The following is a 55,670-nucleotide window of genomic DNA, read 5'->3' as shown; positions in this document are numbered from 1 at the left end:
GTAGAGGTCGACCAGCAGATTGATCCGGGGCAGTCCGGCCTCGGTGAGCGCGCGCCTGGCCAGCGCCTCGGCGGAGTTCCGGGTGCGTGAGGGCTTGGCGCCGAAGGACGCGTAGGTCTCGCGCCAGGCAGCGAGGTGCGGGTCCTCGTGCGGCGCCCGGCCGCCGAGCCGCTCGACGAGCCTGCGGGTCGCATCGTCCAGCAGCGCCGAACTGGCCTCGTCGCTGGGCCCGTTGACCAGACCGTGCGCCTCGACGGCGACGTGGGTGAAGCCCGGGGCCAGGCTGCGCACTTCGTCGGTAACTGTGATCGTCAGAGCCATCGTCCGCCTCACTCCGGCGCGTTGCGGGCACAGGTCCGGACGTTCCGGAACAGCCGCACGCGGTACGACACAGCGTACTGGACAGTCCACTCCAGTGAACTTACGTGTGCCCCGGGCACAGCGATGCGGCCGACCGGAGCTCCGGTCGGCCGCATCCCCTGCGACTACTTGGACATCTCGTCCTTGAGCGCGAGCACGAACGCGTCGACGTCCTCTTCCCGGGTGTCGAAGGCACACATCCAGCGGACGTCGCCGGCCTTCTCGTCCCAGAAGTAGAACCGGAAACGCTTCTGCAGCCGTTCGCTCACATCGTGCGGCAGCCGGGCGAAGACGGCGTTGGCCTGGACGGGATAGAGGATCTCCACGCCGTCCACCGAGCGGACCCCCTCGGCGAGGCGCTGCGCCATGGCGTTGGCGTGCCGGGCGTTGCGCAGCCAGAGGTCTCGGGCGAGCAGCGCCTCGAGCTGGACTGAGACGAAGCGCATCTTGGAGGCCAGCTGCATCGACAGCTTGCGCAGGTGCTTCATCGCACGGACGGAGTCCGGGTCCAGGACGATGACCGCCTCGCCGAAGAGCGCGCCGTTCTTCGTGCCCCCGAAGGAGAGGACGTCGACGCCGACCGTGTTGGTGAACGTACGCATCGGCACGTCCAGCGACGCGGCGGCGTTGGCTATCCGGGCCCCGTCGAGGTGGACCTTCATGCCCCGCTCGTGGGCGTGATCGCAGATGGCCCGGATCTCGGCCGGTGTGTAGACCGTACCGAGCTCGGTGTTCTGGGTGATCGACACGACCTGCGGCATCGCCCGGTGCTCGTCGTCCCAGCCGTAGGCCTGGCGGTCGATGAGCTCCGGTGTCAGTTTGCCGTCCGGGGTCGGGACGGTGAGCAGTTTCAGTCCGCCCATCCGCTCCGGTGCGCCGCCCTCGTCCACGTTGATGTGGGCGGACTCGGCGCAGATCACCGCACCCCAGCGGTCGGTCATGGCCTGGAGGGCGACCACGTTGGCGCCGGTGCCGTTGAACACCGGGAAGGCCTCGGCGGTCGGCCCGAAGTGGCTGTGGATGACCCGCTGGAGGTGCCCGGTGTAGTCGTCCTCGCCGTAGGCGACCTGATGGCCGCCGTTGGCGAGAGCGAGGGCGGCGAGGATCTCCGGGTGCGCGCCCGCGTAGTTGTCACTGGCGAAACCGCGTATCTGCGGATCGTGGTGACGGCGCGCATCGGTCCTTACGGTTGCGGGGTCAGCCACAGACGCTTTCCGTTCACTTCTCCGGCGGGCATGTCCCAGACGCCGGCGATGGCCTCGGCCAGCTCCTTGACGTCGGTGAAGCCCGCAAACTTCGCATTCGGGCGCTCGGCGCGCATCGCGTCGTGCACCAGTGCCTTGACGACCAGGATCGCAGCAGCCGAGGTCGGACCGTCGTCGCCCCCCGCCTTGCGGAAGGCGTCGCCCAGAGCGAGCGTCCAGGCCTCCGCCGCGGCCTTGGCGGCTGCGTAGGCAGCGTTGCCCTCCGTGGGCTTGCTGGCCCCTGCCGCGCTGACCAGGACATAACGGCCGCGGTCACTGCGCTGCAGGACGTCCTGGAACGCGAGAGAAGTCGACTGGACCGTACGGATCAGCAGCTTCTCGAGGAAGTCCCAGTCGGCGAGCGACGTCTCGGCGAAGGACGCGCTGCCGCGCCAGCCCCCGACGAGATGGACGAGGCCGTCGATCCGGCCGAACTCCTTCTCCGTCTTGTCCACCCACTCACGCGCGGCACCCACGTCGAGCAGATCGACGATGTCTCCCGTGACGGTGGCTCCACCGTGCGCGTACCGGGCGGCATCGACCGCCTCGGCGAGCCGCTCCGGATGGGCGTCGGACGCCACCACGGTCGCGCCCGCCTCGGCGAGCCTCAGCAGGGTGGCCCGGCCGGCGGGCCCCGCCGCTCCGGCCACCGCGATCACCGCGCCCTCGAGCACACCGCTGCCCTCGTTCTTGTCTGTTCCGTTCATGGCCACCGACTCCTCAGAACGCGCGTTCACGCAGCTGCCCGCTCGGCATCCGTCGCCGTGATCCCCTTGGTGGAGGCGATCACGTGCTTCAGCTTCTTGGAAAGCGCCTCATAGAACATGCTCAGGGGAAACTCGTCCGGAAGCACGTCGTCGACGAGCTTCCGCGGCGGCTGGGTCAGGTCCAGGGCGTCCGGACCCTTGGCCCAGCGGGAGCCGGGGTGCGGGGCGAGATAGGTGGCGACCAGGTCGTATGCGGCGAACCAGTGCACCAGCTTGGGGCGGTCGATGCCGTCGCGGTAGAGCTTCTCGATCTCACCGCAGAGCTGGTTGGTGACCTGCGGGGCACGGGCCCAGTCGATCTTCAGTGTGTTGTCGGTCCAGCGGACCACGTCGTGCTTGTGGAGGTACGCGAAGAGGAGCTGGCCGCCGAGGCCGTCGTAGTTGCGGACGCGCTCACCCGTGACGGGGAAGCGGAACATCCGGTCGAACAGCACCGCGAACTGCACGTCACGGCCCTGGCCGAAGCCGTCGGCCTCCAGCTTCACCGCCTCCCTGAAGGCGGTGAGGTCGCAGCGCAGCTCCTCGAGCCCGTACATCCAGAACGGCTGGCGCTGCTTGATCATGAAGGGGTCGAACGGCAGGTCACCGTGGCTGTGGGTGCGGTCGTGGACCATGTCCCAGAGGACGAATGCCTGCTCGCAGCGCTTCTGGTCGCCGATCATCTCGCGGATGTCGTCGGGCAGCTCGACACTCAGGAGCTCGACGGAGGCCTCGGTGACGCGGCGGAAGCGTGCCGCCTCGCGGTCGCAGAAGATGCCGCCCCAGCTGAACCGCTCGGGTGCCTCGCGCACGGCGATCGTCTCGGGGAAGAGCACGGCGGAGTTGGTGTCGTAACCCGAGGTGAAGTCCTCGAAGGTGATGCCGCAGAACAGCGGGTTGTCGTAGCGGGTGGCCTCGAGGGCGGCGAGCCACTCGGGCCAGACCATGCGCAGCACGACCGCTTCGAGGTTGCGGTCCGGGTTGCCGTTCTGCGTGTACATCGCGAAGACGACGAGGTGCTGGAGGCCGTCGGCGCGGTTCCTGGCGGGCTGGAAGGCGAGGAGCGAGTCGAGGAAGTCCGGAACACCGAACCCGTCGGCGGACCAGCGGCGCAGGTCCTTGACGAGGGCGCGGTGGTAAGCGGCGTCGTACGGGAGCAGCGGGGAGAGCTCCTCAATGGCGGTGATCACGCGCTCGAGGGCGGCGGTGGCCGTCTCCGTGGAGGGCGCTCCCGCGGCCGCGAAGTCGATGGAGCCGTCCTTCGACTGCCAGGGACGGATCTCTTCGACGGCACTCTTGAGCACGGGCCAGGCCGGGTGCTCGACGACCCGCGGGGCAGCAGCTATCGCGCCGGTGGCGGTGGCGTGCTCAAGAATTTCCGTCATAACACTTCCTTCACAGAAGAACCTCGCGTGGAGCAACGGTAACCACGCACGGCCACTTCGAACAAGTCGGATCCAGAAAATTATCCTGCGATCCTTCATCATCACCGTTATTTTTCCTGCCACACATCAGCTGGACAACTTCTTCCGCCGGACAGGCAGGACATTCGCCTTCCTGCGCGCGAGACCTGGTTCCCTGGGGTATGAGCAGCACGCGGGGGGCCGACGACGGACGGAAGCGGGATTGCCTTGACTTTTCTCACCATCGGTCACCGCGGAGTCATGGGTGTCGAGCCGGAGAACACGCTGCGCTCCTTCGTGCACGCGGAGCAGGCCGGCATGGACGCCATCGAACTGGATCTCCATCTGAGCAAGGACGGCGCGCTCGCCGTCATGCACGACGCCGCAGTGGACCGCACGACGGACGGCAGGGGGCTGATCGCCGAGAAGACGCTGGCGGAGCTCCGCGAGCTCGACGCCGGACAGGGTGAGCGGGTACCCGTCTTCGAGGAGGTGCTCGACGCGGTCTGCTCACCCGTGCAGGCGGAGATCAAGGACGTGGCCGCGGCACGGGCGCTCGCCGAGGTGATGCTGCGGCGCGATCTCGCCGGCCGGGTCGAGGTGTCGTCGTTCCACGACGAGGCGGTCGCCGAGATCGCGCAGCTGGTCCCAGGGGTGCGGACGGTGCTCATCGCGAGCCACTGGGGCGGGGACGTGATCGAACGCGCCCGGGCGGTGGGCGCTTCCACGCTTGCCCTGAACATCCGCCGCACCACGCTGGAGGTCGTCGAACAGGCGCACGCGGATGGTCTGAAGGTGATCGGCTGGGTGGTGAACACCCAGGACCATCTGCGTCTGGTGCGCGGGCTGGGTCTGGACGGGGCGACGACCGACTATCCGGAGATCCGTAGGGCGGGCCGCTTCACGGCCTGAGCCCCGGGCGGGCCTACAGCTCCTTGACCAGCAGCTCGAACGCGAGATCATCGCGCTGCGGGATGCCGAAACGCTCGTCGCCGTACGGGAAGGGGGTCAGCTCTCCCGTACGGCGGTAGCCCCGGCGCTCGTACCAGGCGATCAGCTCCTCGCGGACCGAGATCACCGTCATGTGCATCTCGGTCGCCCCCCAGCTCTCGCGGACGATACGCTCCGCCTCGGCGATGATGACCTTGCCGAGGCCGGCGCCCTGGAGCCCGGGCTTCACCGCGAACATGCCGAAGTAGGCGGCCTTGCCCCGGTGCTCGAGCTGGCAGCAGGCAACCGGCTCTCCGTCCCGCTCGGCCACCAGGAGCCGCCCCGAGGGAGCCGTGACCACCTCGCGCACCCCGTCCGCGTCCGTCCGCTGCCCTTGGAGGATGTCCGCCTCCGTGGTCCATCCGGCCCGGCTCGAGTCGCCGCGGTAGGCGGACTGGATGAGCTGCACGAGGACCGGCACATCGGCCTCGGTCGCGTCGCGGAAGGTCAGCTGTGCCCGGTCAGGGGACGGTGCGATGTCCATGGTGGCGTTCTCCGTTTGTCTGCTGCCGACGGTGCGGTCCGAGACTAACCCGGCCGCCGGCCGCCCCCTTCGGGCCCTGGCGCGCTCCCCCAGTACCCCAATGCGCCCCGGTAGGACGATCCGGCGCTGGGCAACGAGTAGGTGACATCGGCGTTCACCGTAGGGGGAGGTGCACCGTGCACGGACCGGCGCTGGCCGGCTGGCTGCTGATGGTGCTGTGCGGAGCCACGGGGGCGTACTGCCTGCTGCGTACGCGCAGCGGGACGGAGGAGGAGCGCAGGACGGCGCGCGCGGAAGGACTGATGGGTCTCGGCATGGCCGCGATGGCTGTGCCCGCTGCCGTGTTCACGCTGCCCGGCTGGACCTGGGCGGTGTACGCGGTGCTGTTCGGCGGGGCGGCTCTGCGGGTGCTCATGACCGCCCCGTACCGCGCCCACCATCTGCACCATCTGGTCGGTTCGCTCGCCATGGTCTACATGGCGGTGGCGATGGCACCCGGCGCGGGCCAGGGCGTCCGCGGCGGGCACATGGACCACGGATCCGCGGCCTCGGCCGGAGGCATACCCCTGCTGACCGGGGTGCTGCTGACGTACTACGCGCTGTACGTGCTGCGCTCGGCGGGGCGGCTGATCCCGGTGACCGCAGCGGCCGGCCCGGGCAGCGCAGGTGGCGCGGCGGGCCCCGGCCGGGAGGCGCGCCCCGAGCTGGCACTCGCCTGCAGGCTGACCATGGGGATAGGCATGTTCGCGATGCTGCTCACTCTGTGAGACAGCGGGCCCGTTGCGCCGTGTCGTGCGTCACTTGCCGTGCACGGCCATACCCGCGAGTGCCACGGCCCTCATAGGGTGACGCCCATGCTGGTCTCCCTCGTGCTGCTGGTCCTCGGTGCACTGACCGCCGTGGTGACTCCGCGCCTGATGGCCCGGGCCCAGTGGCCGGAGCGCGAGCCGGTCGTGGCGCTGTGGGTCTGGCAGTGCGTGGTGGCCGGGGTCCTGCTGTCCTTCGGGCTCTCCATGACGTTCAGCGCATCCGCCGCCTGGCAGGCGGTACGCGGGCAGGTCTTCGCGCCTGCCCCCCGCGCGGTGGTGGAGGCCTACGCACTGGCCGCGTACGGGCCCTGGTCGGCCGTCATCGCGGTGCTGCTGGCGCTCGGCGGCCTCTGGACCGTGGCCATGCTCGTACGGGAGATCCACCGGGCGCAGCAGCGGCGCAGACGGCGCCGGAGCGAACTGCTGGTCCGTTCCCCGCTGCTGCCCGGCGAGGAGCCCGGCAGCGGCCCTCTGGTGGTGCTGGAGGGCGAGCGCCCGGATGCCTGGTGGCTGCCCGGTGCGGCGCCTCAACTGGTCATCACCACGGCGGCTCTCGGACGGCTGAAAGGCCGTCAGCTCGATGCCGTGCTGGCCCATGAGCAGGGCCACGCGCAGGCCCGCCACGACTGGCTCCTGCACTGCTCGGCGGCGCTGGCGACCGGATTCCCGCAGGTGCCGGTGTTCGCCGCGTTCCGCGACGAGATGCACCGGCTGGTCGAACTGGCGGCGGACGATGTGGCGTCCCGGCACTTCGGGCGCCTCACGATCGCCCTCGCCCTGGTCGAACTCAACGAGGACCGCGGAGTGTTCGGCCCGTGCCCGACCCCGGACGCACAAGTGCCGCTCCGGGTGAACCGGTTGCTCGCCCCGGTGGAGCGGCTCACCGCGGCCCGTCGGCTGCGGCTGACCGCGGCGGCCGCCCTGGTGCCGGTCGTTCCGCTGGTGGTGGCCTTCCTTCCGGGACTCAGCGCTCTGGGATGAGTGGGTTTCGCCCCGTGTCCGCGAGGATCGTCCCCATGCACTCTCCTTCCCGGACCCCGCACACCGCAGCCGGCTTTCCGACGACCGGAGTCATCTGCGCGGCCCTGGCCGCTGCGCTGCTGACCCTGGTCGCGGTGCGCTGGGCACCCCTGATGTCACTGGACCGAACGGTCGCCGAGGCCCTGCACCGCAGCGCGGTGACCGAGCCCGGGCTTGTCCGGGTCAACCGGGTGCTGACGGACTGGGTATGGGACCCCTGGACGATGCGCGCGCTGATCGCTGTCGCCGTGATCGCCCTGTGGTGGCGCGGGGCGCGGTTGCTCGCCGTGTGGGTGGCCGCGACCAGTGCGCTCGCCACCGCGGTTCAGCAGGGGATGAAGGCCGCCCTGGGCCGCGAGCGCCCGCAGTGGCCCGACCCGGTGGATTCGGCGAACTACGCGGCCTTTCCGTCGGGTCACGCGATGACGGCGGTGGTGAGCTGCGGACTGCTGCTGTGGCTGCTGCGCCTGCACGGCGCGGGACCGGGGCTGTGGCGTACGGCACTGACGGTGGCGGTGGTCTCCGTCGTGGGGGTGGCTGTCACACGCCTCTACCTGGGGGTGCACTGGATGACCGATGTCCTGGGAGGTCTGCTGCTGGGCGCGGCCGTGGTCGCGTTCTCGACAGCCGGTTACACGGCGCTCCGGCTGCGCGTCGGCCCGGACGCGGCCTTGTCGCGCCGCCCGTGAGGCGGCGAGGATCAGGACCATGGCCGTCAAAGGTGTGCTCTTCGATTTCTCCGGGACCCTCTTCCGAATCGAGTCGGTCGACTCATGGCTGCGCGCCGCCCTCGACGCACGGGGCACGGTCATGGGACGGGCCGACTTCGAACGGTACGTACAGCGACTGACGGCGGCCGGCGCCCTGCCGGGCGGCCCTCATCCGCAGCGGGTCCCGCCGCACCTCACAGCGGCCTGGGCCGATCGCGACAGGAGCGCGGAGATGCACAGGCAGGCGTACACCGGCCTGGCCCGCAGGGCGGAGCTCCCGGATCCCGGGCTGTGCGACGCGCTGTACGACCGCCATATGACGCCCGAGGCATGGCGCCCGTACCCCGATGCGGTGGAGGTGCTCCGAGGGCTGCGGCACAACGGGGTCGCGGTCGGTGTGGTCAGCAACATCGGCTGGGATCTGCGGCCCGTTTTCCGGGCGCACGGCCTGGACGGCCTGGTCGACGCCTACATCCTGTCCTTCGAGCACGGCATCCGGAAACCGGATCCTCGTCTGTTCCGGACCGCCTGCACGCTGCTGGGGCGCGATCCGTCGGACGTGGTCATGGTCGGCGACGACCGGCACGCGGACGCAGGCGCGGCCGCACTGGGCTGTGAGGTGCGTTTCGTGGACCACCTGCCCGTGCCGGAGCGGCCGGACGGGCTCCGTGCGCTCGGCCTTGTGGCGCCTACGGACGGGCGGCCCGATCCGTACGCTTCGTGAAGGCTTCCTGGAGAAGGTGTGAGGGATGTCCTGTCCGCCGATGGGGCTGATTGTCGGACAGGGGCCTTAGCCTGGACGCATGTCCCCGTATCCGAACACGTCCGGTTCCGTGCGTTCCGCCTCCGTGGTCAACGAAGAGATTCGTGACCTGTGGCAGCGCTCGGGCGGACTGCTGTCCCCGGACGACGAGGCGGAGTACCAGAGCCTGCTGGTGGAGTGGGCCGCAGCGGCGGGTACGAGCGTGAGGTCGGCGGCCTGACGGCGTCCGGTGTGACACGGACCCCCGGCTGGTACCGCCTTTGCCGTCCGGTTCCTTCCGGCTCCCGCCGATGTCACTGGGTCCTCTGATTCCGGCGATCCCCCGCGTCGCCGGATCCAGGGGTACAGCATGTCCCCGCGTGGCTCGTCGGTCAATGAATTAAGCGTGCCCCGCCGGGTGTGAGCCACCCGGCGGGGCACGGTGTTCGGTGCGTGAGCTACGGCCGGGTCAGTGGTCGAAGTAGTCCGGCTGCGTCTGCACGTTGAGCTCGTGCAGCCGCACCCGCTTCGCCGGGTCCGTCCGCCAGTCGTCGAGCTTCAGCACGTCGAAGCCCTTGGCGATGTCGTTGGAGTAGATGTAGCCGTTGTAGTAGTAGGCCGACCAGGGACCGGCCGTGGTGACCGCGGCGGTCGAGATGGGACCGCGCTCGAAGAACGCGATCTCCTTCGGCTTCGAGGAGTTGGTGAAGTCCCATACGGAGACGCCGCCCTGGTACCACGCCTGGACCATCAGGTCGCGGCCCTTGACCGGGATGATCGACCCGTTGTGGGCGACACAGACCTCGGTCTCGGCCTGCGGGCGGTCGATCTTGAAGTAGCTGCGGAAGACCAGCTTGCGGTGGTCGCCCCTGCCGATGATGTCGTAGATGCCGTCGGCGCCACGGTTCGGACCGACCTCGGCGTTGCAGGTGGCCGCGCCGCCTCCGCCGAGCTCATCCGTGAAGACGACCTTGTTGGCCCCCTGGTTGAAGGTCGCGGAGTGCCAGAACGCGAAGTTCACGTTGTCCTGGACCCGGTCGATGATCTTCGGGTTCTCGGGGTCCTCGATGGAGAACAGCAGGCCGTCACCCATGCACGCGCCGGCCGCCAGGTCCTTCGACGGGAGCACGGTGATGTCGTGGCAGCCGGTGGTCTTGGAGACACCCGGGTTGTCCGGAGCGCCCGGGTTCCCGCCATCCGGGAAGAGGATCGGGAAGTTGACGATCCGGGACTTCTCGGGGGCGTTGCGCGGCACCTTGATGACGGAGATCCCGTCGTGGGGCGGCTGGCAGTCCGGGAACGTCGCGTTGGGCGAGTACGAGGAGACGTACACGTAGACGTTCTTGCGCTCGGGAACGATCGTGTGGGTGTGCGAACCACACGCGGTCTCGACTGCGGCGACGTACTGCGGGTTGCGCTTGTCGCTGATGTCGAAGACCTTCATGCCCTCCCAGGAGGACTTCTCCGTGGCGGGCTGGGTGGTGCTGGCGCACGAGTTGTCGCTGCGCGAGGAGTCGGTGGACAGGAAGAGCAGGTCCCCGGAGACCGAGATGTCGTTCTGCGAACCGGGGCACAGGACCTGTGCGACGGTCCTCGGGCTCTTCGGGTTGCTGATGTCGAAGATCCGGAAGCCGTCGTAGTTGCCGGAGAAGGCGTACTTCCCCTGGAAGACCAGGTCCGAGTTGGTGCCCTTCAGGGCGTCCTTCGGGACGTTGGCGACGTGAGTGATGTTGTCGCTGTGGACGATCTCGTCCACGCCGGGTATCTCGCCGCTCTCGATGGCAGCTCTGGCTTCGGCCTGCTGGCTCACGGAGACGCCGCTGCTGGTGGCAGCCTTGTCACCGGGGTCGGGTGTCGCGGCCGCGGGTCCGGCCGTGAACAGCGTGGCGATCAGTCCGGCCGCGGCTGCCGCCACACCCAGACGTCTGCGCCGCACTCTGGTGGTGTGCAACGAGGTCACTGCGTCCTCCCTTGTGTCCGTTCATAGTTGAACGGTTCGTGGACCCCGGCAGTATCGTCCCTCGCATGTACACACCAACAGATGGCAACAGAGACGTAATAAAAGTTTTTGATCTTTGCCCTGTGGAAGGTGTTAGGACGGTCTGCAACACACCCATGTGGCACAGGAGGTCGCCGTGTTGATCCGCTGTCAGACCCCGCGCGTACGCGCAACCGCTCTCGCGGCGACGCTCGCGGTGGCCGTATTCGCCCTGGGGGCCTGCGATTCCGGCAGCGGCGACAAGGACACGAAATCCGCGTCGGGCAAGGGGCCTTCGGTGGTGGCGCCCGGGAAACCGGGCGAGCCGGCAAGGACGCTGTCCGCCGAGGAAGCGGTGAAGGCCGCCGGGGACGACACCCCGAATTCTGCGGACTTCCGCTACGCCGAGCTGATGATCGAGCACCACAAGCAGGCTCTGGTCCTCACCGCACTGGTCTCCGGACGGGGCGCCTCCACATCTGTCCAACGGCTCTCCGAGCGCATATCAGCAGGTCAGAAGCCGGAGATCGGCGCGATGGAAGGCTGGCTCAAAAACAACGGCGGAGACAAGCGCACGGAGTCCCACGACCACTCCGCCATGCCCGGCATGGCGACCGACGAACAGCTGAAGAAGCTGCGTGCGGCACGGGGCAAGGCCTTCGACGCGCTGTTCCTCGACCTGATGATCACCCACCACCAGGGCGCGATCACCATGGCGACGGAGGCCCTCGCCGACGGCAACAACGTCACCGTCGAGGAGATGGCCACCGATGTCGTCGCCCAGCAGACCGTGGAGATCGACCGGATGCGCAAGCTGATGACCTGACGGCCCCGGGCAAACCGGACCCCGCGTGCCTCTCCCCCGTTCCGCGCCGCGGTGCGATGCTGGAGGCATCCTGCGGGAAGAGGTGCGCCGTGCTCCGTGTCGCCGTCGTCGGTTCGGGCCCCAGCGGGGTCTACACCGCCCAGGCCCTGCTGCAGCAGTCGCGGGTGCCGGATGTGCGGGTCCATGTCCTGGACCGGCTGCCCACCCCGTACGGCCTGGTCCGCTACGGGGTCGCCCCCGACCACGAGAAGATCAAGTCGCTCCAGAACAGTCTCCGGGCGGTCCTGGAGGACGACCGGATCACCTTCGTCGGGCATGTCGAGGTGGGCGGCCGGGGCGGGCTGTCACCCGCCCGGCTCAGGGAGCTGTACCACGCGGTGGTCTACTGCGTCGGAGCGGCGGCCGACCGCCCGCTCGCCGTTCCCGGCGAGGATCTGCCGGGGAGCTTCTCCGCGACCGAGTTCGTCTCCTGGTACAGCGCGCACCCGGACACCGCCGCCGACGGCTTCACGCTCGGGGCACGCTCGGCCGTGGTGATCGGCGTCGGCAACGTCGCGGTCGACGTGGCCCGGATCCTGGCCCGCGGCGCGGCGGAGCTGCGTTCCACCGATGTGCCCCCGGCAGCCCTGGACGCACTCGCGGCGAGCCGGGTCCGCGAGGTCCACATCGCGGGCAGGCGGGGCCCCTCACAGGCGAGGTTCACCACGAAGGAACTGCGCGAGCTCGGTGCGCTGCCGCGCGCACGGATGGTCGTGGACGGTGCGGAACTGGCCCTCGACCCTGCTTACGCGGCCCCGGCGGGCGCACCCGGGACGCCGCCGCTGCCCGCCGTGGTGCGGCGGAATCTGGAGGTGCTGCGCGGATGGTCGGCGGACCCGCCGCCCGCTGCGGGCGACCGTGAGCGCCGTATCCGGCTCCGCTTCTTCCTGCGCCCGGTCGAGCTGCTGGAGAGGGGCGGACGCGTGGCGGGTGTGCGGTTCGCCCGGACGGCTCCGGACGGTGCCGGCGGAGTGCGGGACACCGGCGGCTACGAGGACATCGAGGCCCAGCTCGTGCTGCGGGCCGTGGGCTACCGGGGAACTCCGCTGCCCGGGCTGCCGTTCGACCCGGCGCGGAGCACGGTGCCGCATCTGGCGGGCCGGGTGCTGCGGGACGGGGTCGCGTCCCCCGGGGAGTACGTCGCCGGATGGATCAAGCGAGGCCCGACGGGAGTGATCGGTTCGAACAGGTCGTGCGCCAAGGAGACGGTCGCCTCGCTGATCGACGACGCGCCGCTCCTCGCGGAAAGGCCGGTGGCGGCCGACCCGCTGGGCGCCCTGCGGAACTGGGGGCTGCGGCCGGTGGAGTGGAACGGCTGGCTGTCGATCGAGCGGGCGGAGGCCGCACTGGGCCGTTCGCTCGGACGTGGACAGGTGAAGATCCCCGACTGGCCCGGGCTGCTCGACGCGGCACGGGGCGACGGCCTCGGGTAGGGACGGCCCCTGGCCGGCCTGCTGCGGGGTCAGTCCTCGCCGAGACGCTTCGCCTGCCGGTCCGCCGCACCGAGAACGCTGTCGAGCAGGCCCGGGAAAAGGGCGTCCAGGTCCTCTGTCCGCAGGCCGCTCAGCTTGGCGGTCCCACGGTAGATCTGCCGGATCACACCGCTCTCGCGCAGCACCCGGAAGTGATGCGTGGTGGTGGACTTGGTGACGGGAAGCTCGAAGCGGGAGCAGGCCAGCTCGTCTGCGGCACCTGCCAGTTGGCGCACGATCCGCAGGCGTATCGGGTCGGAGAGCGCATGGAGCACGCCCTCCAGGCGGATCTCGTCGCGCGAGGGGTGGGCGAGCGCACGGGCGGCATTCGACGTCACTGTGGCTCCACTTCGTCCGGGGCGTCCATTGTACGAGATCTGTCGTAGTTTTACCGGCGGGTGGCGACCACCAGACGGGCGCGAGGACTGCCGTCCGGCCCCTGGCCGAGGTCCGTGAGAGGAAGCAACCGCACGGAGAATCCGGTGCGCACGAGATCCTCCGTCACATCGGGAAGCCGGAACGTGCGGTAGTACATGACGAACGGCGGACGCCACAGCGCGTTGCGCACCCGCATGGCCGCGTCGAAGCCGAGCAGCGACCAGTAGGCACGCGAACCCACCGGGGGCGGCGCACCGACCGGGAAGACGAACAGGCCACCCGGCCGCAGCGAGGCGTGCACCTGCCGGAACAGTTCGGGGCGCTCCTTCGGCAGGAAGTGACCGAACGCCCCGAGGCTGAGAGCCAGGTCGAAGACCGGCGCGAAGGGCAGCGCCAGCGCATCGGCCCGCACCCAGTCCACCGCCGGACCACTGCGGGCCCCTGCCTGTGCCGCCCGTGTCGCTTGTGCCGCCTGCGCCACGGCGAGCATCCCGGCGCTGAAGTCGACTCCGGTGACCCGCTCCCGGCACAGCCCGCTCAGTACACCCACCCCCGCTCCGGTGCCGCAGCAGACGTCGAGCCCTCTGTCGAAGACCCCGAGGGGGCGCACCGCCCGGGTGACGGCGTCGAGCACCCGGTCCGGGGTCCGGTAGGGCGTCCGGTCGAACTTCGGGGCGAGCAGGTCGTATCCGCGCATCGTCGATGACAGCGCCTGAACGGCCAGTTCGCGGAGGGTCGGGCCCTGTGGAGTGAACATCGCGGATCAGCGTACCGAGAAAGGCCCGGGTACCCGCGACCCGGGCACAGCCTCGTGTCAGACCGCCCGCAGGTACTGCTCGGGTGCCGGCACATCGACGCCGAGTGAGCGCGAGGCGTTGCGGACGAAGTAGGGGTCGCGCAGCAGTTCCCGACCGAGCAGGACGGCGTCCGCGCGCTCCTCCGAGAGGATCTTCTCGGCCTGCACGGGGTCGGTGATCAGGCCGACGGCGGCCACGGGCAGGCCCGCCTCGGTGCGGACCCGTTCGGCGAACGGCACCTGGTAACCCGGCCCCACGGGGATCCGCGCGCGCGGCGCGAGCCCGCCGGAGGAGACGTCCAGCAGGTCGACGCCGTGCGCCCGCAGTTCGCGTGCGAAGCGGACCGTGTCGTCCGCCGTCCAGCCCTCCCGCTCGTCGTCCGCGTTCTCGGTCAGCCAGTCGGTGGCGGAGATCCGGAAGAAGACCGGAAGGTCCTCGGGCCACACGGCCCGGACCGCGTCCACGACCTCCAGGGCGAAGCGGATGCGGTTCTCGAAGGAGCCGCCGTAGGCGTCGGTCCGGTGGTTGGTGTGCGGGGAGAGGAACTCGCCGATCAGATATCCGTGTGCGCCGTGGACCTCGGCGACGCGGAAGCCGGCCGCGAGCGCCCGGCGGGCGGCATCCGCGAACTGGGCGACGACCTGCTGGATGCCCTCGGTGGTCAGTTCGGCGGGCACCGGGTGGCCCTCGTCGTACGCGACCGGGCTCGGGGCGACCGGCTGCCAGCCCTCGCTGTCCGGGGTACCCGCCTCGACCGGGCCGCCACCGCGCCAGGGGCGGTCCGTCGATGCCTTGCGGCCGGCATGGGCGAGCTGAATGCCGGGAACGGTTCCGTGCCGCGTGAGGAAGTCGGTGATGCGGCGGAGGGCGTCCACCTGCCGGTCGTTCCAGATGCCGAGGTCGGCGGGGCTGATCCTGCCCTCAGGGCTGACGGCCGTCGCCTCCACCAGGATCAGGCCCGTACCGCCCGTGGCACGGGCGGCGTAGTGGGCGAAGTGCCAGTCGTTCGCCGCGCCCGTGTCCGGCCCGGACGTCTCCGCGCTGTACTGGCACATCGGGGACATCCAGATGCGGTTGGGAATGGACAGCGACCGCAGGGCGTAGGGCTCGAAGAGTGCGCTCACGGGGGGACTCCGCTTCCTCTGGATGCGACGATGCGCCGGGCAGGGCGACACGGGCCGGCGGACATGCCGGCCACGCCTTGTACGAGAATCACCGTACTACGGGAATCGTCGAATTACGAAGCCTCTCGTACAACCGGCCCGGCCCGCCCTTCACCTACCGGGCCGCAGCCGCCGCCTGAGCCTGATGTCGGTCTCGGCCGCGTACATCTGGCTCCAGCTGCGTCCGCCACCCGACGTCCACGTCACCTGGACGTTCGCCCCGTCCACCCTGACGCCCTCCACCGTCATGGCCCGGTCGCCGTCGCGTACGTCGCCGCGGAGCAGTTCGCGGGCCTTGACGGTGACCGGATCCGACAGACGCGCGTTCTCCACGGCCTCGGCCGCCGCGACGAGCGCCGCTGCCAGTTCCCTGGCCGCGGCCGGGGAGCAGGACCAGGAGGCGCCGGCCGACGGGCCCTCGATCAGGATCCCGACCCTGGGGGCGCCCTCGGCCGGGCCGGGGGTCACCTCCAGCGCCGCACCGCGTCCCTCGGTGTCCTCGATCTCGATGCTCATGCCTGTCGCGCCTCCTCTTCCCGCTCCGGTCAGCTCAGCCGGAGACTCTCCGGCGGGCCCAGATAGCTGGGCTTGAGGCCGCCGGTATCCACCACGAGGTTCTGCAGCACCACCGTCGGGTCGACCATCCAGAATTTCAGCACATGTACACCGGCCCGGCCGATGTGGTGTGCGGTGCTGGTGCGGTTGACGTTGTCCGAGGTGTTACGGGCCCACTGCGGGTTCATGGTGCCGTCGTCGGCCCCGGTGACCGCGGTGACATTGACGGACTGCGGGGCGTCGTCGTCGAAGGAGACGGCGTAGGTGAGCCCGTCGGCCGCTCGTGCGTTGTTCCGGGGCGAGAGGTACGCCCAGACCGTGACCGGCCCGGTGGTGAACAGGCTGACCCGGTACTCCAGCCTCGGCCCCTTCCCGCCCGGTGTCTGACGTGCGGCCGTGACGGGGAAGGGCTCCATGCCCGAACCCGTGCGGCCGATGCCGGGGATGCGCTGCCAGGAGATGCCGTCGCGGCCCAGCGCCCGGTGGAAGTGGTCCGCCTCGATGGAGACGTAACCGTTGGCCTCGACGAAGCCGGCGAGCTGTGCGCGCTCCGCCCGGGGGCGGTCGATCACGGCCTGGACGACGACCTCGCTGCCACCGGGGCCGGAAACAGTGACCGGAACCCGGGTGACGCCCTCGGGTGCCCGTGACCAGTCGACCCGGAAGGTGACCCGGGTCTGGGCGTCCACCCGCCCCCGCGTCCGGTCGGCGACCAGCCAGGGCGCGCCCGTGCGGATGCGGTAGTCGAAGGGTTCGGAGCCGCGGTTGAACACCTCGACGTACTGCGCCGGCTGGCTCTGGTACGGGCTGAAGACCGGCAGCACGGGCTCGGCGCCGTCCTGCCCCGCAGCCGGCCACCAGGCGGCCGAGCCGTCGATGGCCACACCCATCTCGGCCGTGCGCGGGAGTTCGATGCGCCGCACGGCGGGGAAGATCTCGTCGGCGATCGCCACGTTGTTGAGCTCGGGCTGCTGCCAGGGGGCGTTGGGCCCGTAGCGGTCCACATCGCCGTAGCCGATGTGCGGCTGGGTCTGGAAGCCCTCCCACTTCCCGTCGGCCACCTCGGTGTTGAAGCGGCGCGCCAGCGCGAAGTCGTCGGCGAGCCTGGCCTCGGCGGTCGCCGCGAGCTGGTTGGTGAGGGCTCGGCCCTGGGGTGCGTAGTGGAGGTTGGTGAACTCGGCCTCCCGCAGGGCGTACAGGTTGGCGGTCGCCCGGACCTCGTAGCCGACCAGCTGGTACCAGGCGTCCTGGGCCGAGGCCGGGAGCTTGCGCCCGATGCGTGCCGCCGCGGTGTCCAGACGCTGCCAGTCCTCCGTGACCCGCTCCAGCTCGCGGTAGTCGGTCAGGCTGAAGGGCGTGGCCCGGTCGTCGTAGACGATGGCGGACGAGTCCTTCGCCGGGTCCTTGGCGGGGTCGAGGGTGATCCTCCGGTTGAGCAGTTCGGGCTTGCGGCGGGACTGCAGCTGGGCGTAGGTGCGCAGGACGGCGGCCACGTCCTCGGCCTGCTTCTCGCCGAAGTTCTGCCTGGCGTACTGCTCTTCCCACTCCGGGATCCGGTCCAGGGACCAGCGGTCGGGGTTCCAGGCGTACTCCAGGAAGAACTGGGTGGGCAGTTCGTTGCCCTTGAGGTCCCCGACGTTGGTGATCCAGAGGCCGTGGTTGCCGTAGGCCGCGCTCTGGTGCAGCTGGTCCCACATGTTGGGGAGTGAGGCGGTGTCGACCCACTTGTAGTTGCGGCCCACCCCGACGTAGTCGAAGTGGTAGTAGAGGCCGTAACCACCGCTGCGGTCGTCGTTCTCGAGGTCGGGCAGTTTGCGGACGTTGGCCCAGTTGTCGTCGGTGAGGACGACGGTGACGTCGTCGGGGACCCGCAGTCCGCGGTCCCAGTAGCGCTGGACCTCCTTGTAGAGCGTCCACACCTGCGGGACGTCGACGTCGGGGCCGAGTTCCTCGGCGAGGATCAGGCGCTGGGTGGCGATGATCTCGCTCATCAGCTCGATGCCGTCGCCGTCGGGCAGGCTGACGTCGCCGTTGCCACGCATGCCGAGGGTGACCACACCCTCGAAGTCCTCGTCCGCCATGCGGCGGATGCCCTGCCTCCAGTAGGCCTTGATGGCTTCGGCGTTGCGGCGGAAGGACCATTCGCCGGTGCCGCCGTAGGGGTCGTGGCCGGGCTTGGTGATGTTTCCGGCGCTGTCGCGGACGGCCGCGACAGCGTGCCTGTTCCACTCCTCGATCCCCCGCATCATGGGCGCCTCGTGCGAGGTGCCCATGACGACTCCGTACGCCTTCGCGGTGGCGTGGTTCTGCGGGTCGTCCTCGGCGAAGGCGCGGCCCCAGACGGCGGGCCACAGGTAGTTGGCCTTGAGCCGCAGCATCACTTCGAAGATCTTGGCGTAGAAGCCGGCGTTGAATCCGCCCTCGAAGCCGGGGGCCTTGCCGGGGCCGAAGAAGGCGGGGGCCCAGGTCCCGAGCGCCGGGTTCTCGTCGTTGATGAAGAATCCGCGGTACTTCACGGCGGGGGTGCCCTGGCTGTGCAGACCCGGCAGGGCGTACAGCGCGTCACGGTGTACGGGTGCGACGTCGTCCCACCAGTACCAGGGCGAGACACCGATGCCCCGGGAGACGTCGTACGCGCCGAAGATCGTGCCGCGCTGGTCGCTGCCCGCAATCACGAAGGCACGGTCCACACCCGGCAGCGGCTTCTCCACCACGGCCTGCAGGCTGGTCTCCCACTTCCCCTCGATGGCGGAGACCTTGAGCTTGCGCGCGGCGACCAGGCCGTCGATCAGCGGGCTGCGGCCGAGGGTTCCCACGAGTACGATCTCGCGGCTGCCCTGGGGAGCGGTGTCGTGCGCGAGCACGGGGCGGACCCCGGTGACGCGCTCGATGTCCGCCAGGAGGTCACCGGCCACCCGCACGACGCCCGCGTGGTCGCTGTCGCTGACCACGATCGGGGCCGCCCTGCCGGCCCTCACCAGCGGGAAGGCGCCGGAGCGCGGGGTGAAGGAGATGTAGGCGCCGGGATCCGTGGGCCGGAGAGGGGCGGGTCCGCCGGACATCGGTGCCGTCGCTGCGGCCTCGCCGGTGAGCCCGATCAGGGACCCGAGCGGCGTGGCCGCGAGCGCGGTCAGCCCCAGGCCGGCCCCCAGGATCGATCGGCGACTGCTGTGGTGCGGGACGTGCTGGTCCATACTGCTCTCCCAGTTTTGTTCACACTCTTGACAAATTGGACGGGTGTGAGTCCTTGACGTGTGTTCGGGTGGAGGGGTGGAACGCGTCAGTCGATGGCGCCGGACGCCGCTGCAGGCTGGGCAGCGGTGGCTGTCACCGCTTCGCCGTCGCCGTCGGAAGCGGGTGAGAGCGCTGCCACGATCGCGTCGGCGGTGTCGTCGGGCTCCGGGCTGATCAGTCCGACGGCGACGTACACCACCAGCGAGGTGACCAGCGGGGTGACGATCACCAGGGTCTGGTCCGTGCTTTCGAGCACGAACTTCACGAGGACGTAGCCCAGCAGTCCCAACGCCCAGGAGGACAGGGCCGCGCGGGGTCCGAACTTCCGGAAGGCCGGCAGCAGCCCCAGCAGCATCGGGATGGAGATGGGGCCCATCACGGCCGCGACGAGTCCGACGATGATGCCCAGCACACCGCCGAAGTGGTCCGCCTCGATGGCGACGATCATGCTGATGGTGATGAACACGACGGTGCAGACCCGGGCGACGAGGAGTCCGGTCGCCGGGGACAGGTCCCTGGCGCGGCGGACCACCGCGGGGATGATGTCGCGGGTGACGACCGCGGAGACCGCGTTGGCGTCCGACGAGGCCATCGCCATCGTGTGCGAGAACATTCCCGCCAGGGTCAGACCGACGAGCCCGGCGGGCAGGTACGACTCCGCCATCAGCGCGTAGACCTTCTCCGGATCGGCGATCCCGGGCAGCAGCACGGCAGCGGCGACGGGCGGGAACAGCAGCACGGCCGGCCACACCACGTACAGAAGCGCCGAGAGCCCGGCGGAACGGCGTGCGGCCTTCGGGGAGTCCGTGGCCATGTACCGCTGGGCCAGGTTCCACATGCCGCCGTTGTACTCGAAGAGCTTCACGACGACGTAGGCGCCGAGGAAGGTCGCCGTGTACGGACCGACGAGCGGCTGCCCGTGCCCGTCCGGCAGCCTGTTCCAGATGGTTCCCAGGCCCGCCGCACCGTCGCCCAGCCGGTCCAGCACGACCCAGACCATGGCGAGCGCGGCAACGCCCTGGATGATGAACTGCCCGAAGTCGGTGAGCGCGTCGGCCCAGAGTCCGCCCACGGTGCAGTAGAGCAGTGTGACGATGCCGGTGATCAGGATGCCCACCGTCATCGACATGCCGGTGAACACGTTGAGCAGCACCGCCACCGATGCCCACTTGGCGGCCACGTCGAACACCTTGAGCAGGGCGCCGCTCCAGGCGAGCGCCTGCTGGGTGGGCACGTTGTACCGCTTGGCCAGGTACTCCAGCGGCGAGGCGACCGCGTAACGCTGCCTCAGCCGCTGCCAGCGCGGGGCGAACAGCCAGGCGCCCACGGCTGTTCCGAGCGCGAGCGGCAGGAAGGCCCAGACGTAGACGGTGATCCCGTAGCTGTACGCGATGGCGGCGTAGGCGACGAACACGGCCGCGCTGTACCCGGACATGTGATGGGAGATACCGGAGAGCCACCAGGGCATCCGGCCGCCACCGGTGAAGTAGTCACTCACATTGCCTACGCGGCGGTGCGACCACAGGCCTATGAGCAGCATCACCAGGAAATAGCCGCCCAGGGCGGCCCAGTCGAGCGGGGCCATGAGAACTCCTTGATCTGCGTCGGACCGCACCGCGGCCGGCCGGGATCCGACGGCCGCGGCGGATCACCAACGGGGCGTCTTCTTCTCGTAGTACGGGTCGATCCGCTGCATGTAGCCGGTGTCGTCCCGGTTGCGCAGTCCGCACGCGATGTACTGCTCGTGCAGACGGGCGAGCGCGTCACGGTCGAGTTCGATGCCGAGTCCCGGCCCCCGGGGGACCTTCACGGCCCCGTCGGCGAAGGCCAGCGTGCCGGGGACCACGATGTCCTCGGTCTTCCACGGCCAGTGGGTGTCACAGGCGTAGGTGAGGTTCGGTGTGGCGGCTGCCAGGTGCGTCATCGCCGCCAGGCTGATCCCGAGATGCGAGTTGGAGTGCATCGACAGACCCAGTCCGAAGGTGTCGCAGATCCCGGACAGCAGGCGGGATCTGTTGAGACCGCCCCAGTAGTGGTGGTCGGAGAGCACCACCTGGACCGATCCCTGCTCGACGGCGGGCGCCAGGTGCTCGAAGGCGACGACGCACATGTTGGTGGCGAGGGGGATCGATGTCTCCCGCGCCACCCGCGCCATACCGTCGAGGTCGGGTGTCGGATCCTCCAGGTACTCCAGGACGCCCTCGAGACGGCGCGCCACTTCGATCGAAGTGGTGACGCTCCAGGCCGCGTTGGGGTCGAGCCGCAGCGGCAGCGCGGGAAATGCCTCGCGCAGGGCCAGGATCGCCTGGACCTCCTCCTCGGGCGGCCGCACCCCGCCCTTCAGCTTGACCGCCGAGAAGCCGTACTCGGCGATCATGCGTCGGGCCTGGGCGACGATCGCGTCCGGGTCCAGGGCCTCGCCCCAGCTGTCAGGCTCGGCCCCGGGATGCGCCGCCCACTTGTAGAAGAGATAGGCGCTGAACGGAACGGAGTCCCGTACGGCACCGCCGAGAAGGTCGCTCACCGGGCGGCCCGCCGCCTTGCCCTGGATATCCAGGCAGGCCACCTCGAACGGGGAGAACACCCGGTCCACGGCGCTGCTCGTGGTGATCATTCCGGTGAGTCCGGATCCGCCGGTTCCGCTGTCGCCGGCCAGCACGTCGGCCACCCTGCGGTGCATGGCACCGAGCGCGTACACGTCCATGCCGGTGACGGCCTCCGCGGCTGCCCGCAGCCGGTGCAGATGCCCCTCGTCCGCGTAGGTCTCGCCGAGACCGACCAGGCCGTCGCCCGTGTCGACCTCGACGATCGCACGCAGCGCGAAGGGTTCGTGCACACCGACCGCGTTCAGCAGAGCCGGGTCCCGAAAGGCAACAGGGGTGATTCTCACTCCGGTGATCCGGAGGTCTTCGGTCATTGAGTCGCCTCTTCCGTACCCATGGAGCTGGTGCGCGTTCAGTGCCGGCCCGCGGCGAGCGTCAGGGTCTGACGCTGCGTGCCGTAGGCGGGCTCGGCCGTGTTGTTCTCGTCGAGGACGTCCGCCGCGATGTGGCGGTGCAGGATCTCCCGCAGCTCCTCGGCGGTGAAGCCACCGTTGTCGGTCCAGGCAGGAAGCCGACTGTGCCGGACGAGGGTGTGGCCCCGGACGAGCTGTCCGTTCTTCCTGGCGAAGTCGACGGGGTGGGCCCGGTGGGGGGCGTCGTCGGCCAGGGCGTCCGTGTCGACGGCCGTGCCGATGCGCGGTCCGGTCTTCCGGCCGAGAACCGCGGCAGCGGCGGCGCCGACCGCCACCGAGCAGGTTGCCTTGAGCATGACAGATGCCTTTCCGCAGGGGCGCCCCGTCCGGAGCCCTCGACTCACGCCGAGGGCTCCGGGGCGCCTTCGAAAGTTTCGACATCACCTCCGCACACCCTGGGCGTGCGGAGCGGGCGGGCAGGGAATCGCTGCCCCCTGCGTCAGTTCTCCGGGACCACCGGCTCGTGCGACGTGGTGCAGACGAGCCGGCGCCGGTGATCGACGGTGCGTTCGGGCCCCGTGAGGCGCAGCCGTACCGTGTGCCGGATGTCGGCGTGGTCGCTGGAGGCGGCGAAGCGCAGCTCGATGTCGCCGGGCTCGACGATCCGGCGCCCGCCCGTCCCGGTGAAGGACACCAGGTCCGCATGGAAGCGGAAGCGGACCCGCCGGGTCTCCCCCGCGGCGAGCGGCACCCTGGCGTAGCCGATCAGCCGCGACTCGGGGCGGGTGGTCTGGGCGACCGGGTCGTGGACGTAGAGCTGGACGACTTCGGCGCCGTCGCGTTCGCCGCTGTTGCGGACGGTGAGCTCGAGGTCGGTGGCGCCGTCGGTGGGCAGCTCGGCCGGGACGGGAGCGCCGGCCTCCCAGTCGAAGGAGGTGTACGAGAGTCCGTGGCCGAACGGGTGGAGCGGGGTCGGGTCCAGGTTGCTCACCCCGTTGACCCGGCCGAGCGGCGGCTGCAGGTAGGTCCACGGCTGGCCGCCGGGACCGTTGGGGACCCCGATGGGCAGCCGCCCGGAAGGGTTGACCCGCCCCGACAGCACGCCCGCCAGCGCCGATCCGCCCTCCTCACCCGGGAAGAAGGCCTGTACACATCCGGCCAGCCGGTCGGCCCGGCCGCCGAGCGCGTACGTGCGGCCCGTCAGCAGCACGAGGACCACCGGGGTTCCCGTGTCCAGCAGGGCGTCCAGCAGCTCGGCCTGGATGCCTGGCAGGGACAGGTCGGCCGCGTCGCAGCCCTCGCCCGAGGTGCCACGGCCGAACAGGCCGGCCCGGTCGCCGAGCACGGCCACGCAGACATCTGCGCCGGCGGCCAGTTCCACGGCCTGCGCGATTCCGGAGGCGTCCGCCCCGTCGACGTCGCAGCCCTCCGCGAAGTCGATCCCGGCACCCGGGAACTCCTCGCGCAACGACTCGAGCACCGTCGGAACGGATATGCCCATCGGCATCTCGGGGTGCAGGACGCCCACATGGCTGGGGAAGGAGTAGCAGCCGAGCATGGCCAGCGGGTCGTCGGCGCGCGGCCCCACGACCGCGATCCGTCCGGTGCCGCCGAGCGGCAGCACGTCGCCGGGGTTGGCGAGCAGGACGCAGGACCGCTCGGCCAGGAGCCTGGCCAGGGCCCGGTTCCGCGGCGGGTCGAGGTCCACGGTGCCGCGCGCCCGGTCCGGGTCCACCCCGTCGAGCGCGGCGGGCAGGACCGGCCGTTGCGGGTCGAGCAGCCCGAGTTCGCACTTCTGCAGCAGGACGCGGCGCAGAGCCCGGTCCACCAGTTCCTCGGCCACCGCGCCCTCGCGCACCGCGGCGATGAGCTCGTCGCCGTAACTGCGTACGGTGGGCAGCTCCACATCGACGCCGGCGGTGAGCGCGAGCCGGGCGGCATCGGCGCGACCGGCGGCGACCTTGTGCAGGGTCTCCAGGAACCCGATGCCGAAGTAGTCGGCGACGACGGTCCCGGCGAACCCCCAGGTGTCCCTGAGCAGTCCGGTGAGCAGTGCCGGGTCCGCGGCGGCGGGCACACCGTCGATCTCGGCGTACGAGTGCATCACCGAGCGGGCACCGCCCTCGCGGAGCGCCATCTCGAAGGGCGGAAGGATCACATCGGCCATCTCCCGGCCGCCCGCGCGGACCGGCGCGAGGTTCCGCGCCCCGGCGGACGCGGAGTAGCCCGCGAAGTGCTTCAGCGTGGCGACGATCCCGGCGGACTCGAGGCCCCGGACGTAGGCCGAACCGATCGTCGCGACCAGATACGGGTCCTCGCCGATGGTCTCCTCCACGCGGCCCCAGCGAAGGTCCCGCACGACGTCCAGGACGGGAGCGAGCCCCTGGTGGACACCGACCGACCGCATGTCGGCGCCGATCAGCCGGGCCATCTCCTCGACGAGCTCCGGGTCCCAGGCCGCGCCCCAGGCCAGCGGCACGGGATAGGCGGTGGCGCCCCATGCGGTGAAGCCGGCGAGGCACTCCTCGTGGGCGAGCGCCGGGATGCCGAACCTGCCGGCCTCGGTGATCCGGGACTGCGCGCGGGCCAGGGCGACGGCGCCGACACCCGGGTCCACCGGGGCGGTGCCGAACGGCCGGGTGAGCTGGCCGAGTCCGCGGGTGGTGAGCCCCTCGAAGTCGACCGGGTCGACCATGTCGTTCTGGTGGGGTGCGACCCCGTCTCCCTCGGCGTCGGCGCCCACCCAGATTCCGTAGAGCTGTGCGGCCTTCTCCTCGAGGGTCATCCGGGTGATGAGATCGGCCACCCGCACCTCTGGGGTGAGCGAGGGGTCGCGCCAGGGGCCGTCGGCCTCGGGTACCGGGTCGGCCTTTTCGGCTTGGGGGTGGGCGTGGATTGCCATGGCGGCAGGGGTTCCTCTCAAGAGTGCGGTGGTGCGGGGCGGCAGAGGTGTCGCTACTTGCCGCCCACCCCCATCAGTCCGTTGACCAGCGCACGCCGGGCCACGAGGTACACGGCGAAGATGGGCACGACGGAGAGCACGATCGCCGCCAGCACGGCCGGGATGTTCACGCCGAACTGGGTCATGAAGTTGAACAGCCCCAGCGTCAGCACCCGGTTCTCCTCCGACTGCGTCAGGATCAGGGGGAACAGGAAGCCGTTCCACGCCTGCAGTGCGGAGAAGATCGCCACCGTGCTGATGCCGGCCTTGGAGAGCGGGATCGCCAGCTGCCACAGCATCCGCACGGGCGACGCGCCGTCGAGGGACATCGCCTCGTACATCTCCTCCGAGACATCCCGCATGGTGCCGCTGAGCACCAGGACGGCAACCGGCATGGAGAACGCGGCAGTCGGCAGGATGATCGCGTAGAGGGTGTCGTAGAGACCCATCTTCCCGATCAGCAGGTAGAGGGGCACGATCACCGCCTGGGCCGGAATCGCCACACCGAGCAGGAACGTCCGGAAGGCCAGCGAGGAGAGGCGGCTGCGGGTGCGCACCGCCACGTACGCCACCGGGATGGACAGCACCAGCACGATGGCGACCGTGGACACCGCGACGATCGCGGTGTTGCCGAGCAGCGTGAGGAAACCGCTGTGCAGCACGGTGTTGTAGTTGTCGAACGTCGGATCGGTCGGGAACGCCAGCGGGTCGCCGTTCAGCGCCTCGTCCTGGCGCATGAGCGACGCGGAGACCAGCGTGTAGAGCGGCACCAGGACGATGACGAGCCAGACCAGCGAGCCCAGGCCGGCCAGCGGGTTGCCCAGCAGCTTCCGGCGGCGGGCGGACGCCTGATGGCGCTTCAGGGACGGCGAGATCCGCTGCGGGGCAACGGGGCGGGTGTCGATCGACATCGCGTCACATACCTTCCCGGGTGGACCGCATGGATCCGAAGCCGCTGAAGCGGACCAGGATCAGCGAGAGACTGGTGGCCACGACGACCAGTGCGGTGGCGATGGCTGCGGCGTAGCCCAGGTCGTAGGTCTGGAAGCCGGTCCGGTACATCAGGTACGGCAGGATCGTCGTGTCCGTGCCGGGACCGCCCTTGGTCATGATGAGCACGGTGTCGAAGTAGGTCAGCGAGCCGACGATCATCAGGACCGACGAGGTCGTCATCGTGTGGCGCAGCTGCGGCAGGGTGATGTGGAAGAACTGCCGCACCATGCCGGCGCCGTCGATGGCGGCCGCCTGGTAGAGGACCTCCGGGATCTGCCGGGCACCGCCCTGGTAGATCAGGGTGTGGAAGGGCATGAACTGCCAGCCGCCGACGAACGCCACCATGAGCAGTGCGCCCGTGGACGATCCCATGATGTTGGGATCGATGCCGATCCAGGGACCGATCTCCTTGATCACACCGAAGTTGGGGTCCAGCAGGGCGTGGAAGAGCATGGCGATCGCGGTGGTGGAGAGCAGCAGCGGGATGAAGAAGACCGCGGACAGCACGGCCCGGCTGCGCTGGCGTCCCGCGGCCCAGACGCCCAGCAGCAGGGCCACAGGGGTCTGGAAGGCCCAGCTGATCGTGGTGAGCAGGAGGCTCAGCCAGGCTGCCTGGCCGAACTCGGAGTCCTTGAACAACCGGGTCCAGTTGTCCAGTCCCGTCAGGGTCGGGGAGTTGAGCCCGTCCCATTCGCAGAAGGAGAGGTAGACGGCGATCGCCAGGGGGATGATCGCGAAGACGGCGAAGAAGAGGATGCCGGGCAGGGCCCAGGCGACCGGGGGGCGGCCGACGTTGCCGACGGCCGCCTTCCTGTCTCCGCGCCTCTTCGCGTGCGGAGTGTGGTGGGACATCGTTACTTTGCGGCCTTCATTGCTTCGACGAACTGCTCCGGCGTGGTCTTGCCGGCGAACAGCTTGCTGATCTCGGTGAGCAGCGGGGTGGCGTACTGGGCCTCCAGGGCCTGGTCCCACGAGAGGGTGAAGCTCGGGGCCTTCTGGACCAGCTGGTACTGGTCGTTGGCGAACTGGGGGTTGGGCGAGGTGCTGAGCATCGAGGCCGCGTTGGAGGTGGTGGGGATGTCACCGTTGTCGACGAGGGCCTGGGCGTAGGTCTTCGACGCCATCGTCTTCAGGAACGCGATGGCGGCGTCCTTGTGCTTGGTACGGGCGTTGACGGACCAGTAGTTGGTCGGGTTGCCCACCACGTTCGCCGGGTCACCCACACCGCCCGCCACGGTCGGGAACGCGGCCCAGCCGAGGTCCTTCTTGGCGAATTCGGGTGCCTTGCCCAGCTGGGTCGAGTACTCCCACGAGCCCATGAGGTGCATGGCGGCCTTGCCCTTGTTGAGCAGGGTCGGGGCTCCGCCGTTGCCGTAGTCGACCGAGTTGAAGTTCTTGCCGAACGCGCCGTCGTCGATCAGCTCCTTGACGGTCTGCGCCGTCTTGAGCACCGCGGGGTCGCCCCAGCCGTCGGTGTCGCCGTTCTGGATCTTCTGGAAGACCTCGGGTCCGCCGATCCGGTCCAGCAGGTACTCCATCCACATCAGCTCGGGCCACTTGTCGGAGCCGCCCAGGGCGAAGGGGGTGATGCCCGCGGCCTTGAAGGTGGCGATGGCCTTCTGGAGGTCCTCCCACGTCTTGGGGACCTCGAGCTTGTGCTCGGCGAAGAGGCTCTTGTTGTAGAAGACCATCACGGGCTGCATGCCGCGCATCGGCACCCCGTATATCTTCCCGTCGAGGCTGCCCGCGGTCATGATCGACGGAAGGAAGCCGTCCTTGAGCGTGGCGTCGTTCTTGATGGTCGAGGTGAGGTCGACGAGGTTCTTGGAGTCGACGTACGGCTTGATGGAACCGCCGCCCCAGTTGAAGAAGACGTCCGGGGCGCTGGGCGAGCCCATGGCGCTGCGGAGCTTGTTCACGTAGTCGGTCCCGGGGACCGACACCAGCTTGACCTTGACCTTGGAGGTCTTGTTGAACGTGTCGACCGCGGCCTGCTGTACCTTGACCGCGTCATCGCCGTAGACGTAGGCGGTGATGGTGCCGCCGCCGTCACTGCCGCTGTCTCCCGAACCGCAGCCGGCCAGGAGCCCGGCCATCGCCATCGCCGCGCCGACTGCGACCCATCTCGTCGTACGTGTGCCCTGAGTGAAAATACCCGACCGCATGACCGCACCCTCTGTCGAATGTTTCGGCTTGCCTTTCGAATGTTGCCGGAACCGTACGGTCGTGTTTCGGGCCCGTCAAGAGGGCGGGGTCAAGGATTTACCAACACCGCCCGGCCACCTGTTCGGGGCTTCGGGGAGCTACGATTCGTGCATGAGCCCTGCAAAGGTCCAGCCCCAACCGGAGAAGGTGTCCGTCGACGAGTCGTCGGAGAGCACCGCCACGCTGGCAGAAATCGCCCGAGCGGCCGGAGTTTCGGCTCCGACAGTTTCGAAAGTGCTGAACGGGCGAGCCGATGTTGCCCCCAGCACCCGCAGCAGGGTGGAGGAGCTGCTGCTGCGCCACGGCTACCGCCGCAGGCGCGGCGCCTCGCAACAGTCCCAGCTCATCGACCTGGTCTTCCACGAACTGGACAGCGCCTGGGCGATGGAAGTCGTCCGGGGAGTCGAGAACGTCGCCCGCGAGGAGGGCCTGAGCCTGGTGCTCTCGGAGAGCGCCGGCCGGCTGACCCCGGGCCAGACCTGGGTGGACGGTGTCCTGGCACGCCGCCCGGCCGGCGTCATCCTGGTGCTCTCGGACCTGGACGCCGCTCAGCGGGCCCAGCTCAACAGCCGCAGCATCCCGTTCGTCGTGGTCGACCCGGCGGGCGATCCCGGCGACGACATCCCTTCGGTCGGTGCGGCCAACTGGCAGGGCGGCCTCGCCGCCACACGCCATCTGACGGGTCTGGGACACCGCCGGATCGGCGTCATCGGCGGGCCGACCCGCATGATGTGCAGCCGCGCCCGCATCGACGGCTACCGTGCCGCGCTGGAGACCTCGGGCATTCCGATGGACCCCGAGCTCGTCCGTGAGGGCGAGTTCCACCACGAGGACGGCTACACGGCGGCCCTGGAGCTGCTGCGCCTGCCGAACCCTCCCACCGCCATCTTCGCCGGCAACGACCTGCAGGCACTGGGCGTGTACGAGGCCGCGCGTGAGCTGGGGCTGCGGATTCCGGAGGATCTCAGCGTGGTCGGATTCGACGACCTGCCGCTCACCCGGTGGATCGGGCCGCCTCTCACCACCGTGCGCCAGCCCCTGATAGAGATGGCCGAGACCGCAGCCCGGCTGGTGCTCGACCTCGGCCGGGGCAGGCAGCCCGCCACCACCCGGGTCGACCTGGCGACGAGCCTGGTGGTCCGCAGCAGCACGGCCCCGCCGGCCCGCTGACGAACGGGCGAAACCCTGTTGGCGGGGCGGGGACCGCGTGCGTACCGTCGCGCCTCGTGACTCCCACCCTGCGCACCGGGCGCCTGCTGCTGGTTCCGTACACGCCTGCCGACGAGGACGGGTTCGTGGCGCTGTTCCAGGACGTGCGGGTGTCCCGGTGGATGGGCGACGGGCCTGCCGCCGAGGCCGAGGACCGGGCCCTGTTCGGGAGGATCTTCTCCGACGTGTACGCGCGCGGGCTGTTCGACGTGTGGGCGGTCCACGAGGACGGCAGGAGGGTGGGTCACGCCGAGATCAAGCCCACCCCGGAGTCGGGCGGCCACGAGATCGTCTACGCACTGGCTCCCGAAGCCTGGGGCCGCGGCCTCGGCACGGAGCTGGCCACGGCTCTCGTCGGATACGGCCTCGGCCCCCTCGGCCTGCCACACGTGCACGCCACGGTCGCCGCGGAGAACACCGCGTCCCTGGCGCTGCTGAGCCGTATCGGCTTCCAGCATGTCCGGGACATCGCGGAGGACGACGGCAGCACCACCCGGCTGCTGACCCGCTCGCGCGGGCTCACCGCCGCCGGAGCCGGTCAGCCCGGGTAGACGTCGAGGCGGCCGCACATACCGAACCTCCCGAGCGCTGAGGGCTGTTCGGCGTGCACCCGGGCATCGCGCAGGTGCGCGTCCTCGCCGCGTGCCAGTGCGTCGAGGTGCCGGCCGGTCGCCCTGGACGCGGCCGCCGCGCCCTGCTGCCAGCGGGCGCGCCAGTCCTCGGCCCGGGGGCGTACGAGCTCCGCGGCGGCCCGGTGGAACGCTGCCAGCGGCCCGGGGTCGCCGGCCTCGGTGGCGTCGCGCAGTGCGAGGAATCCCTGGACGGCGAGGTCGCGGCGGGTGCGCGCGGCGAAGGCCTGCGCGTCCTCGGTGCCGCCGGGAAGGGTGGCGGCCGCACGGTAGAGCCCGGCATCGGCGAGGATCCGGGGCGGAAACGTGAGCACGGCATCACCCGCTTCCGGCAGCCCGCTGTTCTGCATGAGGACGACGATGCGCAGCCCGTCCTCGTTGACCAGCCGGTGGATGGTGCCCGGGGTGAACCACACGAGGGCCCCGGGGGCGAGCGGGGTCTCCTGGAAGCCCGACGCCGTGAGGGTCTGTACGGAGCCGCTGCCGCCGACGACCACGTACCCCTCGGAACACGTCAGGTGCAGATGCGGGGTGCCACCGCGCAGGCCGTCCTCCGTGGGCCAGTCGTAGACCCTGAGGTGGGACACGGCGACAGCGCCCGGCAGTCCTTCGAAGGTCGTCACAGGTGCTCCTCGGTCGGGTGTCGTCGCCTGCCGGGGCCGCCGATCCGGCCGTCCCCCGGTCCGTTCCGTCCGTCCCCGAGTGCGTCGCACGCCCGGGCAGCAAGCGCTTTCCGCACCAGCCAACCCGGCGTACGGACGAGGGTCAAGGGCGCCTGCCGCAACAGCGCCGGGCGGGCGGCGGCCGTATGTGCGGGCCACTGTCAGTGGCCCGGTGCAGACTGTCCCGTATCCGGCACAACGGCGTTTCGGGAGGTCTTGTCATGACCGATGTACTGCTCACCGTAGGCACCCGCAAAGGACTCTTCATCGGCCGCAGGCGCGGCGGCGAGTGGGAGTTCGGTGATCCGCACTTCAACGCGCAGGCCGTCTACTCGATCGCGATCGACACCCGCGGGCCGGCACCGCGCCTGCTGGTCGGCGGCGACAGCGCGCACTGGGGCCCCTCCGTCTTCCACTCCGACGACCTGGGCGCCACATGGGTCGAGCCGAAGCAGCCGGCAGTGAAGTTCCCCCAGTTCACCGAGGCGTCGCTGGAGCGGGTCTGGCAGCTGCATCCCGCCGGGCCCGAGGCACCCGGCGTGGTGTACGCGGGGACGGAGCCCGCGGCGCTGTTCCGGTCCGACGACGGCGGCGAATCCTTCGAGCTGGTCCGCCCGTTGTGGGAGCACCCGACGAGGTCGAAGTGGGTGCCCGGCGGAGGCGGCGAGGGACTCCACACCATCCTGACCGACCCGAGGGACGCCCGTGCGGTGACCGTCGCCGTCTCCACCGCGGGCGTGTTCCGGACGAAGGACGGCGGCGAGCGGTGGGCTCCGTCCAACAAGGGGGTCTCCGCGGTCTTCCTGCCGGACCCCGACCCCGAGTTCGGCCAGTGCGTGCACAAGGTCACCCGTGACGCGGCCGATCCCGACCGGCTCTACCTGCAGAACCACTGGGGGGTCTTCCGCAGCGACGACTCCGGGGACAACTGGACGGACATCGGTGCGGGCCTGCCTTCGGACTTCGGCTTCGCCGCCGCCGCGCATCCGCACCGCGCGGACACGGTCTACGTCTTCCCGATCAACGCCGATGCCGACCGTGTCCCCGCCGATCACCGCTGCCGGGTGTTCCGTACGCGTGACGCCGGAGCGACCTGGGAGCCGCTGACGCAGGGCCTCCCCGACGGCGCCCACTACGGCACGGTGCTGCGCGATGCGCTCTGCACGGACGACGCCGATCCGGCGGGCGTCTACTTCGGCAACCGCAACGGCGAGGTGTACGCGAGCGAGGACGACGGGGACAGCTGGCAGCAGCTCGCCTCGCATCTGCCCGACGTGCTGTGCGTGCGGGCGGTGGTGCTCGGCTGACCCGCAGCCGACCGGTGTGGTCGTAGCACCGGTGGACCACCAGTAGAGTGCGGCCCGTGGCAGCACGACCGTTGAAAGAAATCGTTGAGCCGGGGTGGGCGCAGGCCCTCGAGCCCGTGGCCGAACGCATCGCCGCTATGGGCGACTTCCTCCGCGCGGAGATCGCCGCGGGGCGCACCTACCTGCCCGCGGGACCGAATGTGCTGAGGGCGTTTCAGCAGCCCTTCGACGAGGTGCGCGTCCTGATCGTCGGCCAGGATCCGTACCCGACACCGGGGCATGCGATCGGCCTGAGTTTCGCGGTGGCACCCGAGGTGAGTCCGGTGCCCGGGAGTCTGGAGAACATCTTCCGGGAGCTGCACTCGGATCTGGGCCTTCCACGGCCCTCCAACGGCGATCTGACGCCCTGGGCGCAGCAGGGGGTGCTCCTGCTCAACAGGGCGCTGACGACGGCCCCCAGGCGGCCTGCGGCGCACCGGGGCAAGGGGTGGGAGGAGGTCACCGAGCAGGCCATCCGGGCGCTGGTCGCCCGCGGCACACCGCTCGTGTCGGTGCTGTGGGGCCGTGACGCCCGCAATCTGCGGCCGCTGCTGGGCGACTTCCCGGCGATCGAGTCCTCGCACCCCTCCCCCATGTCGGCCGACCGCGGCTTCTTCGGTTCGCGCCCGTTCAGCCGGACCAATGAACTGCTGCAGCGCCAGGGGGCGCAGCCGGTCGACTGGCAGCTGCCGTGACGGCGGCGCCGGACCCGTTCGTCGTCGGTGTGGACTCCGGCGGGTCCGGGCTGCGTGTGGCGCTCGGGACCGTCGGCACGGAGCATCCCGTGTCCACCACGGTCTGCGCCGAACCGGTGCGGACGGGAACGGCCGGCATCGATGCCGGGCACATGCTGGAGCAGCTTCTGCCGGCGGTCCGGGGACTGCTGGAGGAGGCCGGGCGGGGCGCGGCGATCGCCGCCGTGACCATCGGGGCCGCCGGGATGGCGACGCTCGGCGGGCAGTTGCGCGCCGAGCTGCCGGCAGCGCTGGCGCAGGCGCTCGGCGTGCGGCGGGTGGCGCTGGCCGCCGACGCGGTGACCGCGTACGCGGGTGCGCTCGGGCAGCGACCGGGTGCGGTCGTCGCGGGCGGCACGGGCATGATCGCGCTCGGTACCGACCTCACGGCATGGCGCAGGGCCGACGGCTGGGGCCATCTGCTGGGTGACAGCGGCGGCGGCGCCTGGATCGGCCGCGCCGGACTCGACGCGGCGATGCGCGCCCATGACGGGCGGGCGGGCGGTTCCCCCGGACTGCTCGCTCGGCTCCAGGAAATTTTCGGTCCTGCTCCCGATCTCCCGGGGCTCCTCTATCCGCGAGGCGACCGTCCGGCAATGCTCGCTTCCTTCGCCCCCGAAGTCGCGGCCTGCGCCGCCGACGACGAGGTCGCGGCCGGCATCCTGCGGGAGGCTGCCGTCCACATCGCCGAAGCGGCAGCGGCGGTCTGCCCCGCGGCCGCGGGCGCCGGGGACGGCGGTTGCGAAGTCGCCCTGACCGGCGGCCTGTTCCGGATGGGCGATCCGCTCACCGGGCCGTTGCACGAGGAGCTCGCGCGACAGGTTCCGCAGGCCCGCGTGGTGCCGGCGGCGGGTGATCCGCTGCACGGTTCGCTGGCCGTCGCGCGGGCTCTCGCCCTGTCGGAGCTGCGGCTGCCCGCCCACCCGGCACTGCTGTTCGTACCGGAGGTAACGTGAGCATTCCGAGCATCTGACCGCCCGGACAGAGCAGGGCAGTTGACCGGTATGCCACTCAACAGACATAACCGGACAGATAACGCCCGACCGCCCCCTCCCCGAACAGAGGGGCACCCAAAACCAGTAGCATGCGGCGCCATGAGCACCCCCACTGGGCCCGCTTCCGGCCTGCCTGTACGAATGCCGCGACCTCGCCAGTCCGGACGGCACCGCCGCCCGGAGCCCGTGGTCGCACCTGAGGGCGCTGCCGCGCTCGTTCTCGCCGTTCCCGGTACCCCTTCCTCGGCCACGCGCAGCCTCGCCGAAGAAGTGATCAGCATCGCCCGTTCCGAGCTTCCCGGTCTGAACGCACAGATCGGTTATCTCGACGGTGACGACGCCGAGTACCCCACGCTCGTCTCCGTACTCGCGCACACCGCCGCCGAGCGCACCGCGCGCTACGAGCAGGCCATCGCCGCGGGTCGTGAGGTCTCCGAGCCGCAGGGTCCGTCCGCCGTCGTGGTGCCGCTGCTCGCGGGGCCGGACAGCGCCCTGATCCGGCGGATACGGCAGGCGGTCATGGAGAGCGGCACCCAGACCGAGCTGACCGATGTGCTGGGCCCGCACCCGCTCCTCGCCGAGGCACTCCACGTGCGCCTCTCGGAGGCCGGCCTGGCGCGCGCCGACCGTGCCAGGCTGTTCACCGTGGCGACCGCGGCGGACGGCATCGTGCTGGCCACGGTGGGCGGCGACGAGGCCGTGCAGGCCGCCGGGATCACCGGCATGCTGCTGGCCGCGCGCCTCGCGGTTCCGGTGATGGCCGCCGCGCTGGATGTGGAGGGTTCGGTCGCCTCGATCGCCGCGCAGCTCCAGAACTCCGGTTCCGCCCAGCTCGCGCTCGCGCCGTACCTGGTGGGTCCGGAGGTCGACGCCGGCCTGCTGGAGGCCGCCGCGAAGGAGGCCGGCTGCGCGACCGCCGAGCCGCTCGGCGCGTACCCGGCCATCGGCAAGCTCGTGCTCTCGCTGTACGCGACGACGCTCGGCATCACTCCTGCGACGCCGCAGGGCGCCCAGGCGCACTGATCGGCGGCACGGACCGGATGGCCCCGGTCCGTGCCGCCTGCCGTTATCCGGGCGTGCCCCCGGGACTCACGGGGGACGCTCCCGGGCCGCCGCGACCGCCTCAGGCGAAGACGACGCAGGAGGCGGCGGGAGCCTCGATGGAGCCCGCGTGGGCCGGGACGCCCGTTTCCGCGTCGACGGCGAACCAGCTGACGTTCCCGGAGTGCTCGTTCGCCACGTACAGCCACTGCCCGGTGGGATCGAGGGTGAGGTCGCGGGGCCATTGCCCGCCGCAGCCCACGGCCGCGGCCAGGACCGGCTTCTCGGCCGTCTCGTCGAGCGTGAGGACGGAAATGCTGTCGTGGCCGCGGTTCGCGGTCCACAGGAACCGCCCGTCGTGCGAGACGACGATCTCGGACGGGTACGTACGCCCGTCCCCGGCCGTGACACCTTCGGCGTCGTGGGGCAGCACAGGCGTCTCACCGACCGGCTCGAGCCGGCCCGTGGCCGCGTCCCAGCGGCATACGGTGACGGTCGGCTCCAGCTCGTTCAGCACGTAGGCGTGTCCCCCTGACGGGTGAAAGGCCAGGTGCCGCGGTCCGGTGCCGGGGCGCAGCACGGTCTCGCCGTGCAGCCGCAGCGACCCGGTGCGCGGGTCGAGGGCGCAGACGCGCACGGAGTCCGTACCCAGGTCCACGCTCACCACCCAGTTCCCCGAGGGGTCGGCGAGCACCTGGTGTGCGTGCGGGCCCGCCTGGCGGCCGGTGTCGGGCCCGCTGCCCTCGTGCCGCAGCACGGAGGCCGCCGGGCCGAGGGAGCCGTCGGCCCGTACCGGCAGCGCGGAGACGCTTCCGGAGCCGTAGTTGGCGGTGACCAGATGACCGGCGGCGAGCGCCAGGTGTGTGGGGCTGCTCCCGTCGACGGACCGCACCGGACCGACGGGCCGCAGGCCGTCGTCGCCGATCTCCCATGCGGCGGCAGCCCCGTCGGAGGTCTCGCTGACCGCGTACAGAAGTCGGAGACCCGCTTCGGAGGCGGGGCCGACCGTGAGGAAGGAGGGGTCGGGAACCGCGTCCGTGGCCGCGAGCACGGTCAGCGCCCCGGTGTCCCGGTCGACGGCGACCGCGGTGATTCCGCGTCCGCCGGCCGAGGTGAACGACCCTATGAATGCCCGCCCGGCGCTACTGCTGCCCATCGCGCTACCCCGCCTTTGCCGTCTGCCGCGATCTTCCCGTGCGACGGTAGCAGGCAGCGCTTCGTGGTCCAGACCAATCCGGAAAGCCCTCGCGGACCCGTAGCGCTCGCGTACGTACCGGGCGCCGGCCGAACGGCCCACTCAGCGGGACGGCAGCCTCTCAGGCACGGATCAGCGGGGCCCGGGGGGAGCTGTGGAGCGGCGCGGCCAGGTCGGCGAGCGCCCGCTCCAGACTGTGCAGATGGGCGAGCGCGGGTTCGGCGACACCGGCGGCCGGCAGGACGCCGGCTACGGGGACCGCCTCGTGGTGCCTGCGCCCGGGCGCCGTCAGCGCTTCCACGGATGCTTCGACACGCCAGCAGGCGGCGGCGAGACGGGCGTCGTGCGACGCCTCGGGGTCCGCCGCGACGGACGCGAGACCGCGCACCTCGCGTGCGCACACGTCGAGCAGTGCGAGCACCTGCCCGGCCCGCGCCTTACGGGCGCGCAGCGGGCTCAGGGGATGGACGAGCGGGCCGAGCGAGAGCCGTACGCGCCCGAGGAGCACTTCCAGTTCGGCAACCCGGGGAGCCGGGTCCGCCGTCGCCGAGCCCGCGAGCCGCGCGGCGGCCTCCGCGGTGCAGGCGTGCACACAGCGCAGGGCCCGCTGGATCCAGGCATCGGTCGTGGCGTGCGTGGTGACCGGCAGCAGGAGGAGTACGGCCGCCATCGCACCGAGCGCCCCCACACCCGTCTCCACGAGCCGCAGCGCGAGCAGCGAGGGGTCCAGCACGCCGAGGGCCCCGTAGAGCGCACCTGCCATGACGGTCACCGAGAACATCATCCAGGTGTACGAGACCGCCGCCGAGTAGAAGATGCCGAAGACACCTGCCGCCACGACGACGGCGGTGGGCACTGCGGCACCGTGCAGCGGAACGACGACGATCAGACCGACGGGGATGCCGATCAGTGTGCCCAGGACCCGGCGGAATCCCCGCACCAGCGTCTCGCCACGGGACGCGGTGTTCACGAAGACCCACCAGGTGGCGCCCACGGCCCAGTACCAGCGCTGCTCGGAGAGGAGCTGGCCCACCAGGAGCGCGAAGGCGCCGCCCGCGGTCGCCTGGATCGCCTGGCGTGTGGTCGCGCGGGCCAGCCCCCGGCCGGCCACGGGGGGCAGTACCGAGGGTGCGGGCAGTCGCCGCTCGTAGCACCAGAAGCCGAAGCGGACGGCGGAAGAGGCCAGCAGGGAGAGGCCGACCGCGGAGTACAGCTCGGGCAACTGCCCGGGGAGTGTGTGCAGGAACTGGGTGACGAAGAAGGACATGAAGGCGAACACACCGAGCGCGTGCCCACGGGGCCCCCACCGCCGGGCGTACACGCCGGCGCCCATCACCGCGAGGAAGGCCGCGTCGCGCGCCACCGGCTGGTCGTGCAGCAGGGCCGCCAGGGCCAGCACGGGGAGCCCTGCGGCGGGCAGCAGAGCCGTCGTGAGGGCCTGCCCGCGCACGGTGGGGTCGGTCACCGTGAACAGGGCCAGCAGTGCGGCAAGACCACCGGTGATCGCCCCGACGAGCGAGTGACCGGCCAGCCCGCACACCACGACCGCGAGCCCGATGCCGAGGACGGCCCGGACCCCGCTGCGCAGGCGCAGCCGTCCCGGATCCGCGGCAACGAACATCCTCTTCAGCAACGAAGGCTCTCCCCTGTGAACCCGGCCCCGTGCACCGGCATGAAAAAGGCGCCACGGGGATCCGCAGCGCCATCGACAGATACATGAGAGCATCCCGGCGCCTCATGGCTCAAATCGCGACGAATACACTGGGCCATTGGTACATCCAACGGCCCACATCGCGTGCCACGAGTAGGCCAACGGACCCAGTCGGCCCCAGGGCGCACCGATCGCGGGCCGCGCCACGGTTACAGTCGGGCGAAGGATCACCGAGCCAGGAGGAGAACGGCCGATCATGGCGGTGGACGCCCTCGACACCCGAATCCTCCGGCTGCTCATCGAGCAGCCGCGCACCAGCGTCCGCGAGTACGCGCGCATCCTGGGAGTGGCGCGCGGCACCCTCCAGGCCCGGCTGGACCGCCTGGAGCGGGACGGCGTGATCACCGGCACGGGACCGTCGATCTCCCCCGCGGCCCTCGGCCACCCGGTGCTCGCCTTCGTCCACCTGGAGGTCACCCAGGGGCACCTGGACGAGGTGGGGGACGCGCTGGCAGCGGTCCCGGAGATCATCGAGGTGTTCTCGACGACCGGCGGCGGGGACCTCCTGACCCGCGTCGTGGCCCGTGACAACGGTCATCTCGAGGATGTGATCCAGCAGCTGATCCAGCTCCCCGGCGTGGTCAGGACGCGGACCGAAGTGGCCTTGCGCGAGAGGGTGGCGCACCGGGTCCTGCCTCTGGTCGAGGCGGTGGGTCGGGCGGCGGGCAGTCCGGGCTGATCACCGGCTGGCATGCTGGAAGCCATGAGTTCCAGCCGCACCCGGGCCCCTTGGGTCATCTTCGATCTCGACGGCACGCTCGTGGACAGCGAGCCGAACTACTACGAGGCGGGGCGCCGCCTCCTGTCCCGGTACGGCGTACAGGACTACGACTGGGAGAAGCACACCCGCTTCATCGGGATCGGCACCCGGGAGACCCTGGCCGTCCTGCGCGCGGAGTACGGGATCGAGGCGCCGGTCGAGGAGCTGCTGGCGGGGAAGAACGCTCTGTATCTGGAGCTCGCCGGTGCTTCGACCAATGTCTTCCCGCAGATGCGGCTCCTGGTGGAGCGGCTGCACGAGGACGGGGTCGTGATGGCGGTGGCCTCGGGTTCGTCCCGGGCGGCGATCGGAGCCACCCTCGCCGTCACCGGGCTGGACGCGTACATCCGGCTGTACGTGTCGGCCGAGGAGGTGGCGCGCGGAAAGCCTGAGCCGGATGTGTTCCTGGAGGCCGCCCGCAGGCTCGGCGCCGAACCGGCGGACTGCGTGGTGCTGGAGGATGCCGTGCCGGGCGTCGAGGCGGCGCACGCGGCGGGAATGCGCTGCATCGCGGTTCCCTTTGCCGAAGAGATCGCCGGTGAGGCCGCGTTCGCGACTGCGGAACTGCTCTTCCCCGGCGGGCAGGACGAGTTCACCGCAGGGGCCGTGCTCGACCGTCTCCGCCAGGTCCCGTAGTCCGGATCAGGCCGGATCAGGCCGGATTCGGCGGGGAGGTGGCGGCCCCGGCAACCGGAGGCCCGGCGGACGGATATCCTGATCAGGCCGCACACCCCACGTACCGTACCGAGCCGTTGAGCCCGATGAGGTCGCCGCTGCGGCAGTCGGAGCGGGCCACAGTTCGAGATAGGTGTGCACAGGTGCTGGTAGCTGGTCGGTACCGGTTGATATCCCCCATCGGTCGTGGCGGTATGGGTGAGGTGTGGCGCGCCACGGACGAAGTGCTGGGCCGGGCCGTGGCGGTGAAGCTGCTGCTCGGGGACCATGCCGACGCCTCGTCGACCGCCCGGTTCCGCCTGGAGGCGCAGACCGCGGCGCGTCTGAGCCATCCTCATCTGGTGGCCGTCTTCGACTTCGGCTCGTGGGAGGACCGCTTCTATCTGGTGATGGAGCTGGTCGAGGGCAGGAGTCTCGGGGATCTGCTGGAGGCTCAGGAGTCGGTCCACCCCGAGCAGGTGGCCGACATCGCGGGCCAGGCGGCCGCGGGTCTGGCGGCCGCGCACCGGCAGGGCATCGTGCACCGCGACATCAAACCCGGCAACCTGATGCTGGACGCCGACGGTACGGTGAAGATCGGCGACTTCGGCATCGCCCAGTTCGTCGACGACCCCTCGACGGCGCTGACCACCGCCGGCCACATCGTGGGCACGAGCCTGTATCTGGCTCCGGAACGGGCGCTGGGCCGCACGGCCGACTCGGCGTCGGACATGTACTCCCTCGGGTGTGTCATCTACCAACTCCTGGTCGGTCAGCCGCCGTTCCGTTCGGACACCGCGACCGCGACGCTCTACCAGCACGTGGACACGCCTCCGGTGCCGGTGAGACAGCGGGGGGTCGGCGTCTCCCCCGCCTTCGATTCGTATCTGCTGGGGCTGCTGGCGAAGAAGCCCGAGGACCGGCCGAGCGCGCAGCAGGCCTCCGAATGGTTCCGCAGCGGCGCCTGGCGCGGGCGCCCCGAGCCGCTGCCGCAGCAGCACGCTGCCGCCCCGCGGCCCGTCGCCCCGCGGCCTGCCACCCCTGCCGCTCCGGGGCCGGGTGCCGCCACTCCGGACACCGGGGGCATGTCGACGTACCGGTTGCCGCAGCCCACCGGGCGCAGACGGGCGACTCCTGCGCCCCGGGCTGCCAGATCAGCCGCCACGCGCCGCCTCAGTGCGGGTGAGGCCATCCGCCGGCGGCCCCGTGTGGCGAGTGCCGTCGCCGGAGCCGTCGCCTTCGTGGCGGCGGTGTATCTGGGAACGGTCCTGTTCTCGCCGGACTCCGGTGCGGCGGACGTCCCGGATCCCGGTCCGACGCCGACGCTGCAGTCGCCCGCACCTGTCGAACCGGCCGGCCCTGCCGGGGACGGGCCCCGGCAGGACGGTCAGCAGGGCGGCGAGGACGGCGAGGATTCGGACGACTGAGCCCCGCCGCGATGCCCGGCCGTAGCTCGTGTCCGCGTCACCAGCGCGCGTGGATCTCCGCACGGATCCGGCGGTCGTACAGCTCCCGCACCGCCTCCAGCGTGCTCAGCGGCAGCGGGGCAAGAGAGGCCGCGGCGGCGTTGGCCCGGGACTGAGCCACCGAACGCGCACCGGGGATGACGCTCGTGACACCGGGCTGCTGGATGATCCAGCGCAGCGCGGTCTGGGCCGAGGTGGCACCTTCGGGAGCGAGTTCGGCGAACTCGGCGGCAGCGGCCACACCGGTCGCGTAGTCGACGCCGGAGAACGTCTCGCCCTGGTCGAAGGCCTCGCCGTGGCGGTTGAACGTGCGGTGGTCCTCGGGGGCGAAGACCGTGTCCTTGGTGTACTTGCCGGACAGGAGTCCGGAGGCGAGCGGGACCCGCGCGATGATGCCGACCCCCGCCGCGGCAGCCGCCGGGAGGACCTCGTCCAGCGGCTTGAGGCGGAACGGGTTGAGGATGATCTGCACGCTCGCGACACCCGGCCTGGCGATCGCCGTGAGTGCCTCCGCGCACGTTTCGACGCTGACCGCGTAGGCGCTGATCCGCTTCTCGGCGACGAGCGTGTCCAGGGCGTCGTAGACCGCGTCCGAGGAGTAGACACTCGTCGGCGGGCAGTGCAGTTGTACGAGGTCGAGCGTGTCGACGCCGAGGTTGGCGCGCGAACGGTCGTTCCAGCTGCGGAAGTTGTCCAGTACGTAGTTCTCGGGGACCTGGTCGGCGCGCCGGCCCATCTTGGTGGCGACGAAGACGTCCGCGTCCGGACGGCCCTTCAGGTAACGCCCGATGAGCTGTTCGCTGCGACCGTCCCCGTAGACGTCGGCGGTGTCGAAGAAGGTGACTCCCGACTCGACGGCCGCGTCCAGGACATCGAAGGCGTCGGCCTCCCGCACCTCACCCCAGTCCCCGCCCAGCTGCCATGTGCCCAGTCCTACGACCGATACGTCACGTCCGGTCCTGTCCAGTGTCCGCTGCTCCATGGGGAGCATGCTACGTCCGCCCGTGGGGCCGGCGGCGTGACCGACCGCCGGCCCCTGGGGGCACTCAGCCCCTGTACTGGGCGAAGACCCCGGTGAATTCCCAGGGTTGCTGACCGATGCCGGAGCAGGTGTCTGCGCCGCCTCCGGTGCAGGGCCGGTCGCGGTTGAGCGACCAGAAGGTGAGCCGTGCCAGGTGGTGCTGCTGGGCGTAGCCGAGGATGGTGCGGAAGTCGGCGACGGTGACGGTCTCGCTGTTGTCGGTGATGCCGTTCATCGAGGAGATGCCGGTGGCCCGGTAGGCCTGGTCGTCGGTGTAGCCGTAGGCGTTCTTGACGGCGGTCTTGAGGCCTTCGGCGGCCCGGACCGTGAGGGTGCCCATGTTCTGGCCCGCCCCGCCGAAGTTGAACGGCATGATCGTCCAGCTGTCGACGGTGAGGCCGGAGGAGGCCGCCCGGTTGATGAGTCCGGTGTCGGGGCCGTTCTGGCCGGTTCCGAAGGTGATGTAGATCTTGATGCCGGGGTTGTTGGCCCGGATCGTCCTGAGGGCGTCGACGGTGCGCTGCTGCACGGTCGGGCTGTCGTACGCAGCCGCTTCGATGTCGATGTCGATGGCCTTGAGGCCGTAGGCGTTGATGACCTTCTGGTAGGCGGCGGCCAGCTCGCCCGCACTGGAGCAGGAGCTCTCCAGCTTGTTGCCGCTCCAGCCTCCGAACGACGGGATGATGTCTCCGCCCGCGGCCCGGACGGTGTTGACGGTCTGCTGGTCGACGCCTCCGGTGAGCGGGCGTCCGCCGTCCCACTGGGGGTTGCAGTAGCCGTTGCTGAGGACGAAGGCGAGCGTGAACCAGGTGACGCCGGTGGCGTTCATGACGGTCGTCGGGTTCGGCGGGCTGCCCCAGCCGTTGTAGAGGTAGGGAGCCACCGCCATGGGTGCCTTGCCCGGTGCCGGGTCGCCACCGCCGGCCGGTGCGGTCCACTTCTGGTTCGCCGCGCCGGTGCAGGTCCAGATCTGCAGACGGGTTCCGTTGGCCGAGCTGTTGCCGGCGGCGTCCAGGCACTTGTCCGCCGGGACGGAGACGATGTCGCGTGCGGCCGATACGGACCAGCGCTGGTTGGCGCCGCCCGTGCAGTCCCACAGCTGGGTGACGGACCCGTTGGCGGTGCCGCCGTCCTTGACGTCCAGGCATTTGCCCAGCGCACGGATCGTCCCGTCGGAGCCGACGTTCCACTGCTGGGCGGCGGTCCCGTTGCAGTCGTAGAGCTGGACCGCCGTCCCGTTGACGGCCGAGGCTCCCGCCACGTCGACGCACTTCCCTGCCGGCCCTGTGATCTGTCCGACGGCCGCGGCCGCCGCGCCGGCGGGTGCGGCGGGGGTGAGGAACGAGGCCATCGCCACCAGGGAGAGGGCGGGCAGGATCAGCCGCCCGAGTCTCCTGCGAAGTGTGCGCACACCGGTCATACGGTCACCGTCCGTTTCGGGGAAGGTTGAGGAAGGTGCGGGGAAGGTGCGGGGAAGCCTTCGGAGAAGGGGAAAGGCCGGCGCCCGCCCGCAGGTTGTGCGACGGACGGGCACCGGGAGTGCTGCGGGCCGGGTTCGGTCAGTTGTTGGTGGTCACGCGTACGTAGTCGACGACGAGCTGCTGCGGGAACGTGGTGCTGCCGTCCGGATCGCCGGGCCAGTAGCCGCCGACGGCGAGGTTGAGTATGAGGAAGAACGGCTTGTTGAACACCCAGGGGTTGCCGTTGAGGTCGGCGGGCGTGCGCCTCTGGTAGACGGTGCCGTCGACGGACCAGGTGACGGAGTCCGGGGCCCAGTCGACGGCGAAGGTGTGGAAGGCGTCCGCGAAGGCGGCCCCGCCCGGGAGGCTGTATCCGGCACCGATTCCGCCGGATCCGGAGTAGCCGGGGCCGTGCAGGGTTCCGTGGACGGTGCCGGGCTCGAAGCCGACGTTCTCCATGACGTCGATCTCACCGCTGTTCGGCCAGCCGACGCTGCCGATGTCGGCGCCGAGCATCCAGAAGGCCGGCCACATCCCCTGTCCGCGCGGGACCTTCATCCTGGCCTCGACGTGACCGTACGTCTGGGTGAACTTGCCTGAGGTGTTGAGACGGGACGAGGTGTACTCGCAGGTTCCGTACCAGCACTGGTAGTTGCCGGGGTTCTCCTTGCGCGCGGTGATGACCAGGTTGCCCTGGCCGTCGAGGGCGGCGTTGTTGTTGCCCGCCGTGTAGTACTGCCGTTCGTGGTTGTTGACGTTGTCGCCGGTCTCGATCTGCCACTTGCCGCCGTCGACGGCCGAACCCGCGGCTCCGTCGAACTCGTCGGCGAACGCCACGGCGGCCGCAGCCGCCGCATTCGATTCCGTGGAGGACGCAGCCGTGTGGGGGGCGGGTGCGGCCGAGGCGCCTGCGGGAAGGGCGGTCAGGGCCGCCGAACAGCAGAGCAGCGAGAGGGCGTACATCATCGTGCGACGCCGTTTCGCCGGACGCCTCATGGTGTGTTCCGAGGGGTGCACAGTCATCACGTCACTTCGAGGTGGTGGATGGTGGGGGGCATGTGCATGACAGACGAACGCCGAGAGATGAACGGTTGGGGCGCTCATCCCGGGCATATATTTCAACTCTTGATTTAAGACAGGTCGCGAAGAGCCGTCAAGGTCTTGGTCCAGACCGGGCGGGTAGAAGTCGTCGCGATGGGGAACGGACAACTCATGCGTATTCAACCCGTACTGGCCGTTCCCGCCACTCTCGCCCTTGCCCTGCTGGCCCCGGCCGGGGCCCTGGCCACATCCTCCGCCGTCGCGGCTCCGGCGCCGCCCACCTGCCGTGACAGCCGTCTGGCCGTCGCCGCCACCGCTTCGGACCAGCCCGACGCGGTGCGGATCAGCATCACCAACCGCGGCGGCACGGCCTGTGTCGTCGACCGCATCCCCACCGTGGTCTTCGGCGACCTGGACGGCGCGGCCCAGCCGGTGCCCGCGAGCGAGAGCGCACCGTACCGCCTGGCGGCAGGCCGCTCGGCGTACGCGGCGGTGCGCACGCTGGACCCCACGTCGACGGAGCTGCGGGTGGTGGACCGGCTGACGGTCGCCGGGGACCCCTCCCACCGGGGACGGACGTTCGACGCCGCCTCCCTGGGAGCCCCTGACGGGATCCGGGTCTGGGAACCGGTCACCACGTCGTGGCACCCGTCGCAGTCCGCCGCCGACGCGGTGCTGGAGCGGCACACGGACTGACCGGGCAGATACCGCGGCCCGCCGTGCGGGCGCCGTCGTGCGCCGCGCGGCCGGCAGCGGCACAGTGGAGGTACGGACTGTGCGGGTGCCTGCGCTGCCTCGGCCGCGCGGAGCCGCACGCTTCGTCCGACGGCATCCCGGGCGGAAGGATCCAGGCGTGAACAGCGACGGCGCACGACGTTTCGTGGTGCAGATCCATGACGCCCGGCGGATGCACTTCGACTTCCGCCTCGAACTGGACGGCGTACTGAAGTCGTGGGCCGTTCCCCGCGGCCCGTCGGACAATCCGCGCGACAAGCGGCTGGCCGTGCCGACGGAGGACCACCCGCTGGAGTACCGCGAGTTCGAAGGAGTCATTCCACCCGACGAACAGGGCAGCGGCACCGTCATCGTCTGGGACCAGGGCACCTACCGCCCGCTCAGCCACGACGCCGAGGGCGCGCCCGTGCCGTTCGGCGAGTCCCTGGACCGCGGGCACGCCACGTTCTGGCTCGACGGGAGCAAACTGCACGGCGAATTCACGCTCACCCGTTTCCGCATCGGCAACGAGGGCGACACCGAGGGTCCCGAGGCCTGGCTGCTCATCAAGGCCAACGACCGGCAGGCCGTACGCGACAGGCCCGGCACACCCGACCCGTACCACGCCCGCTCGGCCCGCACCGGCCGGACGCTGCACCAGGTCGCCGCCGCGGAACGGGAGAGCGCCGGCTGACCGTCGTCCTCGTCAGGTCACGGTCGCGCGCCCCGTGACCCGCGCCGCGAGCTGCTCCCGCAGCCGGCTCAGCCGGGCGATCTCCGCGTCGAGTACGGCAAGTCGTCTCGCCGCCACTCCCTCGCTCTCCACTCCCCCTTCCCCGAACCCGGCGCAGGACCGGGGCGGTCCGTCGACCAGCAGGTCCAGGCGGTCCGAGCAGTGCCGCACATCCTCGACCGTCAGCCCCAGCGACAGCAGCTCACGGATGACGCGGACCCTGGCGACATCACGCGTCCCGTACTCGCGCTGGCCCGTGGTGCTGCGTCTGGGCGGTGGCAGCAGTCCCCGCTCCTCGTAGAACCGCAACGCTCTGCGTGTGGTCCCCGCTGCCGCCGCAGCATCACCGATCCGCATCCGCCACCCCCAGGTCTCCCGCAGCGTTCTCACAACGTGACGACGACGGTGCCGAGATGGTGACCGCCGATCATCTCGTGCAACGCCCGCGCGGCGTTGTCCATGCCCGCGATCCGCACATGCGGGAAGGTGATCTCTCCGGAACGCAGCCACTGCCCGAACCTCCGGTTCCACTCCCCGTGCGCCTCCGGGTGGTCCAGCCCGCTGATGCCGGTCATCGAGATGCGCTTGACGACGAGCTGGAACGAGTCGATCTCGACCGGGGCCGTGGTGCCGCTCCCCTGCTCGGACAGCTGGCCCGACAGCGCCCCGACCAGTACGAACCGGGCGCCCGGGCGCGCCGCCCCGACGGCCGCCCGCAACTGCTCCCCACCGACCATGTCGACGAACACATCGATGCCCTGGGGCGCCGCTTCGGCCAGCCGCGCGGACAGGGAGCCCTCCGGTCCCCTCAGCACGACCGCGTCGTACCCCAGGCTCTCCCGCATCACGGCGGCCTTCTCCGGTGAACCCGTGCTGCCGATCACGCGGCCGGCCCCGAGCAGCCGGGCGGTCTGTCCCGCCATGGATCCGACCGCTCCGGCTCCGCCGGACACGAACACCGTCTCACCGGCCCGCAGTTCCGCGACCCGGGTGAGTGCCGCGTACGCCAGGGAACCCTGGGAGAGGTGCGCCACCGGGTCGGGCAGGACGTCACCGAGCGGCGTGCATCCTGCGGCGGGGACCACGGCGTACTCCCGCCAGCCGAGATAGTGCGAGACCCGTTCGCCCACGGCCGGTCCGCCGGGGCCCGGGTTCGCCACGACCTCTCCGACGGCCGCGCCGAACAGCGTGTCCCCGGGGCCCACACCCGGGAAGGGTGCGCCTTCCACTCCCCCGCCGATGACGGTACGCAGGGCGGGAAAGACCTGGAAGCAGTCGTTGCGCACCAGCACCTCGCCCTCCCCGGGCTGCGGCAGCGGTGTCTCCACGACGTGGAAGTGCTCCGGGCGCGGCAGTCCTTCGGGCACGGCGGCAAGCCGCACTTCCCGGGAGGTACGGGGCAGGGACGTTCGAACGGTCATGCGAGGCTCCTCGTCTGCGTGCCTCCGGCCGGTCGGCCGGAGGCACGCAGACGCTAAACCCTCACCTGTACGTCAGAGGCAAGCCCCGGGCTGTCGTCACGCGGGCCTGACGCCTGCCAGGTGGGCGAACACCACCACGTTGTCCTTGTAGTCCTTCGCCTTCTTGTCGTACTCGCCGCCACAGGTGATCAAGCGGAGCTGGGCGGTGCCGTTGTCGGCGTACACCCGCTCGTCGGGGAAGTTCGCCTTGCTGAACGTCTCGACCGAATCCACCTTGAACACGGTGACGATGCCGTCCTCGCGGGTGATGCTCACCTTGTTGCCGGGCTTGAGCGTCCCGAGCAGCAGGAACACGGCGGGGCCCGTCATGGTGTCGACATGACCGGCGACGACCGAGGTGCCGCGCTCACCGGGGGTGGCTCCGTCCTTGAACCAGCCGGCCAGATTCCTGTCGTTCACGGGCGGCGCGTCCAGCCGCCCCGACGGACCGATGGCCAGCGGTGTGAAGGGGGCGTCGACGGCGATCTTCTTGATCCTGATCCGCTCGGGCTCGGACCGGGACAGCCCGTAGGACTCGACGGACGGGGAGGGCGACGGAACGGGCGCGGGCGAGGCCGCAGCGGGAGAGGACGCGGGCGCCCGCGTCGGAGCCACGGCGGCGACGGGCGGCGGCACTCCTGCCGAGGCGTCGAAGGAGTTGTAGACGAGGAGGAAGCCCAGACCCACCGCCACGGCGGGCCACAGCAGGGAACGGCCGAGGGCAGGAGAAGCGGACTCTGTGTCGGACGGCTGCTGGGCGGCCATGCGCATGCTGCCTTTCGTGTACGAGGAGGGCGGGGCGGAACGGACCGGGAAACGCAGGGGAAAATCGGCGCGGCCACCGCCCGGGAAGGGCGGCGGCCACGACAGGAATACCTTCGGCCGAGCGGGCGCCTGTCAGGCTGCCGCGACACCCGAGGCGTTGCGGCGGCGCAGCCGGTATGCGGCCGCTCCGATACCGCCGAGCATCAGCACGGAGCCCGCTGCCAGGCCGCCGCCGGACAGAGCCATCGCTCCACCGCCGGTGTGGACGCCGCCCTCCGGCTTCTCGTGCTTCCAGGTCTCGGACTTCTCGCTGCCCGTGGTGCTGCCGGACTCGGAGCCCTCTTCCTTGTCCTTCTGCCAGTCGTCGGCCGTGATACCGGCCAGCGCACCGCCACCGGTGTGCACGCCGCCCTCCGGCTTCTCGTGCTTCCACGACTCCGGCTTCTCACGGTCCGCGTTGCTGCCCGTGGACTCCTCCTCCTTGTCCTTCTGCCAGTCGTCCGCCGTGATACCGGCCAGCGCACCGCCACCGGTGTGCACGCCGCCCTCCGGCTTCTCGTGCTTCCACGACTCCGGCTTCTCACGGTCCGCGTTGCTGCCCGTGGACTCCTCCTCCTTGTCCTTCTGCCAGTCGTCCGCCGTGATACCGGCCAGCGCACCGCCACCGGTGTGCACGCCGCCCTCCGGCTTCTCGTGCTTCCAGGAGTCGGGCTTCTCGCGGTCGTCGTTGCTGCTGCTGCTCGATGAGGAGCCGCTGTCCTTGTCCCAGTCGTCCGCCGAGGTCACGGCGTAAGCGGCTGGGGCAGAGACCGCGAGGACCGCCGTGACGGCGGCCGATGCGAACAGGGTGCGGGCAGAGCGCATGAATACACAGTCCTTTCACCACCCCCGCGACGGCCGGCTGGTTGTCGGCTCATCGGATCGCAGGTGCGACGTGATCCACCGTCAGCTGAATTGCCGTGTCCCACCACTGGGGAGGGCCGCATTCGAGGGACTCCATGGGCTCTTCGTGTGACAGTCGGCCAGATGTCACCCGTTGGACGGCACGCCACGCCGAGGCGATGTTTGGGCGGCGGCGGTGCGCCGGTGTTCCGGTCCCGGACGGTTCACTCCCTGCTTTGCCAGTGAGAGTTGAGACGGCCCGCGGACGTCGCGGCGGTGGTCGTACCGATCGCCCGGTGCCACCGGCCGGCGGGCCGTTCCTGAGGACCGAGGATCGGCTTCCGCCGCGTGCGGGACGTCCGAACCGACCCGCGTTGCAGCATCATGAACATTTTTCCGGGAAGTTGACGAAAAAATCGCGGCCTCACCATGCTGATGGCCATGCACTCTCAAGGTGGCCCGCTGTCACGGCTCAGACGCGGGCACGAGGAACTCGTACTCGGCCTGCTGCGCAGGCACGGACCGCAGAGCCGAGCCGAGCTCGGACGCCGCGCGGGACTGTCCCGCACCACGCTGTACGACATCGTCGGGACGCTGGTCGCGAGCGGAGCCGTCGTGCCGTCCGCGGCGAACCCCGGCCCTCGCCGGCGCGGCCGTCCCGTCGAGCACCTCACGCTCAACCCCGCGGCCGGGCAGGCCATCGGAATCGACTTCGCGCGCCGCGCCGTCCATGTGGCGGCGGCCAATGTGGCCCATGAGGTGATCGGTTCGGCGAGTGCGGCCCATGGGCCCGGGCTCTCCTGGGAGCGAAGGGTCGAACTGGCCGAGCAGCTCGTGGAGTCGATCTCCGGATCGACGCCGCGGCTGACGGCTCTCGGCTCGACGGGGGCGGTCGGCGTCGGTGTCGTGGGGCCGGTCCGGCTGACCCGGGAGGGGCAGGTGCCGGACGGTCCCCTGGCGGCTCTCACAGAGCTGCTGGGCAAGCGGTTCGGCGCGCCCGTGCTGCTGGACAACAACACCCGTCTCGCCGCGCTCGCCGAGTGCGCTTGGGGAGCGGCGGCGGGCTACCGGGACGTGCTCTACCTGCGGCTGTCGCACGGGGTGGGCGGCGGCCTCGTCGTGAACGGTTCGCTGCACCGGGGCGTGGACGGCCTCGCGGGCGAGCTCGGGCACATAACCGCCGATCCCGCGGGCGTGCCGTGCGAGTGCGGCGGCACCGGCTGCCTGGAGACGGTCGCTTCGGTGGGCGCCGTCCTCGACGCCTACCGAAGCCTGGGCGGAACCGCCGAGGACGTCACCGCCCTGCTGGCCGCGAGCGACAGCGGAGAGCCTGCCGCGCACGAGGTGCTCGCCGCGGCCGGGGCCCGGACAGGTGCGGTACTCGCCGCGGTCGTCAACGCCGTCGGGCCCGGAGTCATCGTGCTGGGCGGCGAACTCGCCCGCGCGGGAGATGCCCTGCTGGGACCGGTCGGGCAAGCCCTCGACAGCCATGTACTGCCGTTCGCCCGGGACGGTGTGACGCTGCGGCGAGCCGCGCTCGACGAGGCGGGCGGTGCACTCGGCGGCGTGGCTCTCGCCCTTCATGAATCGCCGCTGCTCGCCCGCTATCCGGGCACCGAAGACCCCGAGGACGTCCTATGAGTTCCACGGAGATACCGATCGAGGAAGCCGTGCCCGGGCAGGCAGCCCGTGCCCGGCGGGCCCGTACCCTCCGCGACAAGCGCTCCTTCCTGCCTGCGCTCGGGCTCAATCTGATCGCACTGGCCGTCGGTGTGGGCGCCTGGGCCCTGCTGGCCCGTGCGGGTGTGCAGGCGCTCCCGGGCCCGGTCGCGGTCGCGGACCGGGCCGGCGAGCTGATCGCCGACGGCACGTTGCCGGTGGACGCCCTCGCGAGTCTGCGCCGGGTGCTGACGGGCTTCGCGCTGGGCACCCTGCTGGCCGTGCCCGTCGGCTTTCTGATGGGGTGGTACCCGGTGGCGCGCGGCCTGCTGGAGCCGTACGTCCAGTTCTTCCGTACGGTGCCGCCCCTGGCGCTGATTCCACTGGCGATCGTGCTGCTGGGCATCGGCGAGGTGCCCAAGGTGTTCGTGATCTTCCTGGCGGCTTTCCTGTCGAGCGTGGTGGCCGCCTTCCAGGGGGTCGTCGGCGTGGACCGCACGCTCATCGACGCGGCGCGGGTGCTCGGCGCGCGGGACGGGACCGTCTTCGTCAAGGTGGTCGTGCCGGCGTCAGCCCCGTTCATCCTCGTCGGGATGCGCATCGGGCTGGGATCGGCCTGGGGGACGCTCGTCGCCGCGGAGCTGATCGCCGCGCAGGAGGGTCTGGGCTTCCGGATGCAGCAGGCCCAGCTCTACTACGACCTCCCCACCATCTTCGTCGGGCTGATCACCATCGGAGTCCTCGGGCTGCTGATGGACCGTCTGCTGCTGCTCGCCGAACGTCGTCTCACCCGCTGGCAGGAGACCCGATGAACGACGCCAAAATCTCCTTCCGGCAGGTGTCCCGGACCTTCCCGATGAAGAACTCGCTGTTCACGGCCCTGGACCAGGTGTCGCTGGACATCGGCGACGAGGAGTTCGTCACCGTCGTCGGCCCATCCGGGTGCGGCAAGAGCACCCTGCTCAATCTGGCCGCCGGACTCACCACGCCGACCGGGGGCGAGGTCCTCGTCGACGGCCGGCCGGTCACCGGTCCCGGACCGGACAGGGGCGTCATCTTCCAGCAGTACGCGCTCTTCCCCTGGCTGACGGTGCGCGGCAACGTCGAGTTCGGGCTGAAGCTGGCATCCGTACCCCGGGCGGAACGAAGGCGCAGGGCCGAGCGTGCCATCGAACTGGTGGGGCTGTCCGACTTCGCGGAGGCACTGCCCAAGACGCTGTCCGGCGGGATGAAGCAGCGCTGCGCCATCGCCCGTGCCTACGCGGTGGATCCGCAGGTGCTGCTGATGGACGAGCCGTTCGGAGCGCTGGACGCCCTGACACGGGTTCAGCTTCAGGACCGGCTCCTGGACACCTGGAGCCGGGAGCGGCGCACAGTCCTGTTCGTCACGCACGACGTGGACGAGGCCGTCTACCTCGCCCGGCGCGTCGTGGTGATGGCGGCACGGCCGGGCCGTATCCACTCGGTGATCGACGTCGACCTGCCCTATCCGCGTACCGAGGCCATCCGGCTCTCCCCCGAATTCGCCCGCATCCGCAACACGGTCTGGCAGGCGGTCTACCACCAGGCTCCGGTAGCGCCGGTCGCCTGATCGCTCCGATCCCCCGCCCACCTCTTACCTCCCTAAGGATCACTTCGTCATGCGTATACCTCAGCGCGCCCTGACGGCGGCCACCGCCGTGTCCGTCCTGGCACTCTCCGTGACCGGATGCTCCGGTGACTCCTCGGCCGACAGCGGGCAGAAGGTCCGCTTCGGCTACATCAGCGACTACAACGGCGCGAGTCTGCTGGCCATCGCCGACAAGCAGGGGCTGTGGAAGGAGCAGGGCCTGTCGCCCGAGTACAAGATCTTCACGAACGGCCCCCTGCAGATCCAGGCGCTCGGCGCGGGCGACCTGGACTTCGGTTACATCGGCCCCGGCGCGATGTGGCTCCCCGCGTCCGGCAAGGCGAAGGTCGTCGCGATCAACACGCTCGCCCATGCCGACCGCGTCATCGCCCAGCCCGGCATCACGTCCATCGCGGACCTCAAGGGCAAGAAGGTCGGCGTGCCCGAGGGGACGTCCGGGGAGATGGCGCTCAACCTCGCCCTGCAGAAGGCCGGAATGACGGCGAAGGACATCGAGAAGGTCCCGATGGATCCGTCCACCGTCGTCTCCGCGTTCGTGTCCGGACAGATCGACGGGGCCGGGCTCTGGTATCCCCTGATCGACACCATCAAGAAGCGGAAGCCCGGCCTCCAGGAGGTCGCGAGCACCGAGGACTTCACGGACAAGGCGTTCCCGACGGCGTTCGTCGGCGCCAACGGGACCGGGAAGGGGCTCACCACCAAGGTCGTCAAGGTCCTCCAGAAGGCCAACGACTGGCGTGCCGCGCACCCGGACGAGTCCATCGACGTCGCGGCCTCCCTGCTGAAGATCGACCGCAAGGCGGTGGCGGCCGATGCCCGGAACGTGAAGACCATGTCCACGGCCGAGCTGGTCGCCGCGACCGAGAACGGCACGGTGGGCTCCTGGCTGGACGGGCTCGGAACCTTCTTCGTCGGTACCGGGCAGCTCGAGAAGGCGCCGTCGCCGGAGACGTACTACGACGGCGACCTCTACACGAAGGCGTACGGCAAGTGAACCTGCTGTTCCTCATGACGGACCAGCACCGGGTGGACACCCTCGGCTGCTACGGGAACCCGCATGTCGCCACACCGAACCTGGACCGGCTGGCGGCCACCGGGACGCGCTTCGACCGCTTCTACACGCCCACGGCGATCTGCACCCCCGCCCGGGCGAGCCTGCTCACCGGGCAGGCGCCGTTCCGCCACCGGCTGCTCGCCAACTACGAGCGAAACGTCGGCTATCTCGAGGACCTGCGCGAGGACGCCTTCACCTTCCCCGACGCGCTGCGCGCACGCGACTACCGGCTCGGGCTGATCGGGAAGTGGCACGGCGGCACCCACCGCAACGCCTCCTCGTACGGCTTCGAGGGCCCCGACCTGCCCGGCTGGCACAACCCCGTCGACCATCCGGACTACCTGGCGTACCTGGAGGAGCGCGGGCTGCCGCCGTACCGGATCTCCGAACCGGTACGGGGAACGGCTCCGGGAGGCAATCCGGGAAATCTGCTCGCCGCCCGGCTGCACCAGCCGGTGGAAGCGACGTTCGAGTACTACCTCGCCACCCGCGCCATCGAGCACCTGGAGCGGTACGCGGCCGGCGGCCGCCCCTTCTTCCTCGCGACCCACTTCTTCGGACCGCACCTGCCCTACCTGCTGCCCGACGCCTACTACGACCTCTACGATCCGGCTCTCGTCGAACTGCCGCCCTCGATGGCCGAGACCTTCGAGGGAAAGCCTCCGGTGCAGCGCAACTACAGCGCCCACTGGGCCTTCGACACCATCCCGATCGAGACCACCCGCAAGCTCATCGCGGTCTACTGGGGCTACGTCACCATGATCGACGAGCAGATCGGGCGCATACTGACCCGCCTGGACGAACTGGGGCTGGAGGACGACACCTCGGTGTTCTTCACCGCGGACCACGGGGAGTTCACCGGCGCGCACCGGCTGCACGACAAGGGGCCGGCCATGTACGAGGACATCTACCGCATCCCCGGCATCGTGCGGATCCCCGGTGCGCCCCCGCAGGTGAGGGACGAGCTGGTCGGTCTCACCGACTGCACGGCGACCCTGCTGGAACTGGCGGGCTGCGACACCTCGCCCGCGGTGGACAGCCGCAGCCTGGTTCCCCTGGTCCGCGGCGAGCACCCCGACTGGCCGGGGGAGCTCGTCGCCGAGTTCCACGGCCACCACTTCCCGTATCCGCAGCGGATGATCCGCGACGACCGCTACAAGCTCGTCGTCAATCCGGAGTCGGTCAACGAGCTGTACGACCTCGAAGCGGATCCGCACGAGCTCAGCAACCGGTACATGCATCCCGAATGCGCGGCGGTGCGACGCCGGTTGATGCGACGGCTGTACGAGCTGCTGCGTGAGCGCGGCGACAACTTCTACCACTGGATGACGTCGATGTACGACATCGGTGCCTCGGACCACGACCCCAGCCTCAGCGCCTTCGAGACCGGCGGCACGACCTGGACCGCGCCCGCGGATCCGGGCGGGAGCCTCACGGAGACCACACTCACGGAGACCACATGAGACGCGTGCGAAGAACCGTCCGCTCCCGTTCCGTTCCCCCGTGGGCGGCCGCGGTCGCCGCCCTGCTCTGGCTGTTCACCCTCGCGACGGCGCCGTCCCACGGTGCGCAGAACCGTCCGTCCGCGGCGACGACGTATACGAACCCGGTCTCCGCCGGGGCCGTGGACACCTTTCCCGATCCCGCGATGATCCGGGGCAAGGACGGCCTCTGGTACGCGTACGGCACACAGAATCCGGTGCTGCAGAGCGAGGGCGAGGACGGGGAGCGCATGCTGCCGATCCTGCGCTCGGCCGACATGGTGACCTGGGAGTACGCCGGAGAGGTCTTCACTCCCGCGAACAAGCCTGCCTGGCACAACGGTTCGCGGCTCTGGGCGCCCGATGTCCACTACGCGTTCGGGCTGTACTACCTCTACTACTCCGTGCCCGGGCGCAACACCGTGGGTCTCGCCACGTCGGCCGGCCCCACGGGCCCCTGGACGGACCGGGGCGCTGTGCTGCCCGCGCCGAGCGGCTGCCCGGCCGGCAACATCGACCAGGCGCAGTTCACCGACACGGACGGCACGCCCTATCTGTACTGGGGCAGTTACGACACGATCTGCGTCGCGAGGATGAACGGCGACCGGACCCGGACCGAGGGTGAGGTCACGCAGATCGCCCGTGGTCGCCGTGTGGAGGGCGCCTTCGTCGTGCGGCGCGACGACTTCTACTACCTGTTCTACTCCGACGCGGGCTGCTGCGACGGCGCCTACAGCGGCTATCAGGTGAAGGCGGGCCGCTCGACGAGTCCCACCGGTCCGTTCGTGGACGACGAGGGCACCGATCTGATGGCCCTCACCAGCAAGGCCGGTGTGGTCGCCGGTGCGAACGGCAACCGTTGGATCGGTCCGGGCCACAACGCGATCCAGACCGATCTGTCCGGACAGGACTGGCTGGTCTACCACGGCATCCCCTCCGAGGCCCCCGACCTCGCACCGGCGTCGAACGGCACGCTGAAGCTGACACGGCGTCCGATGCTCATCGACCGGCTCGACTGGATCGACGGATGGCCCGTCGTCCGGGCGGGTGCGGGGCCGTCGGACGGTCCGACGGCCGCTCCGGTCACCGCATGGGCCGCGGGCGGAACCTTCAACGAGGGGGGTCTCTCCGGCTGGCGCGCCGAGGGCAGCGGGACCGCCGGCTGGTCCGCCGCGACGGATCCGGACGCCCGCGGCCATGCCGTGCACGCCCCGGCCGGCTCCGGGACGGAGGCCGCATACCTCGTCTCCGGCGGTCGCGCACCCGCGGCACTGCGGGCCGAGGCCGACCTCAGAGTGACGGCGGCGGGTGGTGCGGCGGGCG

Annotated in this window: 53 protein-coding genes (2 of these 53 cut by a window edge); 25 read left to right on the top strand and 28 right to left on the bottom strand. The window is 70.6% G+C overall.

Annotated features, from left to right (window positions below):
* The 4 genes from OG257_RS33925 to OG257_RS33910 all read right to left on the bottom strand — a co-directional run.
* On the bottom strand, positions 1-321 hold the 5' portion of the coding sequence (locus OG257_RS33925) for a B3/B4 domain-containing protein (RefSeq protein ID WP_329213710.1). It extends 372 nt beyond the left edge of the window; only the first 321 of its 693 coding nucleotides appear in the window; its start codon is at positions 319-321; the stop codon falls past the left edge of the window.
* A gap of 164 nt (positions 322-485) precedes the next feature.
* Positions 486-1,565, bottom strand: coding sequence for a threonine aldolase family protein (locus tag OG257_RS33920; RefSeq protein ID WP_329213708.1), 1,080 nt, complete (start codon positions 1,563-1,565; stop codon positions 486-488).
* Complete coding sequence (locus OG257_RS33915) at positions 1,544-2,311, bottom strand: SDR family oxidoreductase (protein WP_329213706.1); 768 nt, start codon at positions 2,309-2,311, stop codon at positions 1,544-1,546. Before OG257_RS33915 ends, OG257_RS33920 begins: the two co-directional genes overlap by 22 nt.
* A gap of 26 nt (positions 2,312-2,337) precedes the next feature.
* On the bottom strand, positions 2,338-3,735 hold the full coding sequence (locus OG257_RS33910; RefSeq protein ID WP_329213705.1) for a DUF6421 family protein: 1,398 nt from the start codon (positions 3,733-3,735) through the stop codon (positions 2,338-2,340).
* Positions 3,736-4,014: 279 nt separating this feature from the next.
* Here OG257_RS33910 and OG257_RS33905 point away from each other — a divergent pair, with 279 nt between their 5' ends.
* Positions 4,015-4,665: a glycerophosphodiester phosphodiesterase gene (locus OG257_RS33905; protein WP_329215492.1), complete on the top strand. Its 651-nt coding sequence runs from the start codon at positions 4,015-4,017 to the stop codon at positions 4,663-4,665.
* Between the two features lie 13 nt (positions 4,666-4,678).
* On the opposite strand, the gene OG257_RS33900 is transcribed toward OG257_RS33905, so the two are convergent.
* Positions 4,679-5,227: a GNAT family N-acetyltransferase gene (locus OG257_RS33900; RefSeq protein ID WP_329213703.1), complete on the bottom strand. Its 549-nt coding sequence runs from the start codon at positions 5,225-5,227 to the stop codon at positions 4,679-4,681.
* Positions 5,228-5,403: 176 nt separating this feature from the next.
* Between OG257_RS33900 and OG257_RS33895 the strand changes: the two genes are divergently transcribed.
* The 5 genes from OG257_RS33895 to OG257_RS33875 all read left to right on the top strand — a co-directional run bounded on the left by OG257_RS33895 (position 5,404) and on the right by OG257_RS33875 (position 8,749).
* Positions 5,404-5,994, top strand: a complete 591-nt coding sequence (locus OG257_RS33895; RefSeq protein ID WP_329213701.1) for a DUF5134 domain-containing protein — start codon at positions 5,404-5,406, stop codon at positions 5,992-5,994.
* Positions 5,995-6,081: 87 nt separating this feature from the next.
* Complete coding sequence (locus OG257_RS33890; protein WP_329213699.1) at positions 6,082-7,017, top strand: M56 family metallopeptidase; 936 nt, start codon at positions 6,082-6,084, stop codon at positions 7,015-7,017.
* A 35-nt stretch (positions 7,018-7,052) separates the two neighbouring features.
* Complete coding sequence (locus tag OG257_RS33885; RefSeq protein ID WP_329213697.1) at positions 7,053-7,745, top strand: phosphatase PAP2 family protein; 693 nt, start codon at positions 7,053-7,055, stop codon at positions 7,743-7,745.
* Between the two features lie 19 nt (positions 7,746-7,764).
* On the top strand, positions 7,765-8,490 hold the full coding sequence (locus OG257_RS33880) for an HAD family hydrolase (RefSeq protein ID WP_329213695.1): 726 nt from the start codon (positions 7,765-7,767) through the stop codon (positions 8,488-8,490).
* Positions 8,491-8,569: 79 nt separating this feature from the next.
* Positions 8,570-8,749, top strand: a complete 180-nt coding sequence (locus tag OG257_RS33875; RefSeq protein ID WP_329213693.1) for a hypothetical protein — start codon at positions 8,570-8,572, stop codon at positions 8,747-8,749.
* A gap of 228 nt (positions 8,750-8,977) precedes the next feature.
* Here the strand turns inward: OG257_RS33875 and OG257_RS33870 are convergent, their stop codons facing one another.
* Entirely contained in the window at positions 8,978-10,468 is a 1,491-nt protein-coding gene (locus tag OG257_RS33870) for an LVIVD repeat-containing protein (protein ID WP_329213691.1), read from the bottom strand.
* A gap of 157 nt (positions 10,469-10,625) precedes the next feature.
* Between OG257_RS33870 and OG257_RS33865 the strand changes: the two genes are divergently transcribed.
* Together OG257_RS33865 and OG257_RS33860 are read left to right on the top strand one after the other, a co-directional pair.
* The gene (locus tag OG257_RS33865) at positions 10,626-11,312 is read left to right on the top strand and encodes a DUF305 domain-containing protein (protein WP_329213689.1); all 687 of its coding nucleotides are present in this window, start codon (positions 10,626-10,628) and stop codon (positions 11,310-11,312) included.
* 89 nt (positions 11,313-11,401) lie between these two features.
* Positions 11,402-12,784, top strand: a complete 1,383-nt coding sequence (locus tag OG257_RS33860; RefSeq protein ID WP_329213687.1) for an FAD-dependent oxidoreductase — start codon at positions 11,402-11,404, stop codon at positions 12,782-12,784.
* Between the two features lie 29 nt (positions 12,785-12,813).
* Here OG257_RS33860 and OG257_RS33855 read toward each other — a convergent pair whose 3' ends face one another.
* The 12 genes from OG257_RS33855 to OG257_RS33800 all read right to left on the bottom strand — a co-directional run bounded on the left by OG257_RS33855 (position 12,814) and on the right by OG257_RS33800 (position 27,942).
* Positions 12,814-13,161: an ArsR/SmtB family transcription factor gene (locus OG257_RS33855; RefSeq protein ID WP_329213686.1), complete on the bottom strand. Its 348-nt coding sequence runs from the start codon at positions 13,159-13,161 to the stop codon at positions 12,814-12,816.
* Between the two features lie 50 nt (positions 13,162-13,211).
* Complete coding sequence (locus OG257_RS33850; RefSeq protein ID WP_329213684.1) at positions 13,212-13,958, bottom strand: class I SAM-dependent methyltransferase; 747 nt, start codon at positions 13,956-13,958, stop codon at positions 13,212-13,214.
* 57 nt (positions 13,959-14,015) lie between these two features.
* On the bottom strand, positions 14,016-15,122 hold the full coding sequence (locus OG257_RS33845; protein ID WP_329213682.1) for an NADH:flavin oxidoreductase/NADH oxidase: 1,107 nt from the start codon (positions 15,120-15,122) through the stop codon (positions 14,016-14,018).
* Positions 15,123-15,272: 150 nt separating this feature from the next.
* Positions 15,273-15,677: a hypothetical protein gene (locus OG257_RS33840; RefSeq protein WP_329213680.1), complete on the bottom strand. Its 405-nt coding sequence runs from the start codon at positions 15,675-15,677 to the stop codon at positions 15,273-15,275.
* A 29-nt stretch (positions 15,678-15,706) separates the two neighbouring features.
* The gene (locus tag OG257_RS33835) at positions 15,707-18,910 is read right to left on the bottom strand and encodes a glycosyl hydrolase 115 family protein (RefSeq protein WP_329213678.1); all 3,204 of its coding nucleotides are present in this window, start codon (positions 18,908-18,910) and stop codon (positions 15,707-15,709) included.
* 86 nt (positions 18,911-18,996) lie between these two features.
* Positions 18,997-20,535 (bottom strand): sodium:solute symporter family protein, encoded by a 1,539-nt coding sequence (locus OG257_RS33830; protein WP_329213676.1) that lies wholly within the window; start codon positions 20,533-20,535, stop codon positions 18,997-18,999.
* 63 nt (positions 20,536-20,598) lie between these two features.
* Positions 20,599-21,867: a glucarate dehydratase family protein gene (locus OG257_RS33825; RefSeq protein ID WP_329213674.1), complete on the bottom strand. Its 1,269-nt coding sequence runs from the start codon at positions 21,865-21,867 to the stop codon at positions 20,599-20,601.
* A 38-nt stretch (positions 21,868-21,905) separates the two neighbouring features.
* A complete protein-coding gene (locus tag OG257_RS33820; RefSeq protein ID WP_329213672.1) occupies positions 21,906-22,262 on the bottom strand; it encodes an endo-1,4-beta-xylanase in 357 nt (118 codons plus the stop codon).
* Between the two features lie 143 nt (positions 22,263-22,405).
* Complete coding sequence (locus OG257_RS33815; RefSeq protein ID WP_329213670.1) at positions 22,406-24,808, bottom strand: glycoside hydrolase family 3 N-terminal domain-containing protein; 2,403 nt, start codon at positions 24,806-24,808, stop codon at positions 22,406-22,408.
* A gap of 53 nt (positions 24,809-24,861) precedes the next feature.
* Positions 24,862-25,758, bottom strand: a complete 897-nt coding sequence (locus OG257_RS33810; RefSeq protein ID WP_329213668.1) for a carbohydrate ABC transporter permease — start codon at positions 25,756-25,758, stop codon at positions 24,862-24,864.
* Between the two features lie 4 nt (positions 25,759-25,762).
* Positions 25,763-26,692 (bottom strand): carbohydrate ABC transporter permease, encoded by a 930-nt coding sequence (locus OG257_RS33805; RefSeq protein WP_329213666.1) that lies wholly within the window; start codon positions 26,690-26,692, stop codon positions 25,763-25,765.
* A gap of 2 nt (positions 26,693-26,694) precedes the next feature.
* Complete coding sequence (locus OG257_RS33800; protein ID WP_329215490.1) at positions 26,695-27,942, bottom strand: extracellular solute-binding protein; 1,248 nt, start codon at positions 27,940-27,942, stop codon at positions 26,695-26,697.
* Between the two features lie 214 nt (positions 27,943-28,156).
* Between OG257_RS33800 and OG257_RS33795 the strand changes: the two genes are divergently transcribed.
* A complete protein-coding gene (locus OG257_RS33795; RefSeq protein WP_329213664.1) occupies positions 28,157-29,215 on the top strand; it encodes a LacI family DNA-binding transcriptional regulator in 1,059 nt (352 codons plus the stop codon).
* Between the two features lie 56 nt (positions 29,216-29,271).
* Positions 29,272-29,805, top strand: coding sequence for a GNAT family N-acetyltransferase (locus OG257_RS33790; RefSeq protein WP_329213662.1), 534 nt, complete (start codon positions 29,272-29,274; stop codon positions 29,803-29,805).
* Here the strand turns inward: OG257_RS33790 and OG257_RS33785 are convergent.
* Positions 29,793-30,506, bottom strand: a complete 714-nt coding sequence (locus OG257_RS33785; protein WP_329213660.1) for a cupin domain-containing protein — start codon at positions 30,504-30,506, stop codon at positions 29,793-29,795. The genes OG257_RS33790 and OG257_RS33785 overlap by 13 nt on opposite strands.
* Before the next feature lie 260 nt (positions 30,507-30,766).
* On the opposite strand from OG257_RS33785, the gene OG257_RS33780 reads away from it, so the two are divergent.
* The 4 genes from OG257_RS33780 (at position 30,767) to OG257_RS33765 (ending at position 34,643) form a co-directional block, all read left to right on the top strand.
* A complete protein-coding gene (locus OG257_RS33780) occupies positions 30,767-31,852 on the top strand; it encodes a WD40/YVTN/BNR-like repeat-containing protein (protein ID WP_329213658.1) in 1,086 nt (361 codons plus the stop codon).
* A gap of 56 nt (positions 31,853-31,908) precedes the next feature.
* Entirely contained in the window at positions 31,909-32,586 is a 678-nt protein-coding gene (locus OG257_RS33775) for a uracil-DNA glycosylase (protein ID WP_329213656.1), read from the top strand.
* Positions 32,583-33,581, top strand: coding sequence for an N-acetylglucosamine kinase (locus tag OG257_RS33770; RefSeq protein ID WP_329213654.1), 999 nt, complete (start codon positions 32,583-32,585; stop codon positions 33,579-33,581). Before OG257_RS33775 ends, OG257_RS33770 begins: the two co-directional genes overlap by 4 nt.
* A 138-nt stretch (positions 33,582-33,719) precedes the next feature.
* The gene (locus OG257_RS33765) at positions 33,720-34,643 is read left to right on the top strand and encodes a sirohydrochlorin chelatase (RefSeq protein ID WP_329213653.1); all 924 of its coding nucleotides are present in this window, start codon (positions 33,720-33,722) and stop codon (positions 34,641-34,643) included.
* Positions 34,644-34,743: 100 nt separating this feature from the next.
* Here OG257_RS33765 and OG257_RS33760 read toward each other — a convergent pair whose 3' ends face one another.
* Positions 34,744-35,817 carry a lactonase family protein gene (locus OG257_RS33760; protein WP_329213652.1) on the bottom strand — a complete coding sequence of 358 codons (1,074 nt, stop codon included), beginning with the start codon at positions 35,815-35,817 and terminating at the stop codon, positions 34,744-34,746.
* A 160-nt stretch (positions 35,818-35,977) separates the two neighbouring features.
* Complete coding sequence (locus tag OG257_RS33755; RefSeq protein ID WP_329213651.1) at positions 35,978-37,489, bottom strand: FUSC family protein; 1,512 nt, start codon at positions 37,487-37,489, stop codon at positions 35,978-35,980.
* 274 nt (positions 37,490-37,763) lie between these two features.
* Between OG257_RS33755 and OG257_RS33750 the strand changes: the two genes are divergently transcribed.
* The 3 genes from OG257_RS33750 (at position 37,764) to OG257_RS33740 (ending at position 40,408) form a co-directional block, all read left to right on the top strand.
* Complete coding sequence (locus tag OG257_RS33750; RefSeq protein ID WP_329213649.1) at positions 37,764-38,246, top strand: Lrp/AsnC family transcriptional regulator; 483 nt, start codon at positions 37,764-37,766, stop codon at positions 38,244-38,246.
* Positions 38,247-38,270: 24 nt separating this feature from the next.
* On the top strand, positions 38,271-38,963 hold the full coding sequence (locus OG257_RS33745) for an HAD family hydrolase (RefSeq protein ID WP_329213647.1): 693 nt from the start codon (positions 38,271-38,273) through the stop codon (positions 38,961-38,963).
* 233 nt (positions 38,964-39,196) lie between these two features.
* Positions 39,197-40,408, top strand: coding sequence for a serine/threonine-protein kinase (locus OG257_RS33740; protein WP_329213645.1), 1,212 nt, complete (start codon positions 39,197-39,199; stop codon positions 40,406-40,408).
* A gap of 37 nt (positions 40,409-40,445) precedes the next feature.
* On the opposite strand, the gene OG257_RS33735 is transcribed toward OG257_RS33740, so the two are convergent.
* From OG257_RS33735 to OG257_RS33725, 3 genes are all read right to left on the bottom strand, one after another.
* Positions 40,446-41,438: an aldo/keto reductase gene (locus OG257_RS33735; protein WP_329213643.1), complete on the bottom strand. Its 993-nt coding sequence runs from the start codon at positions 41,436-41,438 to the stop codon at positions 40,446-40,448.
* Between the two features lie 55 nt (positions 41,439-41,493).
* Positions 41,494-42,888, bottom strand: coding sequence for a ricin-type beta-trefoil lectin domain protein (locus OG257_RS33730; protein ID WP_443054520.1), 1,395 nt, complete (start codon positions 42,886-42,888; stop codon positions 41,494-41,496).
* 139 nt (positions 42,889-43,027) lie between these two features.
* A complete protein-coding gene (locus OG257_RS33725; RefSeq protein ID WP_329213641.1) occupies positions 43,028-43,951 on the bottom strand; it encodes a glycoside hydrolase family 16 protein in 924 nt (307 codons plus the stop codon).
* Between the two features lie 189 nt (positions 43,952-44,140).
* Between OG257_RS33725 and OG257_RS33720 the strand changes: the two genes are divergently transcribed.
* Positions 44,141-44,665 (top strand): DUF4232 domain-containing protein, encoded by a 525-nt coding sequence (locus tag OG257_RS33720; RefSeq protein WP_329213639.1) that lies wholly within the window; start codon positions 44,141-44,143, stop codon positions 44,663-44,665.
* Between the two features lie 157 nt (positions 44,666-44,822).
* On the top strand, positions 44,823-45,377 hold the full coding sequence (locus tag OG257_RS33715; protein ID WP_329213637.1) for a DNA polymerase ligase N-terminal domain-containing protein: 555 nt from the start codon (positions 44,823-44,825) through the stop codon (positions 45,375-45,377).
* 12 nt (positions 45,378-45,389) lie between these two features.
* On the opposite strand, the gene OG257_RS33710 is transcribed toward OG257_RS33715, so the two are convergent.
* The 4 genes from OG257_RS33710 to OG257_RS33695 form a co-directional block, all read right to left on the bottom strand.
* Positions 45,390-45,773, bottom strand: coding sequence for a MerR family transcriptional regulator (locus tag OG257_RS33710; RefSeq protein WP_329215487.1), 384 nt, complete (start codon positions 45,771-45,773; stop codon positions 45,390-45,392).
* Between the two features lie 29 nt (positions 45,774-45,802).
* Positions 45,803-46,837, bottom strand: a complete 1,035-nt coding sequence (locus tag OG257_RS33705; protein WP_329213635.1) for an MDR family NADP-dependent oxidoreductase — start codon at positions 46,835-46,837, stop codon at positions 45,803-45,805.
* Positions 46,838-46,933: 96 nt separating this feature from the next.
* Complete coding sequence (locus OG257_RS33700; protein ID WP_329213633.1) at positions 46,934-47,641, bottom strand: class F sortase; 708 nt, start codon at positions 47,639-47,641, stop codon at positions 46,934-46,936.
* A 132-nt stretch (positions 47,642-47,773) separates the two neighbouring features.
* Entirely contained in the window at positions 47,774-48,505 is a 732-nt protein-coding gene (locus OG257_RS33695) for a hypothetical protein (protein ID WP_329213631.1), read from the bottom strand.
* Positions 48,506-48,958: 453 nt separating this feature from the next.
* Between OG257_RS33695 and OG257_RS33690 the strand changes: the two genes are divergently transcribed.
* The 6 genes in view from OG257_RS33690 to OG257_RS33665 are tightly spaced (at most 49 nt apart) and all read left to right on the top strand, a layout consistent with a single transcriptional unit that may run on beyond the window.
* Complete coding sequence (locus OG257_RS33690; RefSeq protein WP_443054519.1) at positions 48,959-50,164, top strand: ROK family protein; 1,206 nt, start codon at positions 48,959-48,961, stop codon at positions 50,162-50,164.
* Positions 50,161-50,994 carry an ABC transporter permease gene (locus tag OG257_RS33685; protein WP_329213627.1) on the top strand — a complete coding sequence of 278 codons (834 nt, stop codon included), beginning with the start codon at positions 50,161-50,163 and terminating at the stop codon, positions 50,992-50,994. The genes OG257_RS33690 and OG257_RS33685 overlap by 4 nt, the downstream gene beginning before the upstream one ends.
* Complete coding sequence (locus OG257_RS33680) at positions 50,991-51,773, top strand: ABC transporter ATP-binding protein (RefSeq protein WP_329213625.1); 783 nt, start codon at positions 50,991-50,993, stop codon at positions 51,771-51,773. The genes OG257_RS33685 and OG257_RS33680 overlap by 4 nt, the downstream gene beginning before the upstream one ends.
* A gap of 49 nt (positions 51,774-51,822) precedes the next feature.
* The gene (locus tag OG257_RS33675; RefSeq protein WP_329213623.1) at positions 51,823-52,806 is read left to right on the top strand and encodes an aliphatic sulfonate ABC transporter substrate-binding protein; all 984 of its coding nucleotides are present in this window, start codon (positions 51,823-51,825) and stop codon (positions 52,804-52,806) included.
* Positions 52,803-54,329, top strand: a complete 1,527-nt coding sequence (locus tag OG257_RS33670; RefSeq protein WP_329213621.1) for a sulfatase-like hydrolase/transferase — start codon at positions 52,803-52,805, stop codon at positions 54,327-54,329. Before OG257_RS33675 ends, OG257_RS33670 begins: the two co-directional genes overlap by 4 nt.
* Positions 54,326-55,670: the 5' portion of a family 43 glycosylhydrolase gene (locus tag OG257_RS33665; RefSeq protein ID WP_329213619.1), read on the top strand. The gene runs 1,025 nt beyond the window's last position; the window shows 1,345 of its 2,370 coding nt (coding positions 1-1,345); it begins with the start codon at positions 54,326-54,328; the stop codon falls past the right edge of the window. The genes OG257_RS33670 and OG257_RS33665 overlap by 4 nt, the downstream gene beginning before the upstream one ends.

The organism is Streptomyces sp. NBC_00683, from assembly GCF_036226745.1.
Taxonomy (GTDB): Bacteria; Actinomycetota; Actinomycetes; order Streptomycetales; family Streptomycetaceae; genus Streptomyces.
The sequence above is the reverse complement of the archived record's forward strand: the minus strand, read 5'-3'. Positions and strand labels throughout refer to the sequence as shown.

What these genes read in the sequence shown, in the direction of transcription:
- OG257_RS33915 (WP_329213706.1), bottom strand. Translation starts at nt 2,311, where the DNA reads ATGAACGGAACAGACAAGAACGAGGGCAGCGGTGTGCTCGAGGGCGCG.
- OG257_RS33910 (WP_329213705.1), bottom strand. Translation starts at nt 3,735, where the DNA reads ATGACGGAAATTCTTGAGCACGCCACCGCCACCGGCGCGATAGCTGCT.
- OG257_RS33905 (WP_329215492.1), top strand. Translation starts at nt 4,015, where the DNA reads ATGGGTGTCGAGCCGGAGAACACGCTGCGCTCCTTCGTGCACGCGGAG.
- OG257_RS33900 (WP_329213703.1), bottom strand. Translation starts at nt 5,227, where the DNA reads ATGGACATCGCACCGTCCCCTGACCGGGCACAGCTGACCTTCCGCGAC.
- OG257_RS33890 (WP_329213699.1), top strand. Translation starts at nt 6,082, where the DNA reads ATGCTGGTCTCCCTCGTGCTGCTGGTCCTCGGTGCACTGACCGCCGTG.
- OG257_RS33885 (WP_329213697.1), top strand. Translation starts at nt 7,053, where the DNA reads ATGCACTCTCCTTCCCGGACCCCGCACACCGCAGCCGGCTTTCCGACG.
- OG257_RS33880 (WP_329213695.1), top strand. Translation starts at nt 7,765, where the DNA reads ATGGCCGTCAAAGGTGTGCTCTTCGATTTCTCCGGGACCCTCTTCCGA.
- OG257_RS33875 (WP_329213693.1), top strand. Translation starts at nt 8,570, where the DNA reads ATGTCCCCGTATCCGAACACGTCCGGTTCCGTGCGTTCCGCCTCCGTG.
- OG257_RS33850 (WP_329213684.1), bottom strand. Translation starts at nt 13,958, where the DNA reads ATGTTCACTCCACAGGGCCCGACCCTCCGCGAACTGGCCGTTCAGGCG.
- OG257_RS33840 (WP_329213680.1), bottom strand. Translation starts at nt 15,677, where the DNA reads ATGAGCATCGAGATCGAGGACACCGAGGGACGCGGTGCGGCGCTGGAG.
- OG257_RS33835 (WP_329213678.1), bottom strand. Translation starts at nt 18,910, where the DNA reads ATGGACCAGCACGTCCCGCACCACAGCAGTCGCCGATCGATCCTGGGG.
- OG257_RS33830 (WP_329213676.1), bottom strand. Translation starts at nt 20,535, where the DNA reads ATGGCCCCGCTCGACTGGGCCGCCCTGGGCGGCTATTTCCTGGTGATG.
- OG257_RS33825 (WP_329213674.1), bottom strand. Translation starts at nt 21,867, where the DNA reads ATGACCGAAGACCTCCGGATCACCGGAGTGAGAATCACCCCTGTTGCC.
- OG257_RS33820 (WP_329213672.1), bottom strand. Translation starts at nt 22,262, where the DNA reads ATGCTCAAGGCAACCTGCTCGGTGGCGGTCGGCGCCGCCGCTGCCGCG.
- OG257_RS33815 (WP_329213670.1), bottom strand. Translation starts at nt 24,808, where the DNA reads ATGGCAATCCACGCCCACCCCCAAGCCGAAAAGGCCGACCCGGTACCC.
- OG257_RS33810 (WP_329213668.1), bottom strand. Translation starts at nt 25,758, where the DNA reads ATGTCGATCGACACCCGCCCCGTTGCCCCGCAGCGGATCTCGCCGTCC.
- OG257_RS33805 (WP_329213666.1), bottom strand. Translation starts at nt 26,692, where the DNA reads ATGTCCCACCACACTCCGCACGCGAAGAGGCGCGGAGACAGGAAGGCG.
- OG257_RS33800 (WP_329215490.1), bottom strand. Translation starts at nt 27,942, where the DNA reads ATGGCGATGGCCGGGCTCCTGGCCGGCTGCGGTTCGGGAGACAGCGGC.
- OG257_RS33795 (WP_329213664.1), top strand. Translation starts at nt 28,157, where the DNA reads ATGAGCCCTGCAAAGGTCCAGCCCCAACCGGAGAAGGTGTCCGTCGAC.
- OG257_RS33780 (WP_329213658.1), top strand. Translation starts at nt 30,767, where the DNA reads ATGACCGATGTACTGCTCACCGTAGGCACCCGCAAAGGACTCTTCATC.
- OG257_RS33765 (WP_329213653.1), top strand. Translation starts at nt 33,720, where the DNA reads ATGAGCACCCCCACTGGGCCCGCTTCCGGCCTGCCTGTACGAATGCCG.
- OG257_RS33760 (WP_329213652.1), bottom strand. Translation starts at nt 35,817, where the DNA reads ATGGGCAGCAGTAGCGCCGGGCGGGCATTCATAGGGTCGTTCACCTCG.
- OG257_RS33750 (WP_329213649.1), top strand. Translation starts at nt 37,764, where the DNA reads ATGGCGGTGGACGCCCTCGACACCCGAATCCTCCGGCTGCTCATCGAG.
- OG257_RS33745 (WP_329213647.1), top strand. Translation starts at nt 38,271, where the DNA reads ATGAGTTCCAGCCGCACCCGGGCCCCTTGGGTCATCTTCGATCTCGAC.
- OG257_RS33740 (WP_329213645.1), top strand. Translation starts at nt 39,197, where the DNA reads ATGGGTGAGGTGTGGCGCGCCACGGACGAAGTGCTGGGCCGGGCCGTG.
- OG257_RS33735 (WP_329213643.1), bottom strand. Translation starts at nt 41,438, where the DNA reads ATGCTCCCCATGGAGCAGCGGACACTGGACAGGACCGGACGTGACGTA.
- OG257_RS33730 (WP_443054520.1), bottom strand. Translation starts at nt 42,888, where the DNA reads ATGACCGGTGTGCGCACACTTCGCAGGAGACTCGGGCGGCTGATCCTG.
- OG257_RS33725 (WP_329213641.1), bottom strand. Translation starts at nt 43,951, where the DNA reads ATGACTGTGCACCCCTCGGAACACACCATGAGGCGTCCGGCGAAACGG.
- OG257_RS33720 (WP_329213639.1), top strand. Translation starts at nt 44,141, where the DNA reads ATGCGTATTCAACCCGTACTGGCCGTTCCCGCCACTCTCGCCCTTGCC.
- OG257_RS33710 (WP_329215487.1), bottom strand. Translation starts at nt 45,773, where the DNA reads ATGCGGATCGGTGATGCTGCGGCGGCAGCGGGGACCACACGCAGAGCG.
- OG257_RS33705 (WP_329213635.1), bottom strand. Translation starts at nt 46,837, where the DNA reads ATGACCGTTCGAACGTCCCTGCCCCGTACCTCCCGGGAAGTGCGGCTT.
- OG257_RS33700 (WP_329213633.1), bottom strand. Translation starts at nt 47,641, where the DNA reads ATGGCCGCCCAGCAGCCGTCCGACACAGAGTCCGCTTCTCCTGCCCTC.
- OG257_RS33695 (WP_329213631.1), bottom strand. Translation starts at nt 48,505, where the DNA reads ATGCGCTCTGCCCGCACCCTGTTCGCATCGGCCGCCGTCACGGCGGTC.
- OG257_RS33690 (WP_443054519.1), top strand. Translation starts at nt 48,959, where the DNA reads ATGGCCATGCACTCTCAAGGTGGCCCGCTGTCACGGCTCAGACGCGGG.
- OG257_RS33685 (WP_329213627.1), top strand. Translation starts at nt 50,161, where the DNA reads ATGAGTTCCACGGAGATACCGATCGAGGAAGCCGTGCCCGGGCAGGCA.
- OG257_RS33680 (WP_329213625.1), top strand. Translation starts at nt 50,991, where the DNA reads ATGAACGACGCCAAAATCTCCTTCCGGCAGGTGTCCCGGACCTTCCCG.
- OG257_RS33675 (WP_329213623.1), top strand. Translation starts at nt 51,823, where the DNA reads ATGCGTATACCTCAGCGCGCCCTGACGGCGGCCACCGCCGTGTCCGTC.